This is a genomic window from Microbacterium sp. NPDC097977, from assembly GCF_040302605.1.
GTDB lineage: Bacteria > Actinomycetota > Actinomycetes > Actinomycetales > Microbacteriaceae > Microbacterium.
Genome location: NZ_JBEOUR010000013.1, coordinates 1 through 54,621, shown reverse-complemented (window position 1 = coordinate 54,621; position 54,621 = coordinate 1). Strand labels below are relative to the sequence as shown.

At 66.6% G+C, this 54,621-nt stretch carries 51 protein-coding genes; 29 read left to right on the top strand and 22 right to left on the bottom strand.

Features of this window, described 5'->3' with window-relative positions:
* The 11 genes from ABTZ43_RS05265 to ABTZ43_RS05215 form a co-directional block, all read left to right on the top strand.
* The coding region (locus ABTZ43_RS05265; protein ID WP_350538072.1) for an ABC transporter permease at positions 1–570 on the top strand (570 nt) is incomplete at its 5' end.
* Entirely contained in the window at positions 567–1,505 is a 939-nt protein-coding gene (locus tag ABTZ43_RS05260) for an ABC transporter ATP-binding protein (protein WP_350538071.1), read from the top strand. The genes ABTZ43_RS05265 and ABTZ43_RS05260, both read left to right, overlap by 4 nt.
* A complete protein-coding gene (locus tag ABTZ43_RS05255; RefSeq protein ID WP_350538070.1) occupies positions 1,502–2,281 on the top strand; it encodes an ATP-binding cassette domain-containing protein in 780 nt (259 codons plus the stop codon). Before ABTZ43_RS05260 ends, ABTZ43_RS05255 begins: the two co-directional genes overlap by 4 nt.
* Entirely contained in the window at positions 2,278–3,624 is a 1,347-nt protein-coding gene (locus ABTZ43_RS05250) for a carboxylesterase family protein (RefSeq protein WP_350538069.1), read from the top strand. Before ABTZ43_RS05255 ends, ABTZ43_RS05250 begins: the two co-directional genes overlap by 4 nt.
* Positions 3,621–4,955 (top strand): acyclic terpene utilization AtuA family protein, encoded by a 1,335-nt coding sequence (locus ABTZ43_RS05245; RefSeq protein WP_350538068.1) that lies wholly within the window; start codon positions 3,621–3,623, stop codon positions 4,953–4,955. The genes ABTZ43_RS05250 and ABTZ43_RS05245 overlap by 4 nt, the downstream gene beginning before the upstream one ends.
* Positions 4,952–5,272 carry an AtuA-related protein gene (locus ABTZ43_RS05240; protein ID WP_350538067.1) on the top strand — a complete coding sequence of 107 codons (321 nt, stop codon included), beginning with the start codon at positions 4,952–4,954 and terminating at the stop codon, positions 5,270–5,272. Before ABTZ43_RS05245 ends, ABTZ43_RS05240 begins: the two co-directional genes overlap by 4 nt.
* Before the next feature lie 193 nt (positions 5,273–5,465).
* Complete coding sequence (locus tag ABTZ43_RS05235; RefSeq protein WP_149421781.1) at positions 5,466–6,542, top strand: extracellular solute-binding protein; 1,077 nt, start codon at positions 5,466–5,468, stop codon at positions 6,540–6,542.
* A 43-nt stretch (positions 6,543–6,585) separates the two neighbouring features.
* Positions 6,586–7,602, top strand: coding sequence for an ABC transporter ATP-binding protein (locus ABTZ43_RS05230; protein WP_350538066.1), 1,017 nt, complete (start codon positions 6,586–6,588; stop codon positions 7,600–7,602).
* Positions 7,603–7,783: 181 nt separating this feature from the next.
* A complete protein-coding gene (locus ABTZ43_RS05225; protein ID WP_149421783.1) occupies positions 7,784–9,505 on the top strand; it encodes an ABC transporter permease in 1,722 nt (573 codons plus the stop codon).
* The gene (locus ABTZ43_RS05220; RefSeq protein ID WP_350538065.1) at positions 9,502–10,551 is read left to right on the top strand and encodes a LacI family DNA-binding transcriptional regulator; all 1,050 of its coding nucleotides are present in this window, start codon (positions 9,502–9,504) and stop codon (positions 10,549–10,551) included. Before ABTZ43_RS05225 ends, ABTZ43_RS05220 begins: the two co-directional genes overlap by 4 nt.
* A 36-nt stretch (positions 10,552–10,587) precedes the next feature.
* Positions 10,588–11,556 (top strand): metallophosphoesterase, encoded by a 969-nt coding sequence (locus tag ABTZ43_RS05215; RefSeq protein WP_350538064.1) that lies wholly within the window; start codon positions 10,588–10,590, stop codon positions 11,554–11,556.
* A gap of 141 nt (positions 11,557–11,697) precedes the next feature.
* Here ABTZ43_RS05215 and ABTZ43_RS05210 read toward each other — a convergent pair whose 3' ends face one another.
* The 5 genes from ABTZ43_RS05210 to ABTZ43_RS05190 all read right to left on the bottom strand — a co-directional run bounded on the left by ABTZ43_RS05210 (position 11,698) and on the right by ABTZ43_RS05190 (position 15,402).
* Positions 11,698–12,525 carry a hypothetical protein gene (locus tag ABTZ43_RS05210; RefSeq protein ID WP_350538063.1) on the bottom strand — a complete coding sequence of 276 codons (828 nt, stop codon included), beginning with the start codon at positions 12,523–12,525 and terminating at the stop codon, positions 11,698–11,700.
* Positions 12,522–13,100, bottom strand: a complete 579-nt coding sequence (locus tag ABTZ43_RS05205; RefSeq protein WP_350538062.1) for a hypothetical protein — start codon at positions 13,098–13,100, stop codon at positions 12,522–12,524. The genes ABTZ43_RS05210 and ABTZ43_RS05205 overlap by 4 nt, the downstream gene beginning before the upstream one ends.
* A gap of 139 nt (positions 13,101–13,239) precedes the next feature.
* On the bottom strand, positions 13,240–13,656 hold the full coding sequence (locus ABTZ43_RS05200) for a hypothetical protein (RefSeq protein ID WP_350538061.1): 417 nt from the start codon (positions 13,654–13,656) through the stop codon (positions 13,240–13,242).
* Between the two features lie 20 nt (positions 13,657–13,676).
* Positions 13,677–14,291, bottom strand: coding sequence for an HAD family hydrolase (locus ABTZ43_RS05195; RefSeq protein ID WP_350538060.1), 615 nt, complete (start codon positions 14,289–14,291; stop codon positions 13,677–13,679).
* Positions 14,292–14,475: 184 nt separating this feature from the next.
* Positions 14,476–15,402 (bottom strand): DUF2510 domain-containing protein, encoded by a 927-nt coding sequence (locus tag ABTZ43_RS05190; RefSeq protein ID WP_350538059.1) that lies wholly within the window; start codon positions 15,400–15,402, stop codon positions 14,476–14,478.
* A gap of 167 nt (positions 15,403–15,569) precedes the next feature.
* Here ABTZ43_RS05190 and ABTZ43_RS05185 point away from each other — a divergent pair, with 167 nt between their 5' ends.
* Entirely contained in the window at positions 15,570–16,649 is a 1,080-nt protein-coding gene (locus tag ABTZ43_RS05185) for an SRA domain-containing endonuclease (RefSeq protein WP_350538058.1), read from the top strand.
* Here the strand turns inward: ABTZ43_RS05185 and ABTZ43_RS05180 are convergent.
* Both ABTZ43_RS05180 and ABTZ43_RS05175 read right to left on the bottom strand, forming a co-directional pair.
* Complete coding sequence (locus ABTZ43_RS05180; RefSeq protein WP_350538057.1) at positions 16,639–17,022, bottom strand: (deoxy)nucleoside triphosphate pyrophosphohydrolase; 384 nt, start codon at positions 17,020–17,022, stop codon at positions 16,639–16,641. The two genes, ABTZ43_RS05185 and ABTZ43_RS05180, sit on opposite strands and share 11 nt — an antisense overlap.
* 172 nt (positions 17,023–17,194) lie before the next feature.
* Positions 17,195–18,124: an NADP-dependent oxidoreductase gene (locus tag ABTZ43_RS05175; protein ID WP_350538056.1), complete on the bottom strand. Its 930-nt coding sequence runs from the start codon at positions 18,122–18,124 to the stop codon at positions 17,195–17,197.
* 90 nt (positions 18,125–18,214) lie between these two features.
* Here ABTZ43_RS05175 and ABTZ43_RS05170 point away from each other — a divergent pair, with 90 nt between their 5' ends.
* Positions 18,215–18,715: a MarR family winged helix-turn-helix transcriptional regulator gene (locus ABTZ43_RS05170; protein WP_350538055.1), complete on the top strand. Its 501-nt coding sequence runs from the start codon at positions 18,215–18,217 to the stop codon at positions 18,713–18,715.
* A 137-nt stretch (positions 18,716–18,852) separates the two neighbouring features.
* Here the strand turns inward: ABTZ43_RS05170 and ABTZ43_RS17255 are convergent, their stop codons facing one another.
* Entirely contained in the window at positions 18,853–19,344 is a 492-nt protein-coding gene (locus ABTZ43_RS17255) for a DUF8606 domain-containing protein (RefSeq protein ID WP_502885328.1), read from the bottom strand.
* 732 nt (positions 19,345–20,076) lie between these two features.
* Between ABTZ43_RS17255 and ABTZ43_RS05160 the strand changes: the two genes are divergently transcribed.
* The 6 genes from ABTZ43_RS05160 (at position 20,077) to ABTZ43_RS05135 (ending at position 28,055) form a co-directional block, all read left to right on the top strand.
* Entirely contained in the window at positions 20,077–21,645 is a 1,569-nt protein-coding gene (locus ABTZ43_RS05160; RefSeq protein ID WP_350538054.1) for a type I restriction-modification system subunit M, read from the top strand.
* The gene (locus tag ABTZ43_RS05155) at positions 21,642–22,811 is read left to right on the top strand and encodes a restriction endonuclease subunit S (protein WP_350538053.1); all 1,170 of its coding nucleotides are present in this window, start codon (positions 21,642–21,644) and stop codon (positions 22,809–22,811) included. Before ABTZ43_RS05160 ends, ABTZ43_RS05155 begins: the two co-directional genes overlap by 4 nt.
* Complete coding sequence (locus tag ABTZ43_RS05150; protein WP_350538052.1) at positions 22,808–25,912, top strand: type I restriction endonuclease subunit R; 3,105 nt, start codon at positions 22,808–22,810, stop codon at positions 25,910–25,912. The genes ABTZ43_RS05155 and ABTZ43_RS05150 overlap by 4 nt, the downstream gene beginning before the upstream one ends.
* Before the next feature lie 331 nt (positions 25,913–26,243).
* Positions 26,244–27,245 carry an SDR family NAD(P)-dependent oxidoreductase gene (locus tag ABTZ43_RS05145; protein WP_350538051.1) on the top strand — a complete coding sequence of 334 codons (1,002 nt, stop codon included), beginning with the start codon at positions 26,244–26,246 and terminating at the stop codon, positions 27,243–27,245.
* An 85-nt stretch (positions 27,246–27,330) separates the two neighbouring features.
* A complete protein-coding gene (locus tag ABTZ43_RS05140; RefSeq protein WP_350538050.1) occupies positions 27,331–27,642 on the top strand; it encodes a hypothetical protein in 312 nt (103 codons plus the stop codon).
* 32 nt (positions 27,643–27,674) lie between these two features.
* Entirely contained in the window at positions 27,675–28,055 is a 381-nt protein-coding gene (locus ABTZ43_RS05135) for a hypothetical protein (protein ID WP_350538049.1), read from the top strand.
* Between the two features lie 59 nt (positions 28,056–28,114).
* Here ABTZ43_RS05135 and ABTZ43_RS05130 read toward each other — a convergent pair whose 3' ends face one another.
* From ABTZ43_RS05130 to ABTZ43_RS05120, 3 genes are all read right to left on the bottom strand, one after another.
* The gene (locus ABTZ43_RS05130; protein WP_350538048.1) at positions 28,115–28,924 is read right to left on the bottom strand and encodes a GIY-YIG nuclease family protein; all 810 of its coding nucleotides are present in this window, start codon (positions 28,922–28,924) and stop codon (positions 28,115–28,117) included.
* A gap of 13 nt (positions 28,925–28,937) precedes the next feature.
* The gene (locus ABTZ43_RS05125; RefSeq protein WP_350538047.1) at positions 28,938–29,402 is read right to left on the bottom strand and encodes a hypothetical protein; all 465 of its coding nucleotides are present in this window, start codon (positions 29,400–29,402) and stop codon (positions 28,938–28,940) included.
* 73 nt (positions 29,403–29,475) lie between these two features.
* Entirely contained in the window at positions 29,476–30,045 is a 570-nt protein-coding gene (locus ABTZ43_RS05120) for a TetR/AcrR family transcriptional regulator (RefSeq protein WP_350538046.1), read from the bottom strand.
* A 289-nt stretch (positions 30,046–30,334) separates the two neighbouring features.
* On the opposite strand from ABTZ43_RS05120, the gene ABTZ43_RS05115 reads away from it, so the two are divergent.
* Positions 30,335–30,535, top strand: coding sequence for a glycine zipper domain-containing protein (locus ABTZ43_RS05115; protein WP_350538045.1), 201 nt, complete (start codon positions 30,335–30,337; stop codon positions 30,533–30,535).
* A 417-nt stretch (positions 30,536–30,952) separates the two neighbouring features.
* Here ABTZ43_RS05115 and ABTZ43_RS05110 read toward each other — a convergent pair whose 3' ends face one another.
* The gene (locus ABTZ43_RS05110) at positions 30,953–31,510 is read right to left on the bottom strand and encodes a dihydrofolate reductase family protein (protein WP_350538044.1); all 558 of its coding nucleotides are present in this window, start codon (positions 31,508–31,510) and stop codon (positions 30,953–30,955) included.
* Positions 31,511–31,607: 97 nt separating this feature from the next.
* Positions 31,608–31,814 (bottom strand): hypothetical protein, encoded by a 207-nt coding sequence (locus tag ABTZ43_RS05105; protein WP_149421800.1) that lies wholly within the window; start codon positions 31,812–31,814, stop codon positions 31,608–31,610.
* Between the two features lie 175 nt (positions 31,815–31,989).
* Between ABTZ43_RS05105 and ABTZ43_RS05100 the strand changes: the two genes are divergently transcribed.
* Positions 31,990–32,958 carry a G5 domain-containing protein gene (locus ABTZ43_RS05100; RefSeq protein ID WP_350538043.1) on the top strand — a complete coding sequence of 323 codons (969 nt, stop codon included), beginning with the start codon at positions 31,990–31,992 and terminating at the stop codon, positions 32,956–32,958.
* Between the two features lie 45 nt (positions 32,959–33,003).
* Here the strand turns inward: ABTZ43_RS05100 and ABTZ43_RS05095 are convergent, their stop codons facing one another.
* Positions 33,004–33,339 (bottom strand): hypothetical protein, encoded by a 336-nt coding sequence (locus ABTZ43_RS05095; RefSeq protein WP_350538042.1) that lies wholly within the window; start codon positions 33,337–33,339, stop codon positions 33,004–33,006.
* Positions 33,340–33,578: 239 nt separating this feature from the next.
* Entirely contained in the window at positions 33,579–34,634 is a 1,056-nt protein-coding gene (gnd, locus tag ABTZ43_RS05090; protein ID WP_350538041.1) for a phosphogluconate dehydrogenase (NAD(+)-dependent, decarboxylating), read from the bottom strand.
* 156 nt (positions 34,635–34,790) lie between these two features.
* Here gnd and ABTZ43_RS05085 point away from each other — a divergent pair, with 156 nt between their 5' ends.
* A complete protein-coding gene (locus ABTZ43_RS05085) occupies positions 34,791–35,969 on the top strand; it encodes a MalY/PatB family protein (protein WP_350538040.1) in 1,179 nt (392 codons plus the stop codon).
* A gap of 724 nt (positions 35,970–36,693) precedes the next feature.
* On the opposite strand, the gene ABTZ43_RS05080 is transcribed toward ABTZ43_RS05085, so the two are convergent.
* Together ABTZ43_RS05080 and ABTZ43_RS05075 are read right to left on the bottom strand one after the other, a co-directional pair.
* Positions 36,694–37,890, bottom strand: coding sequence for a MalY/PatB family protein (locus ABTZ43_RS05080; RefSeq protein ID WP_350538039.1), 1,197 nt, complete (start codon positions 37,888–37,890; stop codon positions 36,694–36,696).
* Between the two features lie 226 nt (positions 37,891–38,116).
* Positions 38,117–38,344 carry a DUF2188 domain-containing protein gene (locus tag ABTZ43_RS05075; protein ID WP_056414066.1) on the bottom strand — a complete coding sequence of 76 codons (228 nt, stop codon included), beginning with the start codon at positions 38,342–38,344 and terminating at the stop codon, positions 38,117–38,119.
* A 204-nt stretch (positions 38,345–38,548) separates the two neighbouring features.
* Here ABTZ43_RS05075 and ABTZ43_RS05070 point away from each other — a divergent pair, with 204 nt between their 5' ends.
* Positions 38,549–40,210, top strand: coding sequence for a serine/threonine-protein kinase (locus ABTZ43_RS05070; protein ID WP_350538038.1), 1,662 nt, complete (start codon positions 38,549–38,551; stop codon positions 40,208–40,210).
* A gap of 132 nt (positions 40,211–40,342) precedes the next feature.
* On the opposite strand, the gene ABTZ43_RS05065 is transcribed toward ABTZ43_RS05070, so the two are convergent.
* Positions 40,343–40,807, bottom strand: coding sequence for a VOC family protein (locus tag ABTZ43_RS05065; protein ID WP_350538037.1), 465 nt, complete (start codon positions 40,805–40,807; stop codon positions 40,343–40,345).
* 100 nt (positions 40,808–40,907) lie between these two features.
* On the opposite strand from ABTZ43_RS05065, the gene ABTZ43_RS05060 reads away from it, so the two are divergent.
* Genes ABTZ43_RS05060 through ABTZ43_RS05050 form a run of 3 tightly spaced genes read left to right on the top strand, consistent with a single transcriptional unit; the run spans position 40,908 to position 44,455 of the window.
* A complete protein-coding gene (locus tag ABTZ43_RS05060) occupies positions 40,908–41,879 on the top strand; it encodes a helix-turn-helix transcriptional regulator (protein WP_350538036.1) in 972 nt (323 codons plus the stop codon).
* Positions 41,880–41,918: 39 nt separating this feature from the next.
* Positions 41,919–44,252 carry a phosphoribosylformylglycinamidine synthase subunit PurL gene (gene purL, locus ABTZ43_RS05055; protein WP_350538035.1) on the top strand — a complete coding sequence of 778 codons (2,334 nt, stop codon included), beginning with the start codon at positions 41,919–41,921 and terminating at the stop codon, positions 44,250–44,252.
* Positions 44,249–44,455 (top strand): hypothetical protein, encoded by a 207-nt coding sequence (locus tag ABTZ43_RS05050; RefSeq protein ID WP_350538034.1) that lies wholly within the window; start codon positions 44,249–44,251, stop codon positions 44,453–44,455. The genes purL and ABTZ43_RS05050 overlap by 4 nt, the downstream gene beginning before the upstream one ends.
* Positions 44,456–44,486: 31 nt before the next feature.
* Here ABTZ43_RS05050 and ABTZ43_RS05045 read toward each other — a convergent pair whose 3' ends face one another.
* Positions 44,487–44,699, bottom strand: coding sequence for a hypothetical protein (locus ABTZ43_RS05045; protein WP_350538033.1), 213 nt, complete (start codon positions 44,697–44,699; stop codon positions 44,487–44,489).
* A gap of 48 nt (positions 44,700–44,747) precedes the next feature.
* On the opposite strand from ABTZ43_RS05045, the gene ABTZ43_RS05040 reads away from it, so the two are divergent.
* Positions 44,748–48,716 (top strand): NACHT domain-containing protein, encoded by a 3,969-nt coding sequence (locus ABTZ43_RS05040; RefSeq protein WP_350538032.1) that lies wholly within the window; start codon positions 44,748–44,750, stop codon positions 48,714–48,716.
* Here the strand turns inward: ABTZ43_RS05040 and ABTZ43_RS05035 are convergent.
* Entirely contained in the window at positions 48,713–49,288 is a 576-nt protein-coding gene (locus ABTZ43_RS05035; protein WP_350538031.1) for a TetR/AcrR family transcriptional regulator, read from the bottom strand. The genes ABTZ43_RS05040 and ABTZ43_RS05035 overlap by 4 nt on opposite strands.
* A gap of 70 nt (positions 49,289–49,358) precedes the next feature.
* On the opposite strand from ABTZ43_RS05035, the gene ABTZ43_RS05030 reads away from it, so the two are divergent.
* On the top strand, positions 49,359–51,917 hold the full coding sequence (locus tag ABTZ43_RS05030; protein WP_350538030.1) for an MMPL family transporter: 2,559 nt from the start codon (positions 49,359–49,361) through the stop codon (positions 51,915–51,917).
* A 273-nt stretch (positions 51,918–52,190) separates the two neighbouring features.
* Entirely contained in the window at positions 52,191–52,541 is a 351-nt protein-coding gene (locus ABTZ43_RS05025) for a TraR/DksA family transcriptional regulator (protein WP_350538029.1), read from the top strand.
* 158 nt (positions 52,542–52,699) lie between these two features.
* Here ABTZ43_RS05025 and ABTZ43_RS05020 read toward each other — a convergent pair whose 3' ends face one another.
* Both ABTZ43_RS05020 and ABTZ43_RS05015 read right to left on the bottom strand, forming a co-directional pair.
* A complete protein-coding gene (locus ABTZ43_RS05020; protein WP_350538028.1) occupies positions 52,700–54,232 on the bottom strand; it encodes a serine hydrolase domain-containing protein in 1,533 nt (510 codons plus the stop codon).
* Between the two features lie 9 nt (positions 54,233–54,241).
* Positions 54,242–54,621, bottom strand: a 380-nt coding sequence (locus ABTZ43_RS05015) for an ArsR/SmtB family transcription factor (protein ID WP_350538027.1), incomplete at its 5' end; no start/stop codon positions are given.

Sequence of the window (54,621 nt, the reverse complement as noted above, 5' to 3'; positions counted from 1 at the left end):
CGCATCGCCACGGCGCTGAGCATCGTGGGCATCTCGATCCCGCAGTTCGTCACCGCCCTGATCCTCATCGTGGTGTTCGCCTCGGGGCTGCACTGGTTCAACGTCGGCGGGTTCGTCCCCCTCTCCCAGGGCTACTTCCCGCACCTGCGCTCGATCGCCCTCCCGGCGCTCGCCCTGGGCATCGCGGAGTCGGCCATCGTGGCCCGCATCACCCGCGGATCGATCCTCGACGTCATCCGGGAGCCGTTCGTCACCACCGCGCGCTCGCTCGGAGTGAAGCCCTCACGCATCGCCTCGGTCCAGATCATCCGGGTGGCGGCGCTGCCGATCATCACCGTCTCCGGCCTGCTGGTGGCGAGCCTGCTCTCCGGCAGCGCCGTGGTCGAGACTATCTTCGGCATCCCCGGCATGGGCCGACTGCTGCTCGACGCCGTGTCCCGCCGCGATTACCAGCTCGTGCAGGGCGTGGTGCTCTTCACCGGCGTCTTCGTCATCCTCGTCAACCTCGTCGTCGATCTCTACTACGCAGTGGTCGATCCGCGCGTGCAACTGGGAAGGAAGAGCTCATGACCGCCCCGCTCCTCGACATCCGCGAGCTGTCCGTCACCGCCTCCACCGCCTCGGGCCCCTACGACGCGGTGCGCGAGGTCAGCCTCGAGATCCCCCGCGCCGGTGCCGTCGCCGTGGTGGGCGAATCCGGCAGCGGCAAGTCGCTCACCGCCCTCGCGGTCGCCGGGCTCCTCGGAGAGAAGCTCACCCCCACCGGGTCGATCCTGTTCGACGGCGAAGAGCTCGTCGGCATGCCGGCCGCGCGTCGCCGGGAGATCGCCGGACGGCGCATCGGCTTCGTGTTCCAGGAGCCCATGTCGTCGCTCCACCCGATCCTCACGGTCGGGCAGCAGATCGACGAGGGCCTGCGCGCCCACTACGACATGACCACGCGGCAGCGCGCCGACCGGGTACGTGAGCTGCTGGCGACCGTGGGCCTGTCGAACACGCGCGACGTCGTGGGCGATCGCATCGGTCAGCTGTCCGGCGGCATGCGGCAGCGAGTGATGATCGCGATGGCGATCTCATGCGAGCCCGAGCTCATCATCGCCGACGAACCCACCACCGCACTGGATGTGACCCTGCAGCGTCAGGTCATCGATCTGCTCGCCTCCCTCCGCGAGCGACTCGGCCTGTCGCTGATGCTCATCACCCATGACCTCGGCGTGGTCGCCGAGACCTGCGAGCAGGCGGTCGTGATGTACGGCGGACAGGTCGTCGAGCGCGGCGACACCCGCACGCTGCTCCACGAACCGGCTCACGACTACACGAAGGCGCTCGTGCTCTCGATCCCGACGCTCGGCGACACCCGCCGGCGCCTGCCCACGGTCGCATCGGTCGCGCCCTGGTTGAGCGACACGCGTCAGATACCGCTCGCCGACCGTCCGCTCACCGAGATGTCGCAGATCGCGCCCGACCACTGGGTGCGATCGACCACCGCGAAGGATGCCGCATGACCGCGCTGCTCGAGGTCGAGAACCTCGCCAAGAGCTTCCAGATCAGCCGGAAGCACCGCGTCGACGCGGTCAAGGGCGTCTCCTTCCGCATCGAGGAAGGACAGACCTACGGCCTGGTCGGAGAATCGGGCAGTGGCAAGTCGACGGTGGCTCGCATGATCGCCCGGCTGACGGAACCGACCTCCGGAGTCGTCCGATTCGCGGGCGACGACGTCACGCGGCTGGATCGTGCACAGCGCCAGCAGTACCGCCAGGACGTGCAGATCGTCTTCCAGGATCCGTTCGGGGCGCTCAACCCGCGGATGACGGTGGAGGAGCTCATCACCGAGCCGCTCGTGGTGCATCGCCGCGGCACCGCATCCGACCGGCGGAGTCGGGCGCGCGATCTGGTCGAGCGGGTGGGACTCCCGGTCTCGTCGCTCGCACGGAAGCCGGTGGACTTCTCGGGCGGGCAGCGCCAGCGCATCATGATCGCCAGGGCGCTCGCACTGCAGCCTCGGCTGATCGTCGCGGACGAGCCGGTCTCGGCGCTCGACGTCTCGGTGCAGGCGCAGGTCCTCAACCTGCTGAAGGATCTGCAGGAGGAGTTCGGGCTGTCGTACCTCTTCATCTCGCACGACCTCTCCGTCGTGGAGTTCATCTCCGACCAGATCGGCGTGATGTATCTCGGAGAGCTGATCGAGGAAGGCGCCAAGCGCGACATCTACGCGAACCCGCAGCAGCAGTACACGCGGTCCCTCATCGAGGCGATCCCGACCATCGAGGGGCGATCATGACCGCCGTGCGCGTCTGGCGAGGCATCCGCTTCGCGGATCTCGCGCACCCGTTCGCCCCCGCTCTCCCCGTGGCCCTGGGCGAGATGCCCCTCGACGGCGGATCCTTCGGCGCCGCGCCGCTGCAGCCCGCCATCCCCGGCGTCGACCTGGGCGCCCCCACCTCGGCGGACTGCCTGTTCCTCAACGTCTGGGCTCCCGCCGACGCGGCCGGGCTGCCCGTGGCCGTGTGGGTGTTCGGCGGCGGCTTCGAGATGGGCGCGGCTTCGGCCCCGTGGTACGACCCCGCCGTCCTCGCCGAAGATGCGGGATGCGTCGTGGTCGCCCTCAACTACCGGGTGGGCGCGTTCGGGTTCGCCCAGCTGTCGCCGCACGGCGGCTCACTGGCGAGCGCTCACAACCTGGGCCTCGACGACGTCCGGGTGGGGGTCGAGTGGGTCCGTTCGCACATCGCCGCCTTCGGGGGAGATCCCGAGCAGCTGAGCGTGCTCGGCTCCAGCGCGGGCGGGTTCCTCACCACCGCTCTGGCGACATCGCCGGCGGCCCCGCGCATCCGGGCGATCGGATGCTTCTCCGGTGGCGCCTCGCGCATCGTCGGTCGCGCGGATGCCGAGGCCTTCGCCGACGCGATCCTCGCCGATCTGGGCCTCGCGGAGGAGCCCGAGGCGCTGGTGACGACCGACCCGCAGCGCATCCTCGCCGCGCAGCGGAACGTCGCGCCGACCCTCCTCGCCGCCCGCAACGGCATCCGCCCCGAAGGCTTCGGCGTCGCCATCGACGACACCTCGACCGACCCTCTCGTCCCGCGTCACCCCATGGAGGCCGTGGACGCCGGCGCACTGCGCGGCATTTTCGTGCTCGCCGCCGCTGCCGTCGATGAGATGGACGGCTTTCCCGACGCGGCCGTCGGCGCCCCCGACGACCTGGCTGCCGCGGTCGCGGGGCTCGTCGGGCACGTTCCCGACGGCCTGGTCGACGAGTACGCGGAGTCGTCCGCCGACACGAACGCGGCATGGCGTCGTGTGCTCGCCGACTACATCTATCGCCTGCCGGCCGCGCGCCTCGTCGAGGCTCAGCGCGCGTCGGGGGGCGGTGCCGCGCTTCTCGAGATCTCCCGCGAACCGGGGGTGCCCGCGGTGCACGGCAGCGACACGACGGGCATCTTCGGCGGGGGCACGGCGGCGCGCGACGAGGTCGTGCATGACGCGGTGATCGAGCTCATCCGCACCGGCCGAGTGAGCGGGGGCTCTGTCGACGATCCGCTGTACGCGGGTGAGCCCCGCCCGCGCGGGGTGCTCCCACCCCACGCGCTGCTGAAGACCTGGAACGGGGTGCCGCGACCATGACATCCTCCTATCGCATCGGCGCCGGCACGGGTTTCGCGGGCGACCGCTTCGAGCCCGCGCGCATTCTCGCCGCGCACGGAGACCTCGACGCCCTCGTCTTCGAGTGCCTCGCGGAGCGGACGATCGGCCTGGCCCACCAGCGCATGTCGGTCGCCGACGGCACCGGGTACGACCGGCTGTTCCTCGAGCGCTTCGAGAGCATCCTCCCCGTGCTGTCGCCTCGCACGGCGGTGCTGACCAACGCCGGAGCCGCCGACCCGCGCGGCCTCGCGCACGCGCTGCTCCCCCTACTGGAACAGCATCCGACTGCCCGGAGCCGGCGCGTGGCCGCCGTGCTGGGCGACGACGTGATGGCGGTGCTTCCCCCCGACAGCCCGATCATCGGCACCGGCCAGACCATCGCCGAGCTGGGCGACCGGGTCGTGTCGGCCAACGCCTACATCGGCGCCGAAGCGGCCATGACGGCTCTGGAGGCCGGGGCCGACGTCGTCGTCACCGGCCGTATGGGCGATGCCGCCCTCTTCGCCGCGCCCGCGGCCGTGCACTTCGGGTGGAGCGCCGACGATCCGCAGAGGATGGCAGCCCCCACCCTGGTCGGGCACCTGCTCGAATGCGCGGGCCAGCTGAGCGGCGGGTACTACGCCGACGGCGACCGTAAGGTCGTGCCGGGTCTCGCGACCCTGGGCTTTCCGTTCGCGGACATCTCGTCGTCGGGCGACGCCGAGTTCGGCAAGGTGGAGGGGACCGGCGGGCTCCTCTCGCGCGCCACGATCCTCGAGCAGCTGCTCTACGAGATCGACGACCCGGCGCTCTACCAGACCCCCGACGTCACGCTCGATCTGCGCTCGGTGCGGATCGACGAGACCGGCGCCGACCGCGTGCGCGTGAGCGAGGGACGCGCCGCGCACCGACCCGACCGGCTCAAGGTGAGCGTGGGCGTGCGCGACGGATATCTCGCCATCGCCGGCATCGCCTACGCCGGCATCGGCGCCCTGGCGCGGGGGCAGCTCGCCCTGAACATCGTTCGCGAGCGCTGGGCCGAGGTGCATCACCGCGATCCCGAGGAGCTGCGGTTCGACCTGCAGGGCCACAACTCGCTGCGCCCCTGGTATCAGCCGTCGGTCGAGCCGAGCGAAGTGCGAGCCCGGATCTCGCTGCGCACGTTCGACGCGGCGGCCGTCACGATCCTGCACCGCGAGGTCGAAGCCCTCTACACGAACGGGCCCGCCGGCGGAGGCGGGGTGGAGACCAGCGTGAAGCAGACGACGGGCATCGTCTCGACCCTGATCGACCGCGACCTCGTGCACCCGACGATGGAGATGATCTCGTGAGCCACCTGTACGACATCGCCCATGCGCGAGCCGGCGACAAGGGCGACACCTCGATCATCGTGGTCGCCCCCTACGACATCGCCGATTTCGATCGGGTGGGCGATGCGCTCGCCTCGGATGCGGTCGCCGCCCACCTGGGGGTTCCGGTCGCCAACGTGACGGTTCGGCCCAGCCCCACGCTCGGGGCCTTCACGGTCGTGATCCGCGAGCGCCTCGACGGCGGAGTGACACGGTCGCGCTCGGTCGACCCTCACGGCAAGAGCCTCTCGGGCCACATCCTGGAGATCCCCACGCAGGCACCTCGGGTCGAGTCCTAGCCGACCGCTCCCGCTCTGCCGTCCGCTCCTCGAACGCAAGGTTCACCGCGGCGCATCCGTCCGTTCACTTTGACGACCTATCTTGAGTGCGGTCGCGCGAACGCGGCCAAGAATCCGATAGATCGTTGTATGTGAACCACAAAGTCGGGGTACAGTCATTCCAGGCATACCTCGATGACGAGAAAGGGCGACCATGGTCGACATCCGAAAGAAGCGCTGGTCTCTGCTGGGAATCGCTGCGGTGGCGGCCGTGACCCTGACCGGATGCGCGGGCGGCAGCACCGACGCCGAGGGCGGCTCGGGCGAGGGCGGATCGGATGCGACGCTCATCGTCTACACGAACTCCAACAGCGACGGCCGCGGCGAGTGGATCACCGAGAAGGCCGCGGATGCCGGCATCGACATCGAGATCGTGGGCCTCGGCGGCGCCGACCTCACCAACCGCATCATCGCCGAGAAGAACAACCCCGTCGGCGACGTCGTGTTCGGCCTGAACAACATGTTCTTCGAGCAGCTCAAGTCCGAAGAGGCGATCACCGCCTACGAGCCGAAGTGGAGCGGTGAGGTCCCCGCCGACGCGGGCGACCCGGCCGACGGTGTCTTCTGGCCCCTCGTCGAGCAGGCCATCGTCACCGTCTACGACGAGAACAAGATCACCGACGCCCCCTCCGACGAAGAGGACCTCTGGACCGACGAGAAGTACGCGGGCCGCTACGAGGTCAACCCGGCACTCGGCCAGGCGACCCCGCAGCTCGTGCTCGCCAGCATCCTCTCGCGTCACCTCGACGAAGACGGCGACCTCGGCGTCAGCGACGAGGGCTGGGATCTCGTGAAGTCGTACTACGAGAACGGCTCGCCCGCGGTCGAGGGCACCGACCTCTACGCCCGCATCACGCGTGACGAGATCGACTACGGCGTGATCCCGTCGAGCGGCATCGCGGCCCGCGACGAGGAGTACGGCACGAAGACCGGCATGATCGTTCCCGACTACGGCGTGCCGTACGTCACCGAGCAGATCGCGCAGATCAACGGCACGGGCAACGAAGCCAAGGCCCAGGAGTTCATCGACTGGTTCGGCAGCGCCGAGGTGCAGGGCGAGTTCGCGACCGAGTTCAACTCGATGCCCGTCAACGAGGGTGCGGTCGACAAGGCCAACCCCGAGGTCGTCGAGCTCATGGGCACCCTCGACCGTCAGGACATCGACTTCGGCTTCGTGAGCGAGAACCTCGGCGCGTGGGTCGAGAAGGTCACGCTCGAGTACATCGGCTGAGCGACAGCCACCCGAGAATCACGAACACGACCGGAAAAGACACATGATCCGTTTCGAAGATGTCGAGGTCTCATTCGGCGATCACCGTGCGGTCTCGCACCTCGATCTGGAGATCCGGGAGGGTGAGTTCTTCACCCTCCTGGGTCCCTCCGGATGCGGCAAGACCACGGCCCTTCGGTCCCTCGCCGGGTTCGTCGAGCCGACCGCCGGACGCATCCTGATCGGCGGGCGCGACGTCACGCGCGTGCCCAGCGAGAAGCGCGGCGTGGGCATGGTGTTCCAGAACTACGCGCTGTTCCCCAGCATGAACGTGCGCGAGAACATCGCGTTCGGTCTCTCGATCCAGAAGACGACGAAGGCCGAGCAGCGCCGCCGCGTCGACGAGATCGCCGACCGCACCGGCCTCGCGCTCTCGCAGCTCGAGAAGAACGTGTCAGAGCTCTCGGGCGGACAGCAGCAGCGCGTGGCGATCGCCCGCGCGCTGGCGCTGACCCCCAGCATCCTGCTGCTCGACGAGCCGCTGTCGAACCTCGACGCCAAGCTGCGCGTGCAGCTGCGCGAGCAGCTGAAGGACCTGCAGCACGAGGTCGGCGTGACGACCGTCTACGTCACGCACGACCAGGAGGAGGCGCTCACCCTCAGCGACCGCATCGCCGTCCTGGATGCCGGAACTCTGCAGCAGGTGGGCACGCCCGAGGAGATCTACGACCGCAGCGCGACGCCGTTCGTCTGCCGCTTCATCGGCGAGAACAACCGCCTCAGCCCGGCGCAGATCACGAGCCTCGGCGGCGGACTCGACGCCACGGCCGAGAGCTACGTGCGGCCCGAGAAGCTGCACCTCGCCGAGGCGACCGATGCGTCCGCGGCATCCGCGTCGCTCGATGGGACCATCGTCGACCGCACGTACCACGGCAGCCACAGCGTCTACACGGTCACCGCCGAAGATGCTCCGCTGCGCGTCAGCGTGCCCGCCGCGGCGAGCGCCCGCCAGTGGAACCCGGGCGACGCCGTGCGCGTCGACATCGACCCGCGCTGGATCCTGCAGTACCCGGCGGCGTGACATGTCGGATGCGCAGAAGCCCCAGAACCCCTCGAGCTCTCACAACCACACAGACCCCGCGGTCCCGCCCTCCGCAGCCGTGACCGGAGATGCCGGCTCCCTGACGACCCACGCGGTCGTCGAGGGTCAGACGGCGGGACCGCGGCCCCGCAAGCGCGGACGACCGGGCAGCGTGAAAGCGATGCTCCGTTCCCCGCTCGCGTGGATCACCGGCATCATCGTGATCTGGTTCGCCGCGGCATTCCTGGTACTGCCGAACGCCGCCCTGCTCGGGGTCACGTTCTTCCCCGACGGGCAGTTCAGCATCCGCGCCGTCGAGAAGCTGTTCGGCAGCGAGCGAGCGCTGAAGACGCTCGGCAACAGCTTCCTGCTCGCGATCACCCTGTCGATCACGGTCAACGTGGTCGGTGTGTTCATCGTGCTGGTGACGAAGTACTTCCAGGTGCGCGGCGCGAAGATCCTCTGGCTCGGCTACGCGACGACGCTCATCTACGGCGGCATCGTGCTGGCCGCCGGCTACAACTTCATCTACGGCCGCTTCGGGTTCTTCACGAACATGATGGTCAACGTGTGGCCCGACCTGGACCGCGACTGGTTCTCGGGGTACTTCGCCGTGGTCTTCGTGATGACGTTCGCGACCACGACGAACCACATGCTGTTCCTCTCGTCCTCCCTCGGCAAGGTCGACTACGCGTCGATCGAGGCCGCCAAGCTCATGGGCGCCTCGACCTGGACGATCCTGCGCCGCATCGTGCTGCCGGTGATGAAGCCGATGCTGTTCGCGGTCACGGTGCTCACGTTCCTCATCGGGCTCGGGGCGCTGACCGCGCCGCTCGTGCTCGGCGGGCCCGACTTCCAGACCGTCGCGCCGCTGATCATCGACCTCTCGCGCAGCCCCATCACGCGCGACATCGCAGCTCTCCTGGCGATCGTGCTCGGCATCGCGACCATCATCCTGCTGGCGATCATGAACCGCTTCGAGAAGTCCGGCGTGTACTTCTCGGTCGCGAAGGTGGCGACGCCGATCCAGAAGCAGCGGATCCGCAACCCGTTCGCGAACGTCGTCGTGCACGTCGTCGCGTACCTGCTGTGGGTGATCTACCTGATCCCCGTGGTGCTGATCGTGATCTTCTCGTTCGTCGATGCGCGCAGCATCCTCGCCGGGTCCATCACGCTCGACAGCTTCACGCTCGACAACTACATCACCGTGTTCTCGAGCGCCGAGGCGATCCGTCCGTTCATCGTCAGCGTGGTCTACAGCGCGCTCGCCTCGCTCATCGTGGTCGGCGGTCTGCTGTTCGTCGCGCGGATGCTGCAGAAGCACCGCAACCTGCTGACCACCGCCATCGAGTACGTGCTGCACATCCCGTGGATCCTGCCGATCGTGCTGATCGCGCTCGCCCTCGTGACCGCCTTCGACGAGCCGCGGGCGATCGTGGGCGGCATCGTGCTCACCGGCACGCCGATCCTGCTGCTCGTCGCGTACATCTGCGTGAAGATCCCGTTCACCCTGCGCCTGCTCAAGGCCGGGTTCGCGTCGGTACCGGATTCGCTCGAAGATGCCTCGCGCATCCTCGGGGCGAAGTCGCTGACGACGTTCCGCCGAGTGCTGATCCCGCTGGTGCTGCCGACCGCGGCGGCGATCACGGCGCTGAACTTCAACAGCCTGCTCGACGACTACGACGCGGCGATCTTCCTCTACCACCCGCTGTTCAAGCCGCTCGGTGTGGCTATTCAAGAGAGCACGCGGGGAGAGAACAACCTCGACGCGATGCCGATCACGTTCGTGTACACAGTGCTGCTGATGATCATCATGGGTGTCACCATGTATCTCGTGTATGGACGAGGTTCGCGCGCCGGAGCGCCCCGCAAGGTTCGCGCGACGAAGAAGGCGCGCGCGTGAGTTCGTCGTCTCTGTCTTCGTCTTCGGATGCCGGTGCGCCCGGGCTGCGGGTGACCGTGAGCGATGTGGCCGCGGCCGCCGGGGTCTCCCGGGCCACCGCGACCAGGGCACTGAAGGGTGAGGGCAGGTTCGCTCCCGAGACCCAGGAACGCATCCTCGCCGAGGCCGAGCGCCTCGGATACGTGCGCAACACGATGGCCGCCGAGCTCGCCGCCGGCCGCACCGGCACCGTCGGTCTGATGCTGCGCGATGCGAGCAACCCCGCGTATGGACTGCTGTTCTCGCGGCTGCAGGATGAGGCGCATCGGCGCGGACTCGATCTCGTGACCGTGACGATCGGCGCCGACGAGCAGGGCGCCGAACAGGTCAACGCGCTGCACCGGCTGCTCGGCATGCGCGTGGCGGGGCTCATCGTCGCGACCGGTGGCATCACGGCCGCGCAGCTCGAGCCGTTCGCCGACCAGGTGCCGATCGTGCGCGCGGGTCGCGTCGAGACGGCGTCGGGGATCCACACCGCGCACTATGACGATCCGGAGCATGGGCGTCTCTTGGCCTCGCATGTCTTGTCGCTCGGGCACCGGAACGTGGTCGTGCTCTCTGGCGCTTCTGATGTGTCGTTTGCCGAGCATCTGCGGGCGTCGGCGATGCGCGAGACCCTGGTCGCCGGCGGGGCGTCGGTGACGCTGCTGTCTGCGGGCGCTGCGCCGACCGAGGGGGTCGAGGAGGCGCTGGCCGCCGTGCGCGATGGCGCCACGGCCGTGATGTGCGCGTCGGACTATCGACAGCTCGCGGTGATGCGCGCGTCGCGTGCTGCGGGGCTGTCGGTGCCCGGCGATGTGAGCGTCACGGGGTGCGACGGCATCCTTCCCGGCGCCGACCTGCTGGGGCTGACGACGCTGCGGATCCCTGTCGAGGCCGTTGCCGCGGCCGCCGTGGAGACGATGCAGCGGCTGCTGAGTCTCGACGCTGATTCCGATTCCGATTCCACCGTCAGGCAGGCGTTCGTCGGAACGCTGGTTCCCGGCACGACGGCCGCGGCCGTCTGACTTTCTATACCTGTACGCCGTCTCACTGGAAGAGAAATGATCCTCACCGAACACTCTCGCCCATCGCACACCTTCGTGCACATCTCCGATACGCACCTTCCCGGTGAACGCTCGCCGCTGTACGGCAGCGGGGCGGATGCCGACGCGAACCTCGCTTCTGTGCTGTCGCGTTTGGTGTCTTCTGGGCTTCGCCCCGATGCTCTGCTGTTCACCGGAGATCTGGCCGATCGAGGGGATGCCTCGTCGTATCGGCGGTTGAGGGAGTTGGTCGAGCCTGCTGTTGCTGCTCTGGGGTGCGAGGTCGTGTGGGCCATGGGTAACCACGACGAGCGCCCGGCGATGCGGGCGGAATTGGGTCTCGCGGATGAAACGCCGGTTTCCGGTACCGTAGGTCGCTCTTCGGATACTGATGCCTCAGGTGATGGTTCGGCTCCGGATGCCGCGGGTGCCGGTTCGGACCCTGTGGTCGAGGTGCGCTGGTTCGGTGGGCTGCGCGTGATCGTGCTGGATTCGACGGTTCCCGGGGAGCACTGGGGCCGGGTCGATGAGCAGCAGCTCTCGTGGTTGAGTGCCGAGCTTTCTGAGCCGGCGCCGGAAGGTTCGCTGTTGATGATCCATCACCCGCCGCTGCCGACGGTGCTCGACCTTGCGGTGACGGTGGAGCTGCGCGAGCAGGCCGCGCTGGCGGCGGTGCTGGAGGGCTCGGATGTGCGCGGAATCCTGTCGGGGCACGTGCATCACCCGTCATTCGGCACGTTCGCGGGGATTCCCGTGGCCGCCGCGTCATCGAGTGCGTACGGGCAGGATCTTGCTCAGCCGGTCGGTGCCACGCGCGGCCAGGATGCTGCGCAGGGCTACAACCTCGTGCACGTCTACAACGGCACGATCGTCCACTCTGTCGTCGGCCTCGAGGTCGGTGCGGATGTCGGCGAGCCGGTCGCCGCCGACGAGGCCGTCCGCCGCATCGCCCACCGCGGCATCTCCTGGCGGACCCCCGCCCGTTGAGCGAGCGAAGCGAGACGAAACGCGCCCCCACCCCCGCCCGTTGAGCGCCGCACCCACCCCCGCCCGTTGAGCGAGCGAAGCGAGACGAAACGCGCCCCGTCCCCAGCAGAGCACCGCCCACCTAACCCCGCGCCAACGCTCTCACCCCTCAAACACCGCCCGCACCTCGACCATCGACCGTCCGTACACGAGCTCGGCGACGCGCGCCGCCAGGTCGGAGGTGACCTGCACGACGGTCGCCCCCTGAGACGTCCATCTCCCGCCGCGCTGCGTGAGGTCCAACCCCGGAAGCACTTCCGCATCCGGCAGCTCGATGCGGCCGGCAGCGACGCGAGCGGCAGTCCCCAGCATCCCGACGAGCCATGCTTCGCCGAGCGCGTGCGGACGGATCGACGCGCGCGGACCGCCCGGGCCGACGAAGACCTGGAGCATGGTGTCTGCGCGGCGCACCGTCCAGGTGTCGCCGCGGTGCGTGAAGGTGCAGGCGATGTCGGCGTGCAGGGTGACCCGGGCGCCGTAGCTCTCGATGGCCGCGATGCTCTCGGCGCTCAGCAGCTTCGCCGCGACTTCCCGCTCGCGGCGCCGGAGTTCGGTGGCGTACTTCTCTCGCGCGATCGGTGCGTACTCCGCTTCGAGGTCGTAGCGGTGCGCGGGGGCGCCCTGGGCGAGCCGGTCGAACAGCCATGTGGGATCGATCTGCACGAAGTACCGGAAGTAGATGTCGGCGGGCCCGTGGTCGAGCGCGCGGTCAGTCACGAGCATCCGCACGCCGTGATCGACAGACCACACGGCGGCCACCTCACCATCGACCACGACCACCCACGACCAGCCTTCCGCTCTGATCTCGGGCGAGCTCTTCTCGATGGCCGCGCTGAGCATCGTGCCATGGGGAACGGACAACGTCCCTGCGTGCGAGACGACGTCGTCGCCCATGGCGACGCTGTCGCGGTCGACTCGGAGTTCGATCATGCACCGCTCCCGTCCGCGCCCGCCGGCCACGTCCAGTCGATCTCGACCTCCTGGACCTGCTTCGCCATACGGCGCCGTCGTGACGCGGCGCGCTTCGTGTTCGCGCTGGTCTGGTCGGGCCATCGCCAGTCGGCGGGGAACATATGCAGGGAGAGCGTCGTCGCGCCCGCGGCCTGCGGATCGGCGGCACGCACGAGTGTGAAGGCGTAGTCGCTGACCCGCCACACAGCGCGCGGAAGGGAGATCAGCGGGTCGCGGCTCAGCCTCGCGCCATACCCGTCGTCGGGGTCGAGAGGTGATTCGGCGTGGAATCCTCCGCCGCCGAAGTAGTGCACGAAGTCCATCTCGAGTGATCGGTGGAGCGCGGTCATCTTCTCCTGCGCGTCGGCGGAGCCGTCGGAGCGCGCGAGCGGAAAGATGGTCAGCAGGCCGTTCTCCACTGCCCACGGACTGATCTCGCGCCACTCGACGTCGATACGGATCCGTCCGTCTTCTCCGCGCCGTTCTCCACGCCGGAAGCGGCCCACCTCCTCGACGATCGCGAGGCCGTCCCCGAGTTGCACAAAGCTCTCCATGTCTCCAGCATGCCGTGGCCGGCGACGGATCGCCCGTTGGGCGATCCACTCCCCTCGCCCGTTGATCGATTCACTCCCCGTCCGTTGAGCGAGGAGCGCTAACCCCGCCCGTTGAGCGAGCGAAGCGAGACGAAACGCCTCAGCGGCTGACGGTGATGTCGACGACGTACGCGGCACACGAGCCGGAGTCCTCGTCGCACGCGTCGTATGGGCTCCCGCCGACCACGACGGAGGCTGCTCCGTCAGGAAAAGACTCGGGCACGGTGATCTCGGTCGAGAAGCTCCCGTCTCGCTCGACCGGAACGTCGACGTCGTCAGACTGCTCGCCCGATGACGAGACCACGGCGATCGAGTACGAATCTCCATTCTCGTAACCGAGATCGCACTCGGCCGCCGCGCTCCGGACCGTCAGAGACTCGCCTGGAGCGACATCTGCGGACGAGACATCCAAAGGTGCAGGCAGACACCGGTCGGGGTCGGGCGCACAGGCGGTCAATGTGGTCGCGGACAGCATGGCGATCGACGCCGCCAGGCCGAGCAGGAGCGCCCTCGACACCGGACGATTCCTTCGAGCCTTCACCCGGAGACCTCCTCGTCAACAAGAACGTTCGCCGCCTGCAACACCGAGCGAAGGCCAAACACACCCTCGAAGAGGTGAGTCGGCATCCCGAGCCGCTCAGCCCCGGCGAGCTTACTTGCCGAGTCATCGGTGAAGAACACCTCGTGCGGGGCGAGCCGCATCGCATCGAGGACGTGCTGGAACGCCCGAGCATCGGGTTTCGTCCAGCCGATCTCTGCAGAGTTGAAGACGGTTTCGAAGTGGGCATCGAGGTTCATCGCGGCGGCTTCGTCCTGGATCGTGTCCGTGCCGTTCGTGAGGATGGCGGTGCGGATGCCGTTCGCTCGCAGTTCGTCGGCGAGGTCGAGAACCTCTTCGTCAGCCTGGAACGGCTGGCTGCTCCACTCCTCGGCGGCCCGCGCGTTGCCGAGATCCATACCGATCCGCTCGACCCATTTGCGGCGCGAGATCCTGCCCGTCGTCACCTCTTCGAGATGGTGTGGAGCGAAGGCGATGGCCTCGATCGAACCTGGTTCGAGTTCGTGCGTCCGCTCGATGCTCGCGACGTTCTCGCGGTCGAAGTGACGGACGACGCCGTCGAGGTCGAAGAGAACGGCGCGGATGGGAGGCATCGGATCACGATAGCTGTCCGCGGAATCACTCACGACATCCCGTAGTTGGAGCAAAGCCGCGCCGTACCTGTCGACCGCCGAACACCAGTCTTTACAGAGCCTTTCTCGTTCTCACTGTTAGGAGTGACGCAAAAGGCCCCGGCCCGGTTGAGCACAGGGCCGGAGCCTTTCACCTAGAGACGACCTACGGCTGGATGAATGCCTCATCGGCAAGGATGCCGGGCTGCACCCGCACGAGGAACGTCTCCCCGTCTGCCACGAGGAACGCCTGCGAACCGGAGGCCGACGCACCGGTGTACAACTCATCGAGGCCCATGCCGTTACCGAGCACGACCAAGGCGTCGTAACTGTTGACGACGTTCCCGGTTGAGGTGACGAGGTCGAGCATCACCTCGGCCGCGTAGCTGGAGTCAGATCCCTTGTACGTAACGGTGTAGTCCACGATCACGTAGTGCGAGCCTGCCGGAGCCGGCTCGTTGAACTGGTTCGCCTCGGACACCACTGCGTTTCCATCAGGGTTCACCGAGGTGACAACAACACTCCACTCGCTGTTACTGATCTCAGTACCCACTGGGGCCGGGTTATCGCGGGACCCCTGAGCGGCCTGGGCAGGTGCCTCTTCGGCGGGTTGCTCGGCAGCCTCTTCCTCGGTTTGTTCTGACTCGACGGGCTGGCTGACGGTGGTGTCACCACCGCCGAATGCGTCATTCGCCGCGTTCGCGATGACGCCGAGGAACACGACGACACCCACGATCGTTCCGATTATCGAAACGATGAGTCCGACGATGCCGAGCCACTTCTTGTCTCCCTTGAGGAACAAAGAGACGATGCTCAGCACGAAAGCGATAGGCAACAGAATCCAGCCGACGATCAGCGCACCGGGGATGCAGGCAAAGATGAAGCCGATGGCCGCGACGATTGCGGACACGAGGGCGAGCACGTTGAGCTTCTTTTTCGTCCGAGGCTCAGTGGAGGCGGGGTCGAGGGTGGCGACGGGAGTTCGATTCTCAGCCTCACCGGCGAAGTTCCCCCATTGCTGACCGTCCCACCAGCGCTGACGGCCGGAGCCGTCGTCGTACCATCCGGCGGGAGTTTCAGTCGGTGTTGTCATTCGCTCATCCTGGCAGAACGCTGTGAACGATTTGGGTCGCGTTGCTAGTTCGTTACACGTTGAGGATTTGACCGCTTGAGCCTGACGCCAGAGAAGGCGTCTACTCTGCCCGATGCAGGGCAGAGCAAGGGAGCGCGCGATTCTGGCATATCGATATGCTGCGACCTGTGAGCACCACTCCGGCCCAGCTGTCACTCGAACTGAACCTCAACCAGAAGCGCATCCGTACTGAGCTGCGGAAGCTATACGGCACGCTTCCCCAAGGTGTAACCCGCTGGGAACTCGACGATGTTCAAGCCGACGCCGTTCGGGCTCGACTCGTCCGCCGGCCTGAAGACCTTAGTCCGAGGATCTGGACTTTGGAGATCGGCGACACAGTCCAACGCCATCAACTTCACGCGGCATACGGCGGGCAGCAGCAAAGCGGGATCATCACGCCTAAGTCTGTCCGGGACATCCTTGTTGTGACCCATCCGGGGAGGGGCGACCGACACGGGTATGGAGAGTACGAGGGGCTGCAGGCGGATGGCTCCTTCCTGTACACGGGCGAAGGGCAGTACGGGAATCAACGCTTCGTTCGCGGCAACCGCGCCCTGAGGGACGCTGCGCAGAACGACCGGCCTATCCGTGTGTTCACCAAGCGGGGCACGGAAGTCACTTACGTCGGGGAGTTCACCACAGGGGAACCCGCCTACAGCGTCGAGAAAATCCGCGATTCCGATTGGACGCTCCGCGACGGGATCATCTTCAAGCTCGTTCCCGTTGACGCTGACACCGAAGCACTGGGACCGGCTTCTCCGATTGCGACAGAGGAGCACCAGGCGACCGAGTGGACGGCTCCGGAAACGTCGGCCTACGTTGTCGGCGCGCCCTCCGTCATCGCTGACAGAGAAGTCCCCCGAATCGAGTTCGAGCTGCAACGGGACTTCGGGAATTGGATAAAGGGCCGCGGCGAGACACCACAGCGGCTTCGCCTCCGCGCTTCGGGCGCAACGATCGAACCCGATATGTACGTCGAGGAGTCGGGATGGATCATCGAGGCGAAGAAGTCACCCGCGCGCGAATACGTGCGCACCGCGATCGGGCAGGTGCTGGACTACGCACTCCTTGCCCGCGAATCCGGCCGAAGCGCAGTGCCAGTTGTCTTGCTTCCGAGCCGTCCTGTCGCGCATCTGGAGCGGTTGCTGTCCGAGTTGGGAATCACCCTGATTGTCCGAGACGGTACGGGTTTCGAGATCATCGAGTAGGAGTAGAGCCCGCGAGCTCTGCTACCGCGGGCAGATCCGGCGCCGCCCAATCAAGACCTGACAGTTCACCTGGGCTCAGCCAGCGAAGTTCGTCATGATCAGAGCTGCTCGTGGGCATGTCACCACGTAGCTGCGCGCGAAGACAGACGAGTCGGATGATGTTGTTACCAACTGTCGTATCGTCAGTGCGTAGTGGGCCGACCACGTCGATGCCGGTGCCGAGCTCTTCTTGAATCTCCCGCACCAGGGCCGCTTCGTTGGTCTCGCCCGGTTCGATCTTCCCGCCGGGAAACTCCCACTTCCCACCGGCTGCTTTCTCGGGCCGACGACGACACGCAAGAAACATGCCCTCGTGCTCGATGACAGCAGCCACAACATCGATAACGCGACCCTGACTCACAGATGCCTCCGGGAGCACGCTAACAGGAGCACGACCTGTACGGTTTTCGCTTCTCGCGAAGAGTGCAGGCCCGCTTTGAACGAGCGCAGCGGCCTGAAGCACGTTGCGCTCGCTCAACGACACGATGGCTCAGCGTGATCCGGAATCACGGAACCACAATCACCTTGCCCACAACCCGACCTTCAGCAGCCTCCGCATGCAGCGCCGGAAGCTCGGTCAGCGGAATGCACCGCGTGACCTCGAGCGCAAGCACGCCCTCATCGACCAAAGACACCAGCTCGGCCAGCTTCTCGGCGTCACTCCGCACGAACACGATCACAGACCGCACATCGCGGTCAGCATCATCGGGTGCCGGCATCCAGGCGGTGGTGCTCACGACGACTCCCCCGTCGCGCACGAGTCCGACCAGGGCGGTGAACTCGTCCGGCTCGATGGGAGCCAGGTTGAGCAGGAGGTCGACCTGATCGGTGACGGCGTCGAGGACGTCGGCCTTGGTGTGGTCGATGATCTCGTCGGCACCCGCTGCGCGCACTGCCTCGGCACTCCGCGGGCTGGCCGTCGCGATGACGTACGCACCCGCACGCTTCGCCAGGGCGATCGCGTATTTGCCGACGACCCCGCCGGCGCCGACGATGAGCACTCGCTCCCCCGCCTTGAGGCCGCCGTCGTCGAACAAGGCCTGCCGAGCGGTGAGCGCGACCGACGGGAGCGCTGCGGCATCCGCGAGCGGCACGCTGGTCGGCGCGGCGACGAGCGCATCCGCGGGGGCGATGACGTACTCCGCCGCTCCTCCATCGGTCGCCATCGGCAAGAAGGCGATCACCGCGTCGCCGACCGCGAAGCCGTCGACGTCGTCGCCCACGGCGTCGATCGTTCCTGAGACGTCGTAGCCGGGAACGTGCGGGAACACGACCTGGATCGGCAGGAATCCGGCGCGCATGCCGTTGTCGGCGGCGTTGAACGCGGATGCTGCGACGCGCAGCCGCACCTGGCCGACGCTCGGGATGGGCTGGTCGATCTCCTCGTACTGCAGAACCTCGGGGCCGCCCACTTCGTGGAACCGTACTGCCTTCATGATCTTTCCTTTCGCCAGATGCTTCGAATTCGAAGCAATGAGATGAACGTAGCACTGCTTCGAATTCGAAGCAACACCTATACTGGATTCATGAGCACACCACCCCCTCGCCTCTCCCCGACGGAGCTCGCGGCCTACTTCGCCTTCACCGAGGTGAGCAGCCTGCTGCGGCATGCGGTGGAGAAGCAGCTGCGCGACGTCGGCAAGCTCAGCTACGTCCAGTTCCACCTGCTCGCTCGGCTCGGCGACGCTCCAGACGGTTCGCAGCGGATGACGGACCTTGCAGATGGGGTCGTGTACAGCCGGAGTGGGCTGACGTATCAGGCGCAGTCCTTGGAGGAGCGGGGGCTCGTCACGCGTGGACCGTCGCCGGAGGATGAGCGCAGCACGATCGTCACGATCACGGACGAGGGGCGGGATGTGTTGGCGAAGGTGTTCCCCGGGCACATCGAGGCAGTGAAGACGCATCTGTTCGAGTCGCTCAGCGCGGAGGATGTGGAGATGCTGGCGCGGGTGATGGGGCAGGTCAGCGGGCACCTGCGGTCGGCACCGCCGCGGAGCGCTGCGCCGCGGCGGCGGTTGATCAAGTAGCTATCGTCGATCGCGTGAGTCGTGGGCGCAGGGCGGTGGCAGACACACTCTCGGGGATCTTCGGCGGCATGGGCGGATGCGCGGTCATCGGCCAGACGATGATCGGCGTCGAGGCACCCGGGGTGCGCACCCGCATCTCAGCGCTCTGCCCTGTGTTCGGGGATACACGTGAAGACTCGAGCTCCGGTCGGCAGGTTCTTCAACGTACGCGAGAACCACTCCCCGCCACCGCCCGAGACGAAGCCGTACTTTGCGGCGTCGGACCAGCGGCGGCCCTCTGGAGAATCCCCGAACGAGACATACCAGTCCGTGCCGTTCCACGGCTCTCTCGTCTTGGTCTGACGTATCCCCGAGGCGGACCCTCCGGTAGCTCCGCTCTCATGCTCGACGAGCCATGTCCGAGCAAGGTAGACGGCTCCGTTGTCGGTGAAGTGGCGGAAGAAGACGACGTTGATGGGCACGCCGTAGTCTTCGTTGAGGAAGCGAACGATGCGTTCCGTGGCCGCATCGACACTCGCGGCCACGATCGTGAAGACCTGCGCCGCGTTCACTTCCTCCGGCAAGGTCTCGTTGAACGCTTCGGCGAAAGCCTCTTCCAGCACAGCACCCGGCTTATAGTTCTCGAACATCGAAGCAACGTCACTGCGGCTCAGCGTGGAAATCCAGGAGCCGTAGTCGAGCGCCTGCGCTGTCACGTCTCTCGGAGTCTTGTCGCGCTTCAGTTCGATGACGTGCACCGTCGCGCTGTCATCGAGTGCGAGAAGGTCGATGAAGCCCCCATGGGCGGTGGGGATCTGCCGCCCGATGACCAGGAGCGGCTCACCGAGAATGGACGGGTCCGACTCGATGTACGCCTCCAGCTGGGCTTCCAGACCGATCGGCGTCGTGACAATCCGGCTCAATTTGCCGCCCTCTGCGCGCCACAGTCCCATTTCAACGCCCACGTTGAAGCCTCCCGAATCTGGCGCGTTCCAGAGTAGAGACGCGTCTTCAAGTCATCGTATGGGTACCGACAAAGGCCGTTCGCGCTCGAGACCGCCGTGGCGTCGCCGCCAACACCAAGTCCGACCCGAACGCCCGCCCACCACGGAGCCGCGGCGGTATGAGATCGCGCCGACGGGGACAACCACCGCGGCGCATGCGCTGGATGTGAGCGGCACGCCGGGCAAGTTGGTGGCGGGAGTGAGGATGATCAACGCGACGTTAGTGCTGCCGGCGAACATTCCCAAGTAAGCGCGCAGCCTCGACGAAATCACCGACGCCCCCGCTGAGGCGCTCCCGTCCTGTGTCGGCATCGACCGATAGCTTGGGTGTGAGCGTGACTATACAAATCGCGCCACGCTGCGCAGGAGACGAACACCATGGCACCGACCACCAAAGAAGGCCAGCGAGCCGAGCTGCACAAAACGATCTGGCGGATCGCGAACGATCTGCGTGGATCCGTAGACGGCTGGGACTTCAAGTCGTACGTGCTTGGGATGCTCTTCTACCGATTCATCTCCGAGAACCTGACGGCATACCTCAACAAGGGCGAGCACGAGGCGGGTGACGCTGAGTTCGACTACACGCAGCTCCCGGACGCCGCAGCCGAGTTCGGTCGCGCAGAGACCGTGGCCGAGAAGGGCTTTTACATCGTCCCGTCGGAGCTCTTCGCGAATGTCCGCGCTCGTGCGGCTTCGGATGAGAACCTCAACGAGACTCTGGAGCGGGTCTTCAAGAACATCGAGGGTTCGGCTCTCGGCACGGATAGCGAAGACGACGTCAAGGGGCTCTTCGACGACCTCGACGTCAACAGCAACAAACTCGGTGCGACGGTACCCAAGCGCAACAGGACGCTGGTCAAGCTGCTGGATGCCATCGGTGATCTCCCGCTCGGAGATCTGCAGGACAACTCGATCGACCTGTTCGGCGACGCGTACGAGTACCTCATGCAGATGTACGCGGCCAATGCCGGGAAGTCTGGTGGCGAGTACTACACGCCGCAGGAAGTCTCTGAGCTGCTGGCACGCATCACGGTTCTCGGCAAGACCTCGGTGAACAAGGTCTACGACCCTGCTGCCGGTTCCGGATCGCTGCTGCTGAAGTTCGCAAAGGTGCTTGGCAAGGAGAACGTCCGCGAGGGCTTCTACGGTCAGGAGATCAATCTGACGACGTACAACCTCGCGCGGATCAACATGTTCCTCCACGACATCAACTACGCCGATTTCAGCCTCGCTCACGGCGACACCCTTATCGACCCGGCTCACTGGGACGATGAGCCGTTCGAGGCGATCGTGTCCAATCCTCCGTACTCGATCAAGTGGGATGGTGACGCAAACCCGCTCCTGATCAACGACGAACGGTATGCGCCGGCCGGTGTGCTCGCACCGAAGTCGAAGGCCGACCTCGCTTTCACGATGCACATCCTCAGCTGGCTCGCTGTGAACGGCACCGCTGCCATTGTCGAGTTTCCAGGTGTGCTGTACCGCGGGGGCGCGGAAGCGAAGATTCGCAAGTACCTCATCGACAACAACTACGTCGACGCCGTCATCCAGCTGCCGCCGGACCTCTTCTACGGCACGACTATCGCGACTTGCATCATCGTGCTCAAGAAGTCCAAGACGGACAACTCCGTCTTGTTTATCGACGCCTCGGCCGAGTTCACGCGCGTCGGCAACAAGAACAAGCTGACGCCTGACCACCAGCGGAACGTCCTGAAGACCCTCGAAGGCCGTGTCGAGGAGGTGCACTACTCCGCGCTGGCCGCCAACGCGGACATTGCTGCCAACGGCTACAACATCGCCGTGTCCTCGTACGTTGAGATTGAAGACACCCGCGAGGTCATAGATATAACAGCACTTAACGCTGAGGTCGCGCAGATCGTGGCGCGTCAGGCGGAACTCCGAATCGCGATTGAAGCGTTCGTCACCGATGTGGAGGCTTCGAGGTGAGTCGCTTCGACGAGCTTGTTGCAGAGCTTTGCCCTACTGGGGTGCCGCTAAAAGCGTTGGGTGAAATCGGGTCGATTGTGCGCGGAAAGCGGTTTGTTAAGGCAGACATGATTGACGCTGGCGTCCCCTGCATTCACTACGGCGAGATTTACACCAAATATGGAGTCGCCGCAACGGATAGCTTTTCCTTTGTTTCGCATGAACGCGCGAGGTCGCTGCGCTTTGCAGTGCCGGGAGATGTGATTCTGGCATCCGCCGGCGAGACAATTAAAGATATAGGCAAGTCTGTCGCTTGGCTCGGCGCATCCCCGATTGCCATTCACGATGCTTGCTATGCGTTCTCTAGCCCATTGAACCCAAAGTTCGTTTCATATTTCTTCGCATCACGAGCGTTTCGTGATCAGATTCGGCAACAGATTTCATCGTCGAAAATATCGTCGATCTCCACGCAGGCTATTTCGCGAGCGCGAATACCCGTCCCGCCTCGAGCGATTCAACATGAGATCGTGAGAGTGCTGGATCAGTTCACACAGCTAGACGCGGAGCTGGAAGCGGAGCTGGAGGCCCGGCGGCTACAGTATGCCCATTTCCGGGACCAGCTCGTATCCAAACAATCGTTCGCGCAAGCTCAGTGGCGACCCCTGTCAGCAGTGACCAGTATACGCACGGGGATGAAACCAGCGACTACTTCTGGACACGGTGAGTTTGCATACATCAACGCTGGAAACGAGCCCTCGGGATACCTCGATAGTTTCAACAGAGAAGGCGGCACCGTGACAATCCCGTCGCGAGGTCAGGGCAGTGCCGGACACGTGAGTTTCCAGTCGGATCGCTTTTGGTGTGGCCCCCTCTGCTATGAGGTTCGAAGTCAGAGCTCCGGCCTTATGGATAGGTTCCTCTATCATTTTCTTCGCAACATCCAGGATGAATTAGTGCTGTTGCGCAAAGTAGGTAGCATCCCTGCGGTAAATAAGGGGGACCTTGGCAAGGTTCTTGTCCCCATCGCTAAAATTGAAGATCAGCGACACATTGTGGAGATCCTCGACCACTTCGACACCCTCGTGAATGACCGCAGCATCGGACTCCCTGCAGAGCTCGCCGCCCGCCGCAAGCAGTACGAGTACTACCGTGACAAGCTCTTGACCTTCGAGCAGGATTCGGCATGAGCGACGCACCCGCGCGCAAGTACGATCTGATCGCCGTCTCTGCCGAGAGCACGGTCGTCGCCGAGTACGTCGCCGACTGCGATCAGGCAACGGCGTACCAATCGGAAGCAGACCTCGAGCGTGAGATGATCCGCCTGCTGCAGTCGCAGGCGTACGAGTACCTCCCGATTACGACCGAAGCGCAGCTCATCGGGAATCTCCGAACCCAGCTGGAGTCTTTGAACGGCATCACCTTCACCGCCTCGGAGTGGGACGACTTCTTAAAGAGCAAGGTCGCGAGCCAGAACGACGGCATCGCCGAGAAGACGCTCCGCGTCCAGGAGGATCACGTCCAGATCCTGACGCGCGACGATGGCTCGACGAAGAACGTGATGCTCATCGACAAGAAGAACATTCACAACAACCGTCTGCAGGTCATCAACCAGTACGAGATCGGACAGAACGAGGGTGGAGCGAAGCGCGCCAACCGCTACGACGTGACCGTGCTCGTCAACGGCCTTCCGATGGTTCACATCGAGCTCAAACGCCGCGGCGTCGACATTCGCGAGGCCTTCAACCAGATCAACCGTTACCAGCGCAATAGTTTCTGGGCTGGTAGCGGACTGTTCGAGTACGTTCAGCTCTTCGTGATCAGCAACGGCACGCTGACGAAGTACTACTCCAACACCACTCGCAACCGTCACATCGACGAGGGCAAGAAGAGCTCGGGAAGCAGGAAGAAGACCAGCAACAGCTTCGAGTTCACGTCGTGGTGGGCGGACGCACAGAATCGGCCGATTCAGGAGCTCACCGCCTTCCTGAAGACCTTCTTCGCGAAGCACGTGCTGCTGAACGTCCTCACGAAGTACTGCGTGCTCACCGTTGACCGCGACCTGCTGGTCATGCGCCCCTACCAGATCGTCGCTACCGAGCGGATCCTGCAGCGCATTGACATCGCCACCAACTACAAGCGCCTCGGCACGGTCGAAGCCGGCGGCTACGTGTGGCACACGACTGGTTCGGGCAAGACGCTCACGTCCTTCAAAACAGCGCAGCTCGCATCGAAGCTTGCCAGCGTCGACAAGGTTCTGTTCGTCGTCGACCGCAAGGATCTCGACTACCAGACGATGCGCGAGTACGACCGCTTTGAGAAGGGAGCCGCGAACTCAAACGCGTCGACCGCGGTCCTGAAGAAGCAGCTCGAGGATTCGAACGCCCGCATCATCATCACAACGATCCAGAAGCTGTCGAACTTCATTCGCGCCAACAAGGGCCACGAGATCTACTCGGGTCACGTCGTGATCATCTTCGACGAGTGTCACCGGTCGCAGTTCGGCGACATGCACACCGACATCACCCGGGCTTTCAAGCGCTACAACCTCTTCGGGTTCACCGGCACGCCGATCTTCGCCGCGAACTCCGGGACGGGTGGCAACCCCCAGCTCAAGACCACCGAGCAGGCGTTCGGTGACAAGCTGCACACCTACACGATCGTCGACGCGATCACGGACAAGAACGTCCTGCCATTCCGGATCGATTACATCAACACCGTCAAGATCGGCGACCCCGACGACAAGCAAGTGTCATCCATCGATACTGAGAAGGCACTACTCGACTCACGGCGCATCAGCGAGATCGTCAAGTACACGCTTGAGCACTTCGATCAGAAGACCAAGCGTGCTTCGAGCTACGAACACTCCGTCGTCACGAACGTCGCTGAGTCGGTCCGCACCGGTCGACGTGCTGAGGCGTTACGAGAAAAGAAGCGTGTCCGCGGCTTCAACGCAATCTTTGCGACGGCATCGATCGAGGCAGCCCGCCGTTACTACAACCATTTCCAGATTCAGCAGCAGGACCTGACGCCGGATCGCCGCCTGAAGGTCGGCGTTATCTTCTCCTACGGCGCCAACGACGCGCCGAACGAGGACATCCTCGACGATGAAGCGTTCGACACCGATTCGCTCTCAACCGACAACCGTGAGTTCTTGGAAGATGCCATCCAGGACTATAACGACGTGTTCGGGACAAGCTACGACACGAGTGCCGACAAGTTCCAGAACTACTACAAGGACCTGTCGCAGCGGATGAAGAACCGCGAGATCGACCTGGTCATCGTCGTCAACATGTTCCTGACCGGCTTCGACGCCACGACGCTCAACACGCTGTTCGTCGACAAGAACCTCCGGTCGCACGGCCTCATCCAGGCGTACTCGCGCACTAACCGCATCTTGAACTCCGTCAAGACCTACGGCAACATCGTCTCGTTCCGGAACCTCGAGGATGCGACGAACGCCGCCCTCGAGCTGTTCGGCAACAAGGATGCCCGCGGAGTCGTTCTCCTCAAGCCGTATCAGGACTACTACGGCGACTACGTCGAGAAGGTCACGGAGCTCCTGAAGCGCTTCCCGCTCGGCGCCCAGATCATCGGTGAGTCCGCACAGAAGGACTTCATTGCGCTGTTCGGCGCCATCCTGCGGCTCCAGAATATCCTCACCTCCTTCGATGATTTCGCCGGTCAGGATCCGCTGACCGAGCGCCAGGCGCAGGACTATCGCAGCTGGTATCTCGACTTCTACGCCGAATTCCGCAAGGACCGCGACTCGGACAAAGAGCTCATCAATGACGACGTCGTGTTCGAGATCGAGCTGATCAAACAGGTCGAGATCAATGTCGACTACATCCTGATGCTTGTCGAGAAGTACCGGGCCGGCTTTGGAGATGGCGAGGACAAGGAGATACGCGCAGAGATCACCCGAGCGGTCGACGCCAGCCCGAGCCTGCGCAGCAAGCGCGACCTTGTAGAGGACTTCGTTGACTCGGTCTCTGTGACCGGCGCCGTCGACGAACAGTGGAAGGCGTTCGTGACGGCGAAGCGCGACACCGAGCTTGAAACACTGATCACCGATCAGAAGCTCCGCCCCGATGAAACGCGTGCGTTCATCGAGGCAGCGTTTCGCGATGGCCAGCTCCGGACGACAGGGACCGCGATTACGAAGATCCTTCCGCCGGTATCACGCTTCGCTGCGGACGGCGGGCATGGTGAGAATAAGCGGACTTCCATTGAGGCGCTTGCGCGCTTCTTCGACCGATTCCTCGGAATGGGCTCGGGGAGAGACTCGTGAGGTCTAGCGATCGCGTGGGTGCCTCCTCCCCCGGACGCCCGTCCACGGCGCGGCCGGGCAGGTAGATTGGCGATCGCTAATCGACCGGGTCCTCCGCGATCTCCGCATCCGCAATCTGCCGCATGCTCGCGAGGTACTCCGCGATCTCCGCCTCCGGCACGGTGAACTCGACGCCCAAAATCTCTGCAGCGCCCGTGCGACCGCAGGACCGCGTCGGCGCACACCCCCGCTTCCACCCGAGCCCCGCGACAAGCACTTCTGCGCAGCCAGACGTATACTCAAACATAAGTAGACGCACCGTTGCGAAACCCAAGCCTCAAGGAGCACCCCCATGGCCCTCACCGCACACTCCACCATCGGCGACTGGCTGAACGACCCGATCGGCGGACCACTCATCCGCACACTCTTCGAGCAGACGGGCGCCGACCCCGAGCTCCTCACCCCCGTGCTCGGCCTGCCGCTGCAGCAGCTCGTCGCGATGAGCCAGGGCGCACTGCCGCAGTCGGTCGTCGACGACCTCGTGCGCGCAGCCAACAACGGCGAGATCCCCGATGCCACAGAAGAGAACGGCTGGACCGAGAAGCCCACTGCCGGACGTTTCGCCGGCAAGACCGTGATCGTCACGGGCGCAGCATCCGGAATCGGCAAGGCCACGGCATCCCGCATCGCCCGTGAAGGCGGACGCGTCATCGCCTCCGATATCGCCGCCGACAAACTCGACGCCCTGAAGGCCGAGCTGCCGGATGCCGACATCACCACCGTCGCCGGCGACCTCACGAAGCAGGACGCGATCGACGCCGTCATCGCCGCCGCGGGCGACCGCATCGACGCTCTTGCGAACGTCGCCGGCATCAACGACGACTTCTCCCCCGCGGGCGAGACGACGGATGCCGTCTGGGACCGCGTCATCGCCATCAACCTCACCGCCCCGTTCAAGCTCATGCGCGCAGTGCTGCCGATCATGGAGAAGGCCGGACGCGGCTCGATCCTCAACGTCTCGAGCGAAGCGGGTCTGCGCGGCAACTCGTCGGGCAACGCCTACACGGCCAGCAAGCACGGCATCATCGGCGTCACGAAGTCCGCGGCGTTCATGTACGGACCGAAGGGCATCCGCGTGAACTCCGTCGCTCCGGGCGGCGTCGCCACCGGCATCCCGATGCCTCCGAACATGTCGGAGTACGGCTCCGGGCGCCTGGCCCCGTTCCAGCAGGCGATCCCGACGGTCGCGACCGCCGAGCACCTCGCCGCATCGATCACGTTCCTGCTCTCGGACGACGCCGTGAACATCAACGGTGCCGTGCTGGCATCGGATGGCGGATGGTCGGTGCAGTAAGCACCCCGATGACAACGCCCCTGCCGACCCGAACGGCAGGGGCGTTCTCTTTCCCCGTCGGCGGACCCGATGACAGACTGACCCCATGCCCGAACGTCCCGAGATCGTCTGCATCTGCGGCTCCATGCGATTCGCCGAGAACATGCGAATCATGAGCCAGTCGTTGACCCTCGCGGGCATCATCGTGCTCATGCCCACCGAGATCGACCGCCCGATCACCGACGAGCAGAAGGCTACGCTCGGCGAGCTGCACCTGCGCAAGATCGACCTGGCCGATCGGGTCATGGTGGCCAACCGAGGCGAGGACTACGGCGAATCGACGCTCCGAGAGATCGCCTACGCAGAAGCCGCCGGCAAGCCCGTGACCTTCTTCGGCCCCGCCTGGGGCCGGCAATAGTCCTCACATCTCCCCCGCCTACAGTGGCACGCATGAAGAAGCTCCCCGCGCTCGCGACACTGGCCGTCGGCATCCTGCTGCTCTCCGGATGCTCTCAGGCGTCGACCATCGCGGCGTGCGGTCAGGTCGCGGCCCAGGCCGTGCAGGTGAGCGGTGTGATCGAGAGCTTCAGTTCGCCGACCCCCGAGGCCGCGCAGGCAGCTCTCACCGAGGTGAAGACGGTCGCCGAGAAGATCCGCGGCATCGACGGTCCCGCCGAGTTCGTCACGCTCCGCGACTCGTGGGCGACGAGCATCGATGCGTTCGCCGCCGAGGGCGAGAAGGCGATCGCCGGTGACGTCAGTGGCGTGGATGCCGCATCCACCCAGCTGCGCACCGCGACCGACGCGATCGTCGCCTACTGCACGCCGTAAGCGCCCGTCGCTAGGCCGCGATCCCCCGCAGCAGCCGCGTCACGGTCTCATCGACACGCTCAGTTGCGGTTCAATCCCCAGCGTCGTGAGTCAAGAGCTCGCTTGTAATGCTCCTCGGCCTCGTTGACGTCGCGCTCGGGCGTCGCCGGATCGAAGACTCGAAGAACCGAGTATCGGAAGGTCGACGGATCTAGATTCCGTAGCTCGACATTTCCGCCGTGCCCATTCGTTGCGTAGATCGCCCAACGCTGACGAATGCTCTCCGCCCCATCGGCTTTGCCGACATAGTGACGACCGTCGCGCGTATCGGTGATCAGGTAGATCCCCTTCACCGACGCCAGTGCGGTGCGCCACGACTCATACCGGTGGTCACGCATAACCGCCTGAAGTTGGGGATGATCGAGAACCAGGCCATCGAACCCGGGGAACGGAATCGGCTTGGCATCGGCAATTTCCAGGACAGGGTACGGAGCGGCTGTCACGCCGTTGATCCACCAGGCGCGGGGCGATTTCCAGCCGATGACGAGTCTGTTTCGCAGGTCGTCCATCTGCTCCGACACTGCCAGAATGAATGCCCTCTGCCTGCCGTCATTCCAGGCCTCACCCTGGTTCTCGACGACCGCCCAGAACCGAGCACGCCCTCCGTCTTCACGGATGAAGACGATCCAGTACCTCGGGGGTGTGACGGGAAAGACCCGTTGCGTCGCGCTCTGCCGACTCGTGTAATGGAGGATCTCGTCGTCGGTTGAATCGGCGTGGATGCCCTGGAGCCCACTGTCCTCATGCTCCCGCACATAGGCATGGCGAATCACCATCGCCTCGTCGGGCCGGATGTCGGCGCTTCGGAGAACCCAGTCCAGCGAGAGCATCAGAGAAGATCGATCACTGCTTCGCGAGGCGAACCGTCATCGTCGTGCCGAGAGCCGTGAGCTCATACGAAAGCTCGCCGTCGGCATAGGTGAAGGTCTTCGTGTCGTCGCTCGACGCCATGAGGGCGTTGTCGGTCTTGGTCGTGTCGTTCACGGAATCCCAGGTGAATGAGGTCGACCCGTCCGCCGGGATCTCGACGTTTCCGGCCCAGTAGATCGCCTGCATGTCAGGGCTGTTCCAGAAGACCTCGATGGTCTGTCCGGTGATCGTGGCCGACTGGAAGCTATCTTCTGCTCCGGAGTTGGTTTGCTTCCACTCACCGGTCAGATCGACCGGCTCAGGTGCCTCTTCTACTTCTTCGACCTGCTCGGTCGGAGCCGACGTCGAGTCGACCGTGGTGTCAGCAACCGGGGCGCTGCAGGAGGTCAGAAGGAAGACAGCAGCGAGAGCCGTCGCGAGGCGCAGTGGAGTTTTCATCGGCCTAAACGTATCGGCCGACTTGGTCTCTCCGTGGCGCCGTTACCGCTTCGCAACGCGTAGCCCGAACTGACTAGGCCGCGATCCCCCGCAGCAGCCGCGTCACGGTCTCGTCGACGCGCTCCGCGCTCAGCGGCTGACCGATCAGGGCGGCGTACGACGCCATGGCGATGAGCTGGTCGGCGATGGCGTCGGCATCCACATCGGCGCGGATCTCGCCCGCCGACTGACCGCGTGCGATCCGCTCCGCGACCCACGAGCGGATCGGCGCCGCAAGCCGCTCGTTCAACGCGAGTCCGAGCTCGTGGTCAGTCGCGGTGACCGCGATCAGCGCCCGGGCGAGCGCCACCCCCTCGGGCCGCTCCATGCCGGCGGACATCGCCGAGAACCACGCATGCAGGTCGACGCGGATGTCGTCGCTCATCGCGACCACGGGGTCGGCGCCGGGCAGGTCTCCCTCGAGCAGCGCCTCGCCGAGGATCGCCGCCTTCGACGGCCACCAGCGGTAGATCGTCTGCTTCGCGACTCCGGCCGTCTCGGCCAGCCCCTCGATCGTCACGACCTCGTAGGTGCCGGCCACGACGGTAGCGCGCATCGCCTCGAGCACGGACCGGCGTGCGGCTTCACTACGAGGACGGGGCATGAGAACAGGCTATCGAGGCGGGCATGCCGATCGATCCGCCACGGCCGACGTCGCCTGGCTCGCCCGACGAGCGAGTGGGCGCGTTGACCCATGTACCCCTTCATCCCCAGCGGAACCGACCTCGCCACCTGAGACACCTGCCGGCCGATCAACAGGGCAGCTTCCTTCGCGGTCACCCACTCCTTCGGCTCAGGCATCCGTCGTTGCCACTCTCCGCCTCACCGCGGCTCGAGGCGTATCCGTCTTGCGGGGGATGCGTCTGCTCTGCATCGTGCGTACCGTTCTGGGCATGACCGAACCAGATGAGAGCTCGAAGAAGAAGCCCGGTCTCGGTATCGCCCTCGGGATGGCGCTCGGAATTCCGATCGGCGCGGGGGCAGGAATGCTGCTGTTCGACAACATCGGCTTGGGTGTCGCCTTGGGCATCGCGCTGGGTGTGGCGTTCGGCGCGGCGTTCAAGTCCACGGGGCGGTCCGGGAAGTCAGAGTAGGTCACGATCGGTTCTGTTCGTCTCGGTTCTCTCCCTGCTCGGTGACGCCGGGGCGGAAGGTGCGGGGCGGCTGCCTCGTGAGCAGCACGATCTCGCCGTACCCGAAACCGCTGCGCTCTGCGATCCGCTGGGCGCTCTGACGGGTCCCGTGCTTCTGCGCGTAGATGTGCCAGACCTCGACGCGCTCGGCTCAAGAGATCGAGCCGGCGGGACCTCGAAGTTCGTCGCTCGGGGGTGCTCGCCGAAGCGATCCGCGACCGCGTAGAACATCGCCTGCTCGTCGTCGGTCGGGGTGTGCACGGCCCAGCGGCGCGGGCGCACGTGCGGGGAGAACCCCGAGCTCGGGATGGTGGTCGAGATCAGTTGATCGCTGCGCGAGATTGGCGCATTCGTCTCAGACGAAAACGTCGGCCTCGCTCAACGGACGACGTAGTGGTGGGCGACCGCACCCGACGCGAACTCCCGCCGATCGACCAGGCGCAGGGTCAGCCGCTCACTCAGCCCGTCGAGCAGCCGCGGCCCGTGCCCGGCGACGAGCGGATGCACCACGAAGGTGTACTCGTCGATCAGGCCGAGCTCGGCCAGGGCCAACGGCAGCGTCACCCCGCCGACGGACAGTCCCCGCCCCGGCTGCTCCTTCAACCGCCGGACGGCCTCGCCCAGATCACGGGTGACGAGTTCGGCGTTCCAGTCGACGGAGGGCAGCGTGCTCGAGACGACGTGCTTCGGCATCCGATCGAGGGCGTCGGCGAACGGCACCTCCCACTCGTCCATCCAGTCGGGCCACACCCCGGATGCCGGGCGGCGCCAGGCCGACTGCATCATCTCGTACGTGGTTCGGCCGTAGACGACGGCATCCGCTCGCTGCATGTCAGCGACCCAGAAGCCCATCAACTCCTCATCGGGGGCGACCCCCGCCTCATGATGGACGCACCCGTCGAGCGTGACGTTGATGGAATAGCGCAGTGGTCTCATCTCGCCGATGTCCTTTCGATGCGGGCGTGCGCGGGTGGTGCGGGATGAGGATCAGAGTACTGCTGTGGCTGAGCGGGCGCGCCACCAGCCCCGGGGCCTAGGTCGAAGTGTTGCGCTTCCAATCCGGGCGGACCTTCCAGGCCACGAAGGCGCTTGCCGCGAAGACCGCGCCCAGCACCGACGGGATCCACGGTTGCAGCATCGAATCCGGATCGGTGATGCTCGGCACCAACAGGATCAGCGCGGCCCCGGACACGACCATGGGGATGAAGGATCCGAGGAACCAACCGACAGAACGCTTCACTTCCGACCTCCGATGCGGCGATGCAGGAGGCACCGATGGTAGCAGCGGGGGCTGATTCACGATTCATCACGTTTCAGATTCGGCTGTTGTCGGGTGCGCCGTCGTACCGATATACAGGCAGTGGCGCTCTGGGGAACGCCGGCGATTCGTCGCCTCATCGTCGAGGGGAACACTCATGTCACAGCCTCCTGCCGCCTGGCATCCGGATCCGGAGAATCCGCATCAGCTGCGCTGGTGGGACGGCCAGAAGTGGACCGGCGCGACGGCGCCGTCACCGGCCGCCGCCGCGACGACACAGTTCAGCACGGCCGCAGCTCCCGTAGCTCCCGAGGCATCCGCGCCGAGCACGCGTCGCACCGGATGGCGCACGGCGGGGATCATCGTCGGCGCACTCGTCGTCGGCGGGCTCCTCGCCAGGCTGTCGCCGATCGCGATCCTCCTCGTCGCGACCGCGGTGATCGCGGTGGGTCTGGTCGTGCTGTTCTCACGCCCGCTGCCCGCCCTCGGACTTCGATCGCGGCCTTCCGGCCTGCTGGCCCTCGGCCTGGCCGCACTTCTCTTCACCGGCGGCGGCCTCGCGAACGCGAGCCCGAACAGCGGTGGCACGGTCACTGCGGGCGGCGGATCAGCGTCATCCGAGCCGCAGAGCGTCGCCGCGGTGCCGAGCTCGACGCCCACGCCCACCCCGATTCCGACCACGTTCGAGACGGTGACCGAAGAGGTCCCCGTGCCGTTCGAGGCCACGACCGTCGACGACCCGCAGCGCGACCAGGGCACGACTGCTCTGGTCACCGCCGGCGCGAACGGCGTGAAGATCATCACGTATCGAGTGACGCTGGTCGACGGCGTGGAGGTCTCGCGCGAGGCCATCGGCGAAGCGATCTCCGTGGCGCCTGTCGCGGAGGTCACGGCGATCGGGAGCAAGGCGCCCGCGCCCGTTGCACCCGCGGCTCCGGTGCCGCTCGTGCAGGCAGGCGGTGGATGCGATCCGAACTATGCCGGAGCCTGCGTGCCGATCGACAGCGACGTCGACTGCGCAGGCGGCAGCGGGAACGGACCGTCATACGTGCAGGGTCCGGTGCAAGTTGTCGGCAACGACATCTACGACCTCGACCGCGACGGCGACGGGATCGCCTGCGACTAGCGGCGCGTCAGATGATGCGGGCGCGTTTCGTCTCGCTTCGCTCGCTCAATGGGCGGGGACCGTGGTCACCAACGCCGTGGCGATGGCGGCGGCTGTGAGCCCCAGCACTCCCGAAGCGAGGAACGCGACACCCGCGGGCCAGACCGCGAGCAGCGTGACCTCGAAGCTGCCCTCGCCCATCGGCTCCAGCTGCTCGATCGACCCGGTGACCGTCAGCGCGATGCCGACGATCAACGCGATCAGAGGGATGCTCCAGGCGAGCGTCCACGACAGCCGGCGAACCGTCCTGCGGCTCAGCGGGGGCGGGGCGTGTTCGTCGCCGTGCGAGTCGGTTCGAGCCTGCGCGGTGCGCTCGCGCGCAGCATCCGGTGTGCCGTCCATGCCTGCACCATAGCGCTCGCGGGGCGTCCGCGGACACACGTCAGGAGTGCGGATGCGGGCGCGTTTCGTCTCGCTTCGCTCGCTCAACGGGCGGGAGTGCGGGCCTCGCTCAACGGGCGGGGGCTGGGCGGGGGCGCGGGCCTCGTTCAACGAGCGCGGGCTGGGAACCGGTGCGCGTTTCGTCTCGCTTCGCTCGCTCAACGGGCGGGGCCTCGCACGACGAGCGAGGCCCACTCGACTCAGTCGGACTCCGCCTTGCGCGCACCGGCCTCGAGCACGTCGCCGGCGGGCAGCTCCTGGTGCCCGCCGAACTGCAGACGCATCGCCGACAGCACCTGGTTCGCGAAGTGGTCTTCGCCGCGCGACGCGAAGCGCTCGAACAGCGAAGCGGCGAGCACCGGCACGGGAACTCCGACGTCGACGGCGGCCTTGACGGTCCAGCGGCCCTCGCCCGAGTCCGACACCCGGCCGGCGAGTCCGTCGAGCTGCGGGTTCTCGGCGAGGGCGGCCGCGGTCAGGTCGAGCAGCCACGACGAGATCACGGATCCTCGGCGCCACAGCTCGGCGACCTTCGACGTGTCGATGGGGAACTGATAGAACTCGGGCTCCTCGAGCGGGGCGATCTCGGCGGAGTGCTCGGCCTCGCGCACCCCGGCGTCCGCGTTGTGCAGCAGGTTGAGGCCCTCGGCGATCGACGCCATGATGCCGTACTCGATGCCGTTGTGCACCATCTTCACGAAGTGCCCCGCACCCGACGGGCCGCAGTGCAGATATCCCTGCTCCTCGGGGGTGAGGTCTCCGGCGCGACCGGGCGTGCGCTCGATCTCGCCGACGCCCGGGGCGATCGTGCGCAGCACCGGCTCGATGCGCTGCACGGCCTCGTCGGGCCCGCCGACCATGAGGCAGTATCCGCGGTCGAGCCCGAACACTCCGCCGCTGGTGCCGACGTCGACGTAGTGGATGCCGCGCTCCCGCAGTGCCGCAGCACGCCGCACGTCGTCGCGGTAGTTCGAGTTGCCGCCGTCGATGAGGATGTCGCCCTCATCGAGCACCGCCGCGACCTCGTCGGCGACCTGTCCGGTGAGAGAGGCGGGCACCATCATCCAGATCGCCCTGGGGGCTTCGAGCTTCGACGCCAGGTCGGCCATGCTGTCGGCGCCCGTCGCTCCCTCCGCGACGAGGGCCTGCACGGCATCCGCATTCACGTCGTAGACCACGCAGTCGTGGCCGTCGCGCATGAGACGGCGCACGATGTTGGCGCCCATCCGGCCGAGTCCGATCATCGCGAGCTGCATGAGGTTCCCTTCGTCGCCGCCGGCTCGCGGTACCGCGAGCCGGGTCGGGGCAATCCTGGCACGCGAGGCTATGACGCTCAACGGCGACCCGCGGGCGGATGCCGCGCCTGTCGCCGACCCGGGCCCGGTGTCGCCGGCGGGTGGAAGGATTGGACCATGACCTCCCCCGCGTTCGACCAGATCACTCGCGACGACCTGCACAGCGCGGGCAGCCTGAAGTGGACGACCTTTCCCGACATGATCGGCGCGTTCGTCGCGGAGATGGACTTCGGTCTCGCCCCCGCCATCACCGACGCGGTCAAGGATGCTCTCGACGTCGGCGTGACCGGCTATCTGCCCGAGCGTCTCGCGAAAGACCTCTCCGCCGCGACCGCCCGCTGGTACGCGGAGTCGTACGGGTGGGAGATCCCGGCCGACCGGGTGCACCATGTGCCCGACGTGATCGCCGCGTTCGAGCTGGCGATCGAGAACTTCACCTCCCCGGGGTCGGCCGTCATCGTGCCGACGCCCGCGTACATGCCGTTCCTCTTCGTGCCGCCGATGCACGGTCGCCGGGTGATCGAGGTGCCGAGCATCGAGGTCGACGGACGCTGGATCATGGATCTGGATGCCGTCGCCCAGGCATTCCGCGACGGCGGCGAGATGCTGGTGCTCTGCAACCCGCACAACCCCCTCGGCACGGTCGCGACCCGCGACGAGCTGCTCGCCATCGCCGAGACGGTGTCGGCGGCGGGCGGACGCGTGTTCGCCGACGAGATCCACGCCCCCATCGTCTACGCCCCGGCGCAGCACATCCCCTACGCCTCGGTGTCGGATGCCGCCGCCGCCCACACGTTCACCGCGACCTCCGCCTCGAAGGCGTGGAACCTCGCGGGACTCAAGTGCGCCCAGGTGATCATCTCGAACGACACCGACGCCGAGCTCTGGGAGCGCCTCGGATTCTGGCCCGGACACGGCACCTCGACGCTGGGCGTCGTGGCGAACATCGCGGCCTACACGGCCGGCGCCCCGTGGCTCGACGACGTCGTGGAGTACCTCGACCGCAACCGGCGGACGCTGGCGCAGCTCGTCGACGAGAAGCTCCCCGGCGTGCGGATGATCGTGCCCGAGGGCAGCTACATCGCCCTGCTGGACTTCCGCGAGACGGGGCTGACCGGCGATCTCGCCGAGTGGTTCCGCGAGCACGCGGGAGTCGCGATGACCGACGGCGCCGCCTGCGGCGAGGCGGCCATCGGCTACACGCGGTTCGTGTTCGCGCTGCCCCGGCCCCTGCTGGTCGAGGCCGTCGAACGCATCGCTGCGGCGCTGGCCGGGCGGGCCTCAGTCTCCGCCTAGCCGCCGCGGGCGCCTGGCCGCCTTTCGGCCCGCCGCGTCCGCCTGCCCGCCGGCTTCGGGCGGGGTCAGTTCTGCATCCGAAACAGGCCTCCCGGATGCGAAATCGACCCCGCACCGCACCCAGCCGCCCGACCGCCGCACCGCGCCCACCCCACCGCCGCACCGCGCCCGCCCACCGATTCGAGCGGGGCCAGTTCCGCACCCGAAACAGCCCTCCCGGATGCGAAATCGACCCCGCACCGCACCCGCCCGCCCGGCCGCACGCCCGACCGCCGCACCACGCCCGCCCACCGATTCGAGCGGGGCCAGTTCCGCACCCGAAACAGGCCTCCCGGATGCGAAATCGACCCCGCACCGGGCCGCGCCCGCGCGCCCACCCGACCGCCGCACCGCGCCGCACACCGATTCGGGCGGGGCCAGTTCCACACCGGAATCAGCCCTCCCGGATGCGAAATCGAACCCGCACCGCCCCGCACCGCACCGCACCCCGCCCGATTGCCGCGCCCGCCCACCGATTCGGACGGGGTCAGTTCCACACCGGAGACAGCCCTCCCGGATGCGAAATCGACCCCGCACCGCCCCGCACCGCACCGCACCCCGCCCGATTGCCGCGCCCGCCCACCGATTCGGACGGGGTCAGTTCCGCACCCGAAACAGCCCTCCCGGATGCGAGATCGACCCCGCACCGCACCGCCCCGCGCCACGCCGCGCCCCGCCCGCCGGTTCAGCGGTCGCGCACCGCATCCCCCATCGCCGCGAACGCCTCTCGAAGGATCGGCCGAGGCGTCGCGAACACCACCCGGACATAGTCCTCGTATCCGCGACCGAGCAGGCGGCCTTCGGTGAGCACGACCCCCGCACGGTCGCGGAAGAACGCGGCGGGCGCGCCGTCGATCTCGAGCGCGCGTGTGTCGACCCATCCGATGTAGGTCGCCTCCGGTTCGCGGTACACCGCCCCGGGCAGCTGCTCGGAGACCAGCGACCCGAGCTCCCGGCGCGACTGCGAGAGGTACTCGAGCACCCCGTCGAGCCACGACTTGCCCTCGCGGTAGGCCGCGGTGGAGGCCACCACTCCGAGCGTCGCGGCACCGTGCTGCACCGAGAACCCGAACCTCTTGTACAGCTGCTGATCGGCGTCGTTCGAGGTGATCAGCTGCGCGGTCTTGAGCCCGGGGAGGTTCCAGGCCTTCGATGCGCTCGTTCCGGTGATCGTGTGCGCCGCCGTCGAGTCCGACAGCGAGGCATAGGGGATGAAGGGGCGTCCGTCGAAGCGCAGCGGCGCATGGATCTCGTCGGCGAACACGCGGCCACCGTGCCGCTCGACGATCTCGGCGAGCGACTCGAGCTCGGTGCGCTCGACCACGGTCCCGGTGGGATTGTGCGGATTGCAGAGCACGAGCGTGCGGGCGCCGGCCGCGAAAGCCTCGTCGATGCGCTGCAGATCATGGTGCCAGCGCACCCGTCCCTGCGCGTCGACCGTCTGGATCCCGGGCACTTCGATCACCGGATGCCCGATCGACGGCAGATATGTCAGAAACGGCATATATGCCGGAGTCGGCACGATCACCGCGGATCCGGTAGGCGCATACTCCTCGACGGCGACGCGCAGGGCCGCCATGACGTCGGAGACCGGATGCACGCGGTCGGGGTCGATGTTCCAGCCGTACTCGTCGCGCATCCATGCCGCCGTCGCCTCGCCGAGCCTGGCGGCCAGCGGCGGCGAGAGATACCCGAGGTTCTCCTCGTCGATCGCCCGGTGCAGCGACTCCGCGATCACCGGCGCGACGCCGAAATCCATCTCCGCGACCCACGCGCCGATGTGGCCGGGATGCAGACTCCACTTACGGCTCTCAGGTCGATCGAGATCGAACCTCGTGCGGGAGTCGAACGGATGCGGGTCGGCGTTCACGGAGTCGCTCATGGTGCTCGACGCTCAGCCCTCGGCTCGACATCGCGGCGCGCACGCGCGCTGCGATCGACGACTCTTCACGACGGTGCGGCGACTCTCGGACACGGAACTCCTTCACGGCGGAGTCTCCAGGGTACGGATGCCCGCGGGCTCGCGGCCAGTCCGATGTCGGCCCGTGACACGACTCCGTGCGTTCCGGGCGCCTTCCGCTGAGGTGACATCTCTCCGAAGATCGCGCTCAGTTCATGAGGTCGCGCGGATGCCAATCGTGCAGGTTGCGGGTGTCCGACGGCCCCTCCTCCGAACGCACGGCGTGCTGAACCTGGCGTGCGGCGGCCGCGCCACGACCGACCCGGACGGCCTCCTCCTCGGTCTCGAAGCTGGAACCCAGCGTGCGGGCTTCGCCCTCGATCCGGTTGAACCAGATCCCGTCACGCTGGAAGGTCTCGATGTCGCCTGCGGCCATGCCCCTACCTTTCGATCTCCCTCTTTTCTACGTCAGAGTGCGACCGGGGCCGAGACCCTTGACACGTTCGGGCACGCTCTCCGTCCGCCGCTCAGGCGACCGCATCCATCGATCGACGTCCGCGTCAACCCCTGTGACGAGCACCCGCCGCCGTCGATACCGTGTGACGTTGCATGACCCGGATGCAGCTGCAAGGAGCACGTGATGACGCTGGAAGTGATGTCGCCCACGGCGGCACTGCTCGATGGACGCTACATTCTGCACGACCGTGTGGGACAGGGCGGAATGGCGACGGTCTACCGCGCCGAAGACACCCACCTCGGCCGCACCGTGGCGATCAAGATGATCCACGAGGGTCAGGGGCCCGTCGCCTCGATCGAGCGCGCGCACACCGAGAAGACGCTGCTCGCCTCCCTGAGCCATCCCTCTCTCGTCACGCTGTACGACGCGCAGCTCACCCCGAATCGCCCGCAGTACCTGGTCATGGAGTTCGTGAAGGGGCCGACGCTGGCCGACCGCATGACCGACGGCCCCATGCCACCCGCGGACGTCGCGCGGATCACCCGCGACCTCGCCGCGGGGCTGACCGCCGTGCACGCGGCGGGGATCGTCCACCGCGACGTCAAGCCGTCGAACGTGCTGCTCGCCTCCGACCGCACGGGTCGACCGGTGGTCGCGAAGCTCGCCGACTTCGGCATCGCGTGCGCCATCGACGACACTCGGCTCACCACTCCCGGCATCGTGCTCGGCACGCTCACCTACATGGCCCCGGAGCAGCTCCGCGATCAGGAGCCCGGCACGCCGGTCGACGTGTTCTCTCTCGGCCTGGTCGCACTCGAAGCCCTCACCGGCCAGGCCGGATACCCCTCGCTCGCGTCGGGGCGCGCCGCGGCCATCGCCCGGCTCGCGCACCCGCCGATCATCCCGGCGACGGTGCCGGACGGCTGGCGCGACCTGATCACGCGGATGACGCGCCTCGACCCTCAGGAGCGCCCGGCCGCCGCCGAGGTCGCCCGCGTCGCGCGCGGCCTGGTGCGGGGATACGCCGCCGATACGAGCGAGACCGCCGTCGCCGCGGGTTCCGCATCGATCGTCGCGGCCGCCGGTCCGACCCCCGCGCGGGGTGTGGTCGGCGGGGCAGACGCAGTCGGCGGGGCAGACGCAGTCGGCGGGGCAGACGCAGTCGGCGGGGTCGACAGGGTCGGAGTGCCCGGTGCAGCCGGTGAAACCCGCGCAGTCGGTGTAGTCGGCGCGGCAGGCGGAGTAGGCGCAGCCGGCGCAGCAGACGATCGAGTTGCGGCAGATACGGTGCATGAGCCGGATGCGGTGGGCCCGGCGCGGGATCCGGGAGCGGCCGGGGCGACTCGGACCGGTGCCACGGCCGTGTTCCCCGCGACGGACGGCGCGGACGCTCCCCTTCGCGCCCGCACGCCGCGCGGCGCCCGCACCGGCACCCGCACCCGCGTGATCGCCGGCGCTGCCGGTGTTGCCGCGGCCGGGGCGCTCGTCGTCGGTCTCGTGGCTTTCACCGCGCCGGCATCCGACATCGGGCGCGTGGCGTCGACGGCGGTCGTCCGTACGGCGTCGACACCCGCTGAGGCCGAGCCGCAGAGCACGCCCGTCGAGACGGTCACCGACGCGGAGATGCCGGCGAACTCCGGAACCCCCGGCAACTCGGGCAACCCCGGCAACTCGGGCAACCCCGGGAACTCGGGCAACCCCGGGAACTCGGGCAACCCCGGGAACTCGGGGAACCCGGGAAACTCCGGAACCCCCGGAAACTCGGGCAAGGCCGACAAAGCCGACAAGCTCGACAACCCCGACAAGGCCGACAGACCGGACAAAACAGACAAGCCGGACAAGTAGAACGGCGACTCCGGCAGGAACTGATCCGGGTCGCGCGTTCACGATTCAGCATGGGCGGGCTCATTACCACGCGACACGGAAGCGTCGAGTGGCCCCGACACTTCTCATGCTGAATCGCGAACGGCGTCCGGCTCAGCCCGCGTACTCCGCGCGCACATCGAGCACCCAGGTCACGCCGAAGCGATCCGTCAGCATGCCGAAGCCGGGCGACCATGGCGACGCCGCGAGCGGTTCGATGATCGAGGCGCCGTCGGCCAGAGCGTCCCAGTATCCGCGCAGCTCGTCGAGCGAATCCGCGCGCACCGACTGGAAGAACGTGCGATCGGTGAGGGTCGCGCCGTTCTCTCGCGTCGTCGTCCCGGCGGTCGCGGCCAGGTCCTCCGCCGCTCCGGGAATGTCGTACGCCATGAGCCGGAAGCCGTCGGCGTTCTCGAGCTGTCCGAACACGACCTTGTCAGCACCGGGCACGTCGGCCGGCATCCCGAAGTCTCCGTAGGTCGCGAGTGTCACCTCCCCGCCGAAGACAGACCGGTAGAACTCGAGCGCAGCCCGCGCCGTGCCGCGGAAGTTGAGGTGGGTGGTGGTTGCGATGGACATGGGATCTCCTCGATCGTCGCGGCAGCGTATCCGCCGTCGAGAGCCACACTCTCGCCAGAAGAGGACGGTTTCGGTCCTCTTCTTGACGCAGAATGAGAACATGACCGGCAGCTCCTCCCGCATGCTCGCGCTGCTCTCACTGCTGCAGTCGCCGCGCGACTGGCCAGGGCACGTGCTCGCGGACCGACTCGAGGTCACGTCCCGAACGGTGCGTCGTGATGTCGACCGCTTGCGCGAGCTCGGATATCGGATCCGCGCGAGCAAAGGTCCCGACGGCGGATACCGATTGGACGCCGGCTCCGAGCTGCCGCCCCTGCTCTTCGACGACGACCAGGCCGTCGCGATCGCGGTCGCGCTGCAGAGCGTGCCGACCACGGGCATCGACATCGACGAGGGGGCCGCCCGTGCACTCGCGACGGTGCGGCAGGTGATGCCCGCCCGGCTGCGGCATCGTGTCGACGGCATCCGCTTCACGGGCGTCGGGAACGAGACGCGGGTCGACCCCGCCGTGCTCGAGGCAGTCAGCGCCGCCGTGCGCGATCGCCACGTGCTGCGCTTCGACTACGGCGATGCCGACCGCCCGGCCCGACGCACGGAGCCGCACGCGGTGGTCGCCAGGGAAGGTCGCTGGTACCTGCTCGCCTGGGATCTCGACGCCGAGGACTGGCGCACCTTCCGGCTGGACCGGATGTCGCCGCGCCTGCCCACGCGTCTGCCCTTCACCCCGCGCGAACTGCCCGCCGCGGACGCGCAGACGTATCTCGCGGCACGGGCCAAAGGAGCGGATGCCGTCGACCGCTGGCCCTGCATCGGCGAGGTGATCATCGGACTCCCGGCGACCGAGGTCGCCCACTGGATCGGTCGGGATGGAACGGTCGATCCGATCGATGCCACCTCGTGCCGTGTCACCATCGGATCGTGGTCGTGGGTCAGCGTCCTCGCCTCCCTGACCCGCTTCGATGCCCCGTTCACGATCGTCGGCCCGCCCGCCCTGGCCGACGCTGCGCGCACGCTCACAGCCCGCTTCGCCGCCGCGTCCCCGCCGACCGTCGGTGTCGGCATCCCCCGGTAGACTGGCCATGCCCCGCCGGCCCCTCATCTAGGAGTGCGCGTGACCACCGCCCCTGCACCTGCCCACAAGCACGTCCCCGACTCCGTCGAGAACGCGACCGCTACTCCCGAGAAGGAGCAGCCCTACGCAGCGCTGGGCCTCAAGGACGACGAGTACGCGAGGATCCGCGAGATCCTCGGCCGCCGCCCCACCTCCGGCGAGCTGGCCATGTACTCGGTCATGTGGTCGGAGCACTGCTCGTACAAGTCGTCGAAGAACTACCTGCGCCGCTTCGGCCAGAAGGTCTCCGACGAGATGAAGGAACGCCTCATGGTGGGCATGGGCCAGAACGCGGGCGTCATCGACGTCGGCGAGGGCTGGGCCGTCACCTTCAAGGCCGAGTCGCACAACCACCCCTCCTTCATCGAGCCGTTCCAGGGCGCGGCGACCGGCGTCGGCGGCATCGTCCGCGACATCATCTCGATGGGCGCCCGCCCGGTCGCGGTCATGGACGCCCTGCGCTTCGGCGCGATCGACCACCCCGACACCGCCCGCGTCGTGCACGGCGTCACCAGCGGCATCAGCTTCTACGGCAACTGCCTCGGCCTGCCGAACATCGGCGGCGAGACGGTCTTCGACGCCGTCTACCAGGCCAACCCGCTCGTCAACGCGCTCGCGGTCGGCGTGCTGCGCCACGAAGACCTCAAGCTCGCCAACGCCACCGGCGTGGGCAACAAGGTCGTGCTGTTCGGCGCCCGCACGGGCGGCGACGGCATCGGCGGTGCCAGCATCCTGGCCTCCGACACGTTCGCCGACGGCGGCCCCACCAAGCGTCCCGCCGTGCAGGTCGGCGACCCGTTCGCCGAGAAGGTGCTCATCGAGTGCTGCCTCGAGCTGTACCGCGACGAGCTCGTCGAGGCGATCCAGGATCTCGGCGCCGCCGGCATCTCGTGCGCCACCAGCGAGCTCGCGGCCAACGGCAACAGCGGCATGAAGGTCTCGCTCGACAACGTGCTGCTGCGCGATCCGTCGCTGACGGCCGAAGAGATCCTGATGTCGGAGTCGCAGGAGCGCATGATGGCGATCGTCGCGCCCGAGAAGCTCGACGCGTTCCTCGCCGTGGTGAACAAGTGGGAGGTCGAGACCTCCGTGCTCGGCGAGGTCACCGGCGACGGCCGCCTCATCATCGACTGGCAGGGCGAGCGCATCGTCGACGTCGACCCCTCGACCGTCGCGGTCGACGGCCCCGTCTACGACCGCCCGGTCGCGTACCCGACGTGGATCGACGCCCTGCAGGCGGATGCCGCCGAGAACCTTCCGCGCTCGAACGACCCCGAAGTGCTGCGCGAGCAGTTCCTGAACCTCGTCGCCTCGCCGAACCTCGCCGACACCCGCTGGATCACCAACCAGTACGACTACTACGTGCTCGGCAACACGGCCCTCGCGTTCCCCGACGACGCCGGCATGATCCGTGTCGACGAGGAGTCGGGCCTGGGCTTCGCGATCTCGACCGATGCGAACGGCCGCTACTCGCAGCTCGACCCGTACGCGGGCGCGCAGCTGGCCCTCGCCGAGGCGTACCGCAACGTCGCCGTGACCGGCGCTGTGCCCACCGCGATCACCGACTGCCTGAACTTCGGATCCCCCGAGAACCCCGAGGTCATGTGGCAGTTCGGGCAGACGGTCGACGGCCTGGCCGACGGATGCTACGAGCTCGGCACCCCGGTCACCGGCGGCAACGTCTCGTTCTACAACCAGACCGGCGACGTGCCGATCCACCCGACCCCGCTCGTCGGCGTGCTCGGCATCATCGACGACGTCTCGCGCCGCATCCCGTCGGGGTGGCAGGACGAGGGGCAGAACATCTACCTGCTCGGCACGACCTCGACCGAGCTGTCGGGATCGGCGTGGGCCGAGACCGTGCACCAGCACCTCGGCGGACTGCCGCCCAAGGTCGACCTCGCGGGTGAGAAGCGCCTCGCCGGCCTGCTCGCGGCAGCTCGCGACGAATGGCTGATCTCGTCGGCGCACGACCTGTCCGAGGGTGGACTCGCGCAGGCACTCGCCGAGGGCGTCTCTCGCTTCGGAGTCGGAGCCCGCGTGTGGCTGAACGAGATCCTCGAGCGCGACGGTGTGGATGCCGCATCCGCCCTGTTCTCGGAGTCGACCGGCCGCGTCATCGTGACCGTGCCGCGCGAAGACGACGTCAAGTTCCGCGGACTGTGCGAAGGCCGGGGATACCCGGTCATGCGCATCGGCGTGACCGACACCGAAGGCGCCAAGCTCGAGGTGCAGGGCGTCTTCACCGTTCCGGTCGCCGAGATCTGCGAGCGCTCGCAGGCCACCCTTCCCGCCGCCTTCGGCCCGACGGTCGCCGAGCCGGTCGGCGCATGAGCGAGCTCAGCCGGCGACCCGAGCCGTCAGGTCGCCCCGACCGGGCGCGGCCCGACGCGAGCGGCCCTGCCGAGTTGAGCGAGGACTACGGCGATCTGGGCGAGCGTCGGAATCGCCGCATCCGCCTCGTCGCGTGGACGGTGATCGTCGCGCTCATCCTCGGCGGTGGCGGCGCGACCGTGCTGAGCCTCCTCATCGTCTGACTCGGGCTCGCGCTGAGGACCCGGCGACGGCCTAGCGGGAGAAGAGGAACCGGGTCAGCTGCACGATCGACTCCGGGTCGTGGCGTTCGCGCCCCAGCGATTCGACGATGATCGCCCCGAGGATGACTCGTCCGAGCTGTTCGACGGGAGCGTCGGCGACGAGCTGGCCGTCGCGGATGCCGCCGCGGATGCGCGCGCTCAGGTACTTCTCGACGCCGAGACTCTCTCCGAGGTGCGCTCCCACATCGCTGCATGCTCGCATCCGGGGCGAAACTTACGCCATCATGTTTCTATGACCGACTACGACTTCGAGCGCCTCGGCTCGCGAGAGTTCGAGCACATGAGTCAAGCATTAGCAGCCAAGCTGCTGGGCCCGCTGATCACAACCTTCGGCGATGGGCCAGATGGTGGACGCGAGGCAACATGGGACGGCGCGGTTACGCCTCTCTCGGCCGATTCGAACTGGGATGGTTATGGTGTTCTTCAGGCCAAGTTTATGTCGCGCCCAGGTAAGGCGAAGGAGAATCTAGCTTGGTTCCGCTCGGAGATTCATGCCGAGCTCGATAAATGGGCCGCACCAGTCTCCAACCGAAGTCGTAAACCTGAGTTCTTCATTATTGTCACGAATAGTCGCTTGTCCGCTTCCCCGGGAAATGGTAAAGACGCTGCAAACGAACTTGTTCGAACTGCGATCTCGACGAAAAAACTACCAATACAGGCGTTCCGAATTTGGGACTACGATGACCTTCGACCATTTCTTGATGACGCTGAGAGTATTCGTCGTCGTTATTCTGCATTTCTAACCCCTGGCGACATCGTCGCTTCAGTATTGGATTCGAAGCAATCACATGCAGAGAACCTGGCGACCGCGCTATCCGTCTCTGCCGCCCTCGCCCTCCGGGATGATGCTCCCTTAAACCTCACTCAGACGGGCGTGATGAGCGAAACTGGGCTGACGATCGCTGACGTTTTCGTCGACCTACCGTCAGAGGTATCAAGCGCATCGCGCCGATCTCAGAGCCAAGCGTCAGCCCGCGACGGAGTGCCGCCAACGGCTCAACTATCCGACGCGGACGATCTAATCCATTATCGAATCCCCAGCAGCGGCGAAGGTGTCGCTTCTCGCCTGATCACAATATTGAATCGCACTCGCTCTCCGCGCGAAGAGGAAGGCGTTGAAAGCGTCAGTGTCGTCGTCGTCGGCGGTCCCGGGCAGGGAAAGTCTACCGTCACCCAGTGGCTATCGCAGCTATACCGCGTGGAGTTTCTCGAAGGGAATCCGGCGCTTCGAGGAAACCGCACCACGCGCGATATCGCAGAATCCCTGAGGTCGCGGGCGGCGAATCTGCAGCTGCCTAAAATCAATGCTCGACGATGGCCGTTTCGAATCATACTTACGGAGTTTGCCGACTACATGTCCGCAAACCCTGGCGCCACACTTGTCGAGTACATTGCCACTCGCCTGACCACGCGGGGGTCTGTCACCGTGAGACCGTCCGACGTGTTGACCTGGCTGAGCCTGTACCCATCGGTGATCTTCGCCGATGGTCTTGACGAGGTTCCGCCGACTAGCAACCGAACCCAAGTCCTCCGGGCGCTGTCAGACTTGGCTGTTGAAGCAGATACCCGGTCAGGTGACCTCATCATTGTCGCTACCACTCGCCCACAGGGCTATGGCGACGAGCTGGAGCGCTTCAACCATATACGCCTACAGAAGCTTTCCGTGACGGCTGCGATATCATGCGCTCAGGCACTCATCCACGTCAGGTTCGGCGAAGGTACGCAAAAATCTGAGCAGGTTCTCGAAAGGCTCCGCAAGGCGTCGCGCGAGAGCGCAACTGAAAAACTGTTCGAGTCACCTCTCCAAGTTTCAATTCTCACCGTGCTACTCGAGAAGCTAGGCAAGGCGCCCGGCGATCGGTCGCGGTTATTCTCTGCTTACTACGAAGTTATTTCGAGTCGCGAGCAAGAAAAGTCGGGCGATCTGAGCGATCTACTCCAGAGGTACGAAGCAGATATTCGCACTCTTCATCGCGAAATCGGTAACGCACTGCAGCGGCGCACGGAGGCAGAGGGCGAGAGTTCAGCGACCCTCTCTCTTGAAGAGTTTCACGACGCTATAGCGGCGCAATTTCGCGCGCAGGGCCACAAAGAGCAAGAGATCTCCGACCTTCGCGCCGAGTTCTCTCGCCTAGTTACTGATCGACTAGTGTTTCTAACATTTGTAGTAGGCGACAGGGTCGGCTTCGAATTGCGAAGTCTTCAGGAATTCATGGCCGGAGAGTATATCGTCTCCCTCCCTGAGCCAATGATCGTTCCAGAGATCTCCCGCATCGCCCTAAGTGCTTACTGGAGAAACGTCACGCTCTTTGCGATCGGGAGCATTTTCGCCCACCGCGCCCACCTTCGGGCGGAAGTTGTCCTCATCTGCCAAGCGCTCAACCGGGACCTAGGCGGGGGTTCACTCTTTCCGGGATCCGATCTCGCAATAGATATACTCCGCGACGGAAGCTGCCTCTCAATGCCGTCTTACACGGAAGCGTTGGCCGCGGCGGCTGCCGATGCTGTTGAAGGCCCAGTTTTCGCGGACTTGCGAGACCTCGTAGCATTGACCGACGCCCGCGTGCTAAAGGTCGCGTCTGCTCGGTTGATGCAGACTCACCCAGCGCCCAGTTCCGTCTGGTTGAACCGACTGCTAGCCCGAACGTCGGTAGCGTTTCCGGCTGGCCTCGAAGGATTGCCTTCCCTGTACGAATCCCTTGATCCCGAGATCCGCCGCCACGTCGCCAGATACGCATGGGAACGCGGCGATGATGAACTAGCATCGCTGACTGATCACCTGATCTGGGACGCAAGACCGGTTGACTATTTTGATCGCGAGGGTGGGTGGGATTCTCCAGGAGACGCACCTGGAGATTTTGGACACATCGTCTACCTTGGTGACACGAATCTTTGGGACGGAGGCAACGCACCCGCACTCGATGAATCGCTCTGGGGGTCATACATGCCTTTGTTCGAGGACGAGCCTCAGTGGCGCTGGATCAATGAGAAGGCCCCAACGGGTGGTGCATGGGATGCACTGCGTTCGATATCGGCTTTCGCTCTGGACCCGTCTCAGAGCTCTCTGGCATCCGCTTTGGACGCGCTTGTCGTCTCGGGCGACCCTCTTCCTGGAAGGGCACCTTGGCCGCTTCTTTTTTGTTACAGAGCCGCAGTACATGAGTGTGGCGCGGCCGCGCACAGCGAGTCAGCTCTCAGCGCTTCGCTCAAGCTGATCGCAGAGATGGTTAGGTCGGGGAAGCTAGGAACCCTGTCCGACTGGCTAAGTTGCGAAAGCCGTAGCCCAAAGGCTGTCGCTCTCGATGTTGAGACGATCAAGCACCTTGGGAACAACACGGCTTTCGAACATGTCGCCACCGGGACCTGCGTTCCGCTGGCCGCCAGAAATTTCGCCACGAGTAGCTCAGCTCGCAAGGAGCATCAGGAAGATAACCTCACACTTCTCCGCGCGATCCTAAACTTGACCGCCACGGCGAAGGGTGGACTCGCCGCCTCGCACCTGGGCGGATTGGGGCTCTTCTTACTGTCTGTCATGGTCGACGACGGATTTGAGCTCCACGAGCACGATGACTTGTTGGACTGGGCGATCGACATCGTTAGCACCAGCCAACACGGGGAAGAACGATGGTGGAGTTGGACGTCTGTTCTTGTCGAAGAGGGGCGGTCCGGGTCGATCCCTGCGGTGCTTGACATTGCAGGGCGGCGTCCACGTCTGGTTCGCGGACCGAGGCGGGACATTTCCGACGTCCTGATCACCGCGTACAGGACCGACTCGGCTCATTGGCCTCAACTCCGCCTCGCACTACGAGGCCACCCGAGATCCGTCGAGGCGTTGACTGATAGCGAGTTGACTGGCACGCCTGCGGACACGTCGGAAGTCAGCCGCAATCTTGACCGCGTGCTAAATCTTGTACTCGCATTGCGACGTGCAGAGCGCGCTTTTCAGTCAGCTCAGGTCGAAAAGTTGGTCTCATCAGACGATTCGCTCGATGCTCGCTGGCTGCTTCAGGCTGTTCAGGGGAGTTCATACGATGCAAGCTCGATCGGGGCCCTCGCCTCTGCCGTCTCGCTGCTGGACCCAGTGTTGGGTGCCGGTTTTGCCGAAGCCGCAAACCAAATCGTCCGTAGCGCACCGGCAATCATCGATTCGAGGGCGGAAGGTCGCTTACTCGGCGCCAACGTATCTCCAAGAAGGTTTTAGTAGCGGGAGAAGAGGAACCGGGTCAGCTGCACGATCGACTCCGGGTCGTGGCGTTCGCGCCCCAGAGATTCGACGATGATCGCGCCGAGGATGGCTCGTCCGAGCTGTTCGACGGGGGCGTCGGCGGCGAGCTGGCCATCGCGGATGCCGCCGCGGATGCGCTCGCTCAGGTACTTCTCGACGCCGAGGCTCTCTCCGAGGTGCGCTCCGACACCGGCGTCCTCGGTCGCCGCGGCGACGAGCGATCGCAGCAGCACCCCGCCCTCCGGCGCCTCGAGGATCGAGAGCACGCTGCGCAGCCAGGTCTCGACGTCGGCGGCGAGGTCTCCCGTGTCGGGGACGTCGAAGTCGACGGGGATCAGCCGTCCTTCGGCGAGGCATTCACCGATCAACGCACCGCGCGACGGCCACCACCGGTAGATGGTCTGCTTGCCGACACCGGCCTCCTTCGCGATCCCCTCGATCGTGAGTCGGTCGTAGCCCTGATTGTGGAACAGCCGGGCCGTGGCATCGAGGATGGCTTCGCGCGCCGCCGTGCTGCGCACGGGCCCGCTCCGATGATCGTTCACCACGAGTTCAGGATAACCGCAGAACACTAGACGAGACGCACCGTATGATCATTGATGTCTGAAGGAGATCGTCTTGGCTTCACTGCTCTACCGTCTGGGTTCCCTCGCTGCGCGCAAGGCATGGACGGTGATCATCTCGTGGGTCCTCATCCTCGGCCTCGGGGTCGGCGCATTCCTGACCCTCGGCGGCACGCTCAGCAACAGCTTCGACATCCCCGGCACCGCGTCCGGCGCGGTGACCGATCAGCTGGCGAAGAAGCTGCCCGACACGGCTGGGGGCACGGGAACCGTGGTCTACCGGACCACCGACGGCTCGGCCTTCACGGATCAGCAGAAGCAGGAGATCTCGACGCTCGCATCGAGTGCCGAGGATCTCGACGGCGTGGCCTCGGTCATCGACCCGTTCGAGACCCAGCAGCAGCGGGCCGAGCAGGCCCAGCAGCTCGCCGACGGCAGCGACCAGGTCGAGGGCGGACGGGCGCAACTGGATGCCGGACAGACGCAGCTCGACGAGGGGCGCGCGCAGCTCGAGTCCGGGCTGGAGCAGCTGACCGCAGGCCGGGCACAGGCCGAGGCCGGTGGCGCCCCCGCCGCACAGCTCTCGGCGCTCGATGGGCAGGTCGCCGCACTGAACGCCCAGCTCACCGAGGTCGAGGCCCAGCAGAAGACCATCGACGACTCCCGCGCCGATCTCGACGAGAACGCCGAGAAGGTCGACCTCGGCACGACGCTGCTCGATCTCTCCGACGGCATCGGCGTCGTGTCGGACGACGGCTCGACCGCCATCGTCAACGTGTCGTTCGAGGATCCGCGGCTCGAACTCTCGGAGGAGATCAAGCAGGGCACGATCGAGCACTTCGAGTCGTCGCCGATCGACGGCGTCGAGGTCGACTTCGGCACCGACATCGCGCAGGGCGTCCCCGAGATCTTCGGGGTCGGCGAGGCCGTCGGACTCGCCTTCGCCGCGATCGTGCTGATCGTGATGCTGGGAACGCTGATCGGCGCCGCGCTGCCCATCGTCACGGCCGTCGTCGGCGTGGGGGTCGGTGTGACCGCGTCCCTCGCCTTCTCGGGCGTCGTCGACATGGCATCCGTCACCCCCGTGCTGGGTGTGATGCTGGGCCTCGCCGTCGGCATCGACTACTCGCTCTTCATCGTGAACCGACACCGCAAGCAGCTGCTCAACGGCGTGCCGGTGCGGGAGTCGATCGGCCTCGCCACCGGCACCTCGGGCACCGCCGTGGTCTTCGCTGGCACCACGGTCATCGTCGCCCTGCTCGCCCTCAACGTGACGGGCGTGCCGTTCCTCGGACTCATGGGCACGGTCGGCGCGGTGTGCGTCGCGGTCGCCGTGCTCGTCGCGATCACGCTCGCGCCCGCCATCCTCGGGCTCGTCGGCACTCGCCTGCTCAGCGGCAAGGCCCGCGCCACGATCGGCCAGCCGCACGCCGCGGGCGCGCCGGTGAAGCGGATGTCGACGCTGCGCGCCATCGTCACCGCTCTGGTGAGCGTGATCGCGCTGCTGATCATCGCCATCCCCTCGATGTCGATGCGTCTCGGCCTCCCCGACGGGGCCAGCGAGCCGTCGGACTCCACCAGCTATCGCGCCTTCCACGCCGTCGAGGAGCAGTTCGGCGAGGGAGCCAACGGACCGCTGCTCGTCACCGCGACCCTCGACGAGGCGGTGAGCGATGACGACCTGCTCGCCACGCAGGTCGAGGTCGCCCAGAAGATCGCCGACCAAGACGACGTCGTCGCCGTCGCCCCGATCGCGACCTCCGACGACAACACGCTGCTCGCGTTCCAGGTGCTGCCCGCCGAGGGACCGAACAGCTCGTCGACCGAGAAGCTCGTGCAGGACATCCGCGCGCTGCCGCAGCTCGACGGCGGCATCACCCTGGGCGTCGCGGGTCAGGCGGCGACCAACATCGACATCTCCGAGTCGCTCGCCGGCGTCCTGCCGCTGTACCTCGTGGTGGTGGTCGGGCTCTCGCTGCTCATCATGATCGTCGTGTTCCGCTCGCTGCTGGTGCCGATCATCGCGACGGGAGGCTTCGTGCTCTCGCTCTTCGCGACCTACGGCCTGATCGTCTCGGTGTTCCAGTTCGGCTGGGGAGCCGACATCATCGGCCTGCACAGCACGGGACCGATCCTGAGCTTCCTGCCGGTGATCCTCGTCGGCATCCTCTTCGGGCTGGCGATGGACTATCAGCTGTTCCTCGCATCCGGCATGCGTGAGGCGTATGTGCACGGCGCCTCGGCACGCGATGCCGTGGCGCAGGGCTTCCGCGCCGGCCGTTCGGTCGTCATCGCGGCGGCGCTGATCATGGTGTCGGTGTTCGGCGGCTTCATCTTCTCGGAGTCGACCATCATCCGCTCGATCGGCTTCGGACTCGCCTTCGGCGTGCTGCTCGACGCCTTCGTCGTGCGGATGCTGCTCATGCCGGCGCTCATGCATCTGCTCGGACGCTCGGCCTGGTGGCTGCCGCGGTGGCTCGACCGCATCCTGCCGAACGTCGACATGGAGGGCGCCGCCCTCGAGCGCGACCACCCCGGCGTGCGGACGGACACGGTTCAGGTGGTCTCACCGTCGGGCGGAGAACTCCCTGTTCGGCGGACCTCTGACAGCTAGGAGACCGCCCCACGCAGAGGACTCCGCCCGCCACGTAGCGCGACCACCCCGAGGTGCGGACCGACACGGTCCAGGTGGTCTCACCGTCGGGCGGAGAACTCCCTGTTCGGCGGACCTCTGACAGCTAGGACACCGCCCCACGCAGAGGACTCCGCCCGATACGGAGGTGCCTCCTGACGGGGAAGACGCCACCCGGGCGTGCGGCAGCAGCGGATGTCGGAGAGGGTCGGCACGCGGGCAGCGGATGTCGGAGGAGCGGCTTAGAGTGTGCGGATGACGTCGGATGCCCGCTCTCGCCTCACCGTGCTGCGCGCCGAGTCCGCGGCTCGGGTCGCGGCGACCGCGGCGACCCTTGCCGAGCTGATGCACGACCGCGAGGGGTCGAACGACGACGACGAGCACGACCCCGAGGGCGTCACGCTCTCGTCGGAGTGGTCACGATTGACCGGGCTGGCCGAAGCGGCGGCATCCGAACTGCGGCAGGTCGACGACGCGATCGCCCGCCTGGATGCGGGTACCTACGGCGTCTGCGCGCACTGCGGCCGACCGATTCCGGCGGAGCGCCTCGAGGTGCGCCCGTTCGCCACGCACTGCGTCGCCTGTGCCGAGAAGCTCGGCCTCTGAGCGACTGCGCCGGGCCGCGAGCCCGAGACATCGAGCACAACGTCGGAGCCGGATTCCGACTCGCCGCGCGCCCGTCCCCGCGGCACGGCGAGTCGGCGGCCGGATCCGAAGCCGTCCCCGGCGCCGCAGCAGACCGATCCCGGCCCGCCCCCGTCACCTCACCAGAGGAAGGTGACGCCGACCGCGAGCCCCGCACCGAGCACGGCGACCGGCCACCAGAGCCAGGCGCGGCGACGAGGCCGGAACGGCAGCGGCGTCCGCGACGCGCGAAGCACGAGCACTCCGATCGCGGCGAGCGCGGGAGCGAGGGCGAGTCCCCACAACCACCCGCCGACCGCGAACCAGGGTCCGCTGTGCCAGAGCAGCAGCAGTCCGAATGTCGCCCAGATCAGGTCGCTGACCGACGGGAGCAGCGCCGTCACCCGGAACGAACGCAACAGGGCGATCAGGCCGAACAGCAGCGCGAGTCCGAAGACACCCCACGCCACGGTCGCCGTCGGGGCGTCGACCTCCGGGATCGGGGCGCCCGACAGGTATGACATCGCGATGTAGTCGGCGGGGGCCACGGTGTTCGACAGGGCGAGGAACGCCGTCCCGGCATCCCGATCGAGAGTGAGCATCGTGCGGAATCCCGCGGTGCCGCCGTTGTGCCACGTCTGCAGGCCCTCGCCCGAGAAGGAGGGCGAGGTGATCCATCCCCACCCGATCTCGGTGCCTTCGCCCATGGGCGCGGTGGGTTCGAGCGCTGCGGCGCCCGGCGCCGTGCCGTCGAGGTTGGCCTGCGCCCAGAGCGCGAGGTCTGCGGCGGTCGTGAAGGTCGACGAGCCGGCCGGCAGGTATCCCTCACCCGACCAGCGGGGTGCACGGACGCCGTTGATGAGGAATCCGGGCACGGCATCGGCCGGAACCTCGTCGGCGGTCGCCGCGACGACCGTGTCGTCCATGCCGAGCGGGCCGGTGATGCGCTCCTCGAGCAGGGTCGCGTAGTCCCCGGCATCCGCTGCCTCGACGAGCGCGGTGCCGAGCAGCGAGACGGCGAAGTTCGAGTAGAGGGATCCCTGATCCGGGTCGACGGGCGCCACCGCGGCATCCGCTATCAGCTGCTCGGTCGTCGTGGTCGCGTAGGGGTTCTCGTTGAGGAGCACACCGGTGACTGCGGCGTCGGCGGCCGTGGCCCCGAGGCCGGGCAGACCCGACGTGTGCTGTGACAGCGAGGCGAGGGTCACATCGCCGGCCGGCGTGCCCTCGAGGTCGGGCAGGTGCTCGGCGAGGGCGTCGTCGGCGCTCACTTCGCCGCGCTCGATCGCCTCGGCGAACAGCGCTCCGGTGAAGGTCTTGGTGATGGATCCGAGCTCGAAGACCGTGTCGGCGGTCGGCGCTCCCGGAGTGCCGGGGTCGGCGTCGCCGAGGCCGGCGAAGACCGCTCCATCGGGGCCGATCTCGGCGACCGAGAGCGAGCGGAAGCTGTCGAGGCTGCCGGGAAGGGAGCGGATGCGGTCGGCGAGACCGGCATCCCCCGCCGTCGAGGCGCTCACCGTCTGGTGCTGCGGGCCGATCGCCGCACCGAGCGCGACACCCACCACGGCGGCGGCGCCGATCCCGGCGAGGATCGCGCGGGTCGGGCGGCGACGGGGCGCCTCCGATCCGCTCGCGCGGACCTCGGGGTCGAGGGGTGTCGAGGGGGTGGTCACGGGGGCTCCTCAGCTCGAAGCGATCATGGTCAGGACGAGAAGGGGGACGACGCGCGCCGCGGGAACTTCGTAGTACCCGCGGCGGGGCGAAACGAGCCACCCCGCCGCGACGAGCTGGCGCAGGTGGTGGTAGAGCTGACCGGACGAGGCGAGGTGCTCGAGCTGCAGCAACTCGGCCGTCGTGTGCGCTCCGCGCAGCACCTGACGGACGAGCTCGATGCGAGCGGGGTGGCCGAGTGCCTCGAGGGGGCGTGCGAGATCGCTCCAGTCCTGCGAGAGCAGGGCGTCGGCCATGAGGCCGTACTGCCAGCGGACGGGCCCTGCGGCGGTGTCGACCGCGCCGGCCATCATGACCGCACCCGGCACGCGTCGGCCGAGCTCGTTCACGA

Bases quoted from the DNA above. Each gene is read 5' to 3' on its own strand.
- ABTZ43_RS05235 (WP_149421781.1), top strand. From the start codon at position 5,466: ATGGTCGACATCCGAAAGAAGCGCTGGTCTCTGCTGGGAATCGCTGCG.
- ABTZ43_RS05150 (WP_350538052.1), top strand. From the start codon at position 22,808: ATGAGCGACGCACCCGCGCGCAAGTACGATCTGATCGCCGTCTCTGCC.
- ABTZ43_RS05230 (WP_350538066.1), top strand. From the start codon at position 6,586: ATGATCCGTTTCGAAGATGTCGAGGTCTCATTCGGCGATCACCGTGCG.
- ABTZ43_RS05245 (WP_350538068.1), top strand. From the start codon at position 3,621: ATGACATCCTCCTATCGCATCGGCGCCGGCACGGGTTTCGCGGGCGAC.
- ABTZ43_RS05225 (WP_149421783.1), top strand. From the start codon at position 7,784: ATGCTCCGTTCCCCGCTCGCGTGGATCACCGGCATCATCGTGATCTGG.
- gnd (WP_350538041.1), bottom strand. From the start codon at position 34,634: ATGCAGCTCGCGATGATCGGACTCGGCCGGATGGGCGCCAACATCGTG.
- ABTZ43_RS05070 (WP_350538038.1), top strand. From the start codon at position 38,549: ATGACGCTGGAAGTGATGTCGCCCACGGCGGCACTGCTCGATGGACGC.
- ABTZ43_RS05075 (WP_056414066.1), bottom strand. From the start codon at position 38,344: ATGGCCGCAGGCGACATCGAGACCTTCCAGCGTGACGGGATCTGGTTC.
- ABTZ43_RS05120 (WP_350538046.1), bottom strand. From the start codon at position 30,045: ATGCCCCGTCCTCGTAGTGAAGCCGCACGCCGGTCCGTGCTCGAGGCG.
- ABTZ43_RS05095 (WP_350538042.1), bottom strand. From the start codon at position 33,339: ATGGACGGCACACCGGATGCTGCGCGCGAGCGCACCGCGCAGGCTCGA.
- ABTZ43_RS05255 (WP_350538070.1), top strand. From the start codon at position 1,502: ATGACCGCGCTGCTCGAGGTCGAGAACCTCGCCAAGAGCTTCCAGATC.
- ABTZ43_RS05040 (WP_350538032.1), top strand. From the start codon at position 44,748: ATGACCGACTACGACTTCGAGCGCCTCGGCTCGCGAGAGTTCGAGCAC.
- ABTZ43_RS05130 (WP_350538048.1), bottom strand. From the start codon at position 28,924: ATGCTCTCGCTGGACTGGGTTCTCCGAAGCGCCGACATCCGGCCCGAC.
- ABTZ43_RS05140 (WP_350538050.1), top strand. From the start codon at position 27,331: ATGCCCGAACGTCCCGAGATCGTCTGCATCTGCGGCTCCATGCGATTC.
- ABTZ43_RS05210 (WP_350538063.1), bottom strand. From the start codon at position 12,525: ATGATCGAACTCCGAGTCGACCGCGACAGCGTCGCCATGGGCGACGAC.
- ABTZ43_RS05100 (WP_350538043.1), top strand. From the start codon at position 31,990: ATGTCACAGCCTCCTGCCGCCTGGCATCCGGATCCGGAGAATCCGCAT.
- ABTZ43_RS05205 (WP_350538062.1), bottom strand. From the start codon at position 13,100: ATGGAGAGCTTTGTGCAACTCGGGGACGGCCTCGCGATCGTCGAGGAG.
- ABTZ43_RS05175 (WP_350538056.1), bottom strand. From the start codon at position 18,124: ATGAAGGCAGTACGGTTCCACGAAGTGGGCGGCCCCGAGGTTCTGCAG.
- ABTZ43_RS05215 (WP_350538064.1), top strand. From the start codon at position 10,588: ATGATCCTCACCGAACACTCTCGCCCATCGCACACCTTCGTGCACATC.
- ABTZ43_RS05260 (WP_350538071.1), top strand. From the start codon at position 567: ATGACCGCCCCGCTCCTCGACATCCGCGAGCTGTCCGTCACCGCCTCC.
- ABTZ43_RS05080 (WP_350538039.1), bottom strand. From the start codon at position 37,890: ATGAGCGACTCCGTGAACGCCGACCCGCATCCGTTCGACTCCCGCACG.
- ABTZ43_RS05060 (WP_350538036.1), top strand. From the start codon at position 40,908: ATGACCGGCAGCTCCTCCCGCATGCTCGCGCTGCTCTCACTGCTGCAG.
- ABTZ43_RS05065 (WP_350538037.1), bottom strand. From the start codon at position 40,807: ATGTCCATCGCAACCACCACCCACCTCAACTTCCGCGGCACGGCGCGG.
- ABTZ43_RS05135 (WP_350538049.1), top strand. From the start codon at position 27,675: ATGAAGAAGCTCCCCGCGCTCGCGACACTGGCCGTCGGCATCCTGCTG.
- ABTZ43_RS05170 (WP_350538055.1), top strand. From the start codon at position 18,215: ATGAGCACACCACCCCCTCGCCTCTCCCCGACGGAGCTCGCGGCCTAC.
- ABTZ43_RS05250 (WP_350538069.1), top strand. From the start codon at position 2,278: ATGACCGCCGTGCGCGTCTGGCGAGGCATCCGCTTCGCGGATCTCGCG.
- ABTZ43_RS05145 (WP_350538051.1), top strand. From the start codon at position 26,244: ATGGCCCTCACCGCACACTCCACCATCGGCGACTGGCTGAACGACCCG.
- ABTZ43_RS05050 (WP_350538034.1), top strand. From the start codon at position 44,249: ATGAGCGAGCTCAGCCGGCGACCCGAGCCGTCAGGTCGCCCCGACCGG.
- ABTZ43_RS05125 (WP_350538047.1), bottom strand. From the start codon at position 29,402: ATGAAAACTCCACTGCGCCTCGCGACGGCTCTCGCTGCTGTCTTCCTT.
- ABTZ43_RS17255 (WP_502885328.1), bottom strand. From the start codon at position 19,344: ATGTTCGAGAACTATAAGCCGGGTGCTGTGCTGGAAGAGGCTTTCGCC.
- ABTZ43_RS05195 (WP_350538060.1), bottom strand. From the start codon at position 14,291: ATGCCTCCCATCCGCGCCGTTCTCTTCGACCTCGACGGCGTCGTCCGT.
- ABTZ43_RS05160 (WP_350538054.1), top strand. From the start codon at position 20,077: ATGGCACCGACCACCAAAGAAGGCCAGCGAGCCGAGCTGCACAAAACG.
- ABTZ43_RS05085 (WP_350538040.1), top strand. From the start codon at position 34,791: ATGACCTCCCCCGCGTTCGACCAGATCACTCGCGACGACCTGCACAGC.
- ABTZ43_RS05190 (WP_350538059.1), bottom strand. From the start codon at position 15,402: ATGACAACACCGACTGAAACTCCCGCCGGATGGTACGACGACGGCTCC.
- ABTZ43_RS05025 (WP_350538029.1), top strand. From the start codon at position 52,191: ATGACGTCGGATGCCCGCTCTCGCCTCACCGTGCTGCGCGCCGAGTCC.
- ABTZ43_RS05110 (WP_350538044.1), bottom strand. From the start codon at position 31,510: ATGAGACCACTGCGCTATTCCATCAACGTCACGCTCGACGGGTGCGTC.
- ABTZ43_RS05115 (WP_350538045.1), top strand. From the start codon at position 30,335: ATGACCGAACCAGATGAGAGCTCGAAGAAGAAGCCCGGTCTCGGTATC.